The organism is Geomicrobium sp. JCM 19038, from assembly GCF_000698125.1.
In the GTDB taxonomy this organism is placed as follows: domain Bacteria; phylum Bacillota; class Bacilli; order Bacillales; family Marinococcaceae; genus Geomicrobium_A.
On the sequence record NZ_BAXA01000001.1, the window covers coordinates 461,373 to 519,043 of the forward strand.

General features: G+C 41.6%; 45 protein-coding genes, 1 other RNA gene and 12 pseudogenes (2 of these 58 cut by a window edge). 47 read left to right on the forward strand and 11 right to left on the reverse strand.

The genetic code is table 11. The features are described from left to right. Positions 1–395: pseudogene (gene kynU, locus JCM19038_RS02420) on the reverse strand (kynureninase); it reaches 879 nt to the left of the window's first position. A gap of 325 nt (positions 396–720) precedes the next feature. Here kynU and JCM19038_RS22575 point away from each other — a divergent pair. The 12 genes and pseudogenes from JCM19038_RS22575 to JCM19038_RS02465 all read left to right on the forward strand — a co-directional run bounded on the left by JCM19038_RS22575 (position 721) and on the right by JCM19038_RS02465 (position 10,194). After that, positions 721–891, forward strand: a complete 171-nt coding sequence (locus tag JCM19038_RS22575) for a hypothetical protein (RefSeq protein ID WP_193745019.1) — start codon at positions 721–723, stop codon at positions 889–891. A gap of 91 nt (positions 892–982) precedes the next feature. Continuing rightward, a complete protein-coding gene (pabB, locus tag JCM19038_RS02425; RefSeq protein ID WP_052360968.1) occupies positions 983–2,728 on the forward strand; it encodes an aminodeoxychorismate synthase component I in 1,746 nt (581 codons plus the stop codon). Between the two features lie 54 nt (positions 2,729–2,782). Continuing rightward, positions 2,783–5,040: pseudogene (locus tag JCM19038_RS02430) on the forward strand (DEAD/DEAH box helicase). Next, positions 5,013–6,128: a ribonuclease H-like domain-containing protein gene (locus tag JCM19038_RS02435; protein ID WP_052360970.1), complete on the forward strand. Its 1,116-nt coding sequence runs from the start codon at positions 5,013–5,015 to the stop codon at positions 6,126–6,128. Before JCM19038_RS02430 ends, JCM19038_RS02435 begins: the two are co-directional and overlap by 28 nt. Next, complete coding sequence (locus JCM19038_RS20315) at positions 6,098–6,280, forward strand: hypothetical protein (protein WP_052360974.1); 183 nt, start codon at positions 6,098–6,100, stop codon at positions 6,278–6,280. Before JCM19038_RS02435 ends, JCM19038_RS20315 begins: the two co-directional genes overlap by 31 nt. Positions 6,281–6,442: 162 nt before the next feature. Beyond that, positions 6,443–6,817: a CotD family spore coat protein gene (locus tag JCM19038_RS20320; RefSeq protein ID WP_052360976.1), complete on the forward strand. Its 375-nt coding sequence runs from the start codon at positions 6,443–6,445 to the stop codon at positions 6,815–6,817. Positions 6,818–6,987: 170 nt separating this feature from the next. Then, positions 6,988–7,341 carry a cell division regulator GpsB gene (gpsB, locus tag JCM19038_RS02445; RefSeq protein WP_042414351.1) on the forward strand — a complete coding sequence of 118 codons (354 nt, stop codon included), beginning with the start codon at positions 6,988–6,990 and terminating at the stop codon, positions 7,339–7,341. 51 nt (positions 7,342–7,392) lie between these two features. After that, positions 7,393–7,737, forward strand: a complete 345-nt coding sequence (locus JCM19038_RS02450; RefSeq protein WP_052360982.1) for a reverse transcriptase-like protein — start codon at positions 7,393–7,395, stop codon at positions 7,735–7,737. Positions 7,738–7,797: 60 nt separating this feature from the next. After that, positions 7,798–8,167, forward strand: an RNA gene (gene rnpB / locus JCM19038_RS21540) — RNase P RNA component class B. A gap of 102 nt (positions 8,168–8,269) precedes the next feature. Then, positions 8,270–9,393: pseudogene (locus JCM19038_RS02455) on the forward strand (class I SAM-dependent RNA methyltransferase). Between the two features lie 58 nt (positions 9,394–9,451). Then, positions 9,452–9,643, forward strand: coding sequence for a hypothetical protein (locus JCM19038_RS02460; RefSeq protein WP_042414085.1), 192 nt, complete (start codon positions 9,452–9,454; stop codon positions 9,641–9,643). A 137-nt stretch (positions 9,644–9,780) separates the two neighbouring features. Further along, complete coding sequence (locus JCM19038_RS02465) at positions 9,781–10,194, forward strand: CoA-binding protein (RefSeq protein ID WP_042414088.1); 414 nt, start codon at positions 9,781–9,783, stop codon at positions 10,192–10,194. A 38-nt stretch (positions 10,195–10,232) separates the two neighbouring features. Here JCM19038_RS02465 and JCM19038_RS02470 read toward each other — a convergent pair. Together JCM19038_RS02470 and JCM19038_RS02475 are read right to left on the reverse strand one after the other, a co-directional pair. Further along, positions 10,233–11,944 (reverse strand): annotated as a pseudogene (locus JCM19038_RS02470) (GMC family oxidoreductase). 45 nt (positions 11,945–11,989) lie between these two features. Continuing rightward, a pseudogene (locus tag JCM19038_RS02475) lies at positions 11,990–12,780 on the reverse strand (gluconate 2-dehydrogenase subunit 3 family protein). Positions 12,781–13,032: 252 nt separating this feature from the next. On the opposite strand from JCM19038_RS02475, the pseudogene parE reads away from it, so the two are divergent. From parE to JCM19038_RS02520, 9 genes and pseudogenes are all read left to right on the forward strand, one after another. Beyond that, a pseudogene (gene parE / locus JCM19038_RS02480) lies at positions 13,033–15,023 on the forward strand (DNA topoisomerase IV subunit B). Continuing rightward, positions 15,010–17,447 (forward strand): annotated as a pseudogene (gene parC / locus JCM19038_RS02485) (DNA topoisomerase IV subunit A). The pseudogenes parE and parC overlap by 14 nt, the downstream one beginning before the upstream one ends. Positions 17,448–17,525: 78 nt before the next feature. Next, complete coding sequence (locus JCM19038_RS02490; RefSeq protein WP_042414090.1) at positions 17,526–18,041, forward strand: metal-dependent hydrolase; 516 nt, start codon at positions 17,526–17,528, stop codon at positions 18,039–18,041. Positions 18,042–18,121: 80 nt separating this feature from the next. After that, positions 18,122–19,240: a D-alanyl-D-alanine carboxypeptidase family protein gene (locus JCM19038_RS02495; RefSeq protein WP_052360984.1), complete on the forward strand. Its 1,119-nt coding sequence runs from the start codon at positions 18,122–18,124 to the stop codon at positions 19,238–19,240. Between the two features lie 303 nt (positions 19,241–19,543). Further along, positions 19,544–20,466: pseudogene (locus JCM19038_RS02500) on the forward strand (DctP family TRAP transporter solute-binding subunit). A gap of 51 nt (positions 20,467–20,517) precedes the next feature. Continuing rightward, entirely contained in the window at positions 20,518–20,982 is a 465-nt protein-coding gene (locus JCM19038_RS02505) for a TRAP transporter small permease (protein WP_193745020.1), read from the forward strand. Next, positions 20,982–22,304: a TRAP transporter large permease gene (locus JCM19038_RS02510; protein ID WP_042414092.1), complete on the forward strand. Its 1,323-nt coding sequence runs from the start codon at positions 20,982–20,984 to the stop codon at positions 22,302–22,304. The genes JCM19038_RS02505 and JCM19038_RS02510 overlap by 1 nt, the downstream gene beginning before the upstream one ends. 53 nt (positions 22,305–22,357) lie before the next feature. Continuing rightward, entirely contained in the window at positions 22,358–22,963 is a 606-nt protein-coding gene (locus tag JCM19038_RS02515; RefSeq protein WP_042414095.1) for an RraA family protein, read from the forward strand. A gap of 133 nt (positions 22,964–23,096) precedes the next feature. Then, positions 23,097–23,312 (forward strand): hypothetical protein, encoded by a 216-nt coding sequence (locus JCM19038_RS02520; RefSeq protein ID WP_042414098.1) that lies wholly within the window; start codon positions 23,097–23,099, stop codon positions 23,310–23,312. A gap of 30 nt (positions 23,313–23,342) precedes the next feature. Here JCM19038_RS02520 and JCM19038_RS02525 read toward each other — a convergent pair whose 3' ends face one another. After that, positions 23,343–23,921: a hypothetical protein gene (locus JCM19038_RS02525; protein ID WP_042414101.1), complete on the reverse strand. Its 579-nt coding sequence runs from the start codon at positions 23,919–23,921 to the stop codon at positions 23,343–23,345. A gap of 173 nt (positions 23,922–24,094) precedes the next feature. Between JCM19038_RS02525 and JCM19038_RS02530 the strand changes: the two are divergent. Further along, a pseudogene (locus JCM19038_RS02530) lies at positions 24,095–25,227 on the forward strand (NADH:flavin oxidoreductase). A gap of 103 nt (positions 25,228–25,330) precedes the next feature. Then, complete coding sequence (locus tag JCM19038_RS02535) at positions 25,331–25,654, forward strand: hypothetical protein (RefSeq protein ID WP_042414105.1); 324 nt, start codon at positions 25,331–25,333, stop codon at positions 25,652–25,654. A 135-nt stretch (positions 25,655–25,789) separates the two neighbouring features. On the opposite strand, the gene JCM19038_RS02540 is transcribed toward JCM19038_RS02535, so the two are convergent. Continuing rightward, positions 25,790–26,353 (reverse strand): GNAT family N-acetyltransferase, encoded by a 564-nt coding sequence (locus tag JCM19038_RS02540; RefSeq protein WP_042414107.1) that lies wholly within the window; start codon positions 26,351–26,353, stop codon positions 25,790–25,792. 391 nt (positions 26,354–26,744) lie between these two features. Here JCM19038_RS02540 and JCM19038_RS02545 point away from each other — a divergent pair, with 391 nt between their 5' ends. The 6 genes from JCM19038_RS02545 to JCM19038_RS02570 all read left to right on the forward strand — a co-directional run bounded on the left by JCM19038_RS02545 (position 26,745) and on the right by JCM19038_RS02570 (position 36,577). Then, on the forward strand, positions 26,745–28,043 hold the full coding sequence (locus tag JCM19038_RS02545; RefSeq protein WP_042414110.1) for a DUF5068 domain-containing protein: 1,299 nt from the start codon (positions 26,745–26,747) through the stop codon (positions 28,041–28,043). Positions 28,044–28,193: 150 nt separating this feature from the next. Next, entirely contained in the window at positions 28,194–28,577 is a 384-nt protein-coding gene (locus JCM19038_RS02550; RefSeq protein WP_042414113.1) for a MerR family DNA-binding transcriptional regulator, read from the forward strand. Between the two features lie 17 nt (positions 28,578–28,594). Then, the gene (locus tag JCM19038_RS02555) at positions 28,595–30,112 is read left to right on the forward strand and encodes a class I adenylate-forming enzyme family protein (RefSeq protein WP_042414116.1); all 1,518 of its coding nucleotides are present in this window, start codon (positions 28,595–28,597) and stop codon (positions 30,110–30,112) included. Next, positions 30,102–31,778, forward strand: coding sequence for an acyl-CoA dehydrogenase family protein (locus tag JCM19038_RS02560; protein ID WP_042414119.1), 1,677 nt, complete (start codon positions 30,102–30,104; stop codon positions 31,776–31,778). Before JCM19038_RS02555 ends, JCM19038_RS02560 begins: the two co-directional genes overlap by 11 nt. Positions 31,779–32,134: 356 nt before the next feature. Beyond that, on the forward strand, positions 32,135–33,736 hold the full coding sequence (locus JCM19038_RS02565; protein ID WP_238554249.1) for a glutathione ABC transporter substrate-binding protein: 1,602 nt from the start codon (positions 32,135–32,137) through the stop codon (positions 33,734–33,736). A gap of 12 nt (positions 33,737–33,748) precedes the next feature. Next, on the forward strand, positions 33,749–36,577 hold the full coding sequence (locus tag JCM19038_RS02570) for a M14 family metallopeptidase (RefSeq protein WP_042414127.1): 2,829 nt from the start codon (positions 33,749–33,751) through the stop codon (positions 36,575–36,577). A 54-nt stretch (positions 36,578–36,631) separates the two neighbouring features. On the opposite strand, the pseudogene katG reads toward JCM19038_RS02570, so the two are convergent. The 3 genes and pseudogenes from katG to JCM19038_RS25300 all read right to left on the reverse strand — a co-directional run bounded on the left by katG (position 36,632) and on the right by JCM19038_RS25300 (position 39,614). Then, a pseudogene (gene katG / locus JCM19038_RS02575) lies at positions 36,632–38,856 on the reverse strand (catalase/peroxidase HPI). A 303-nt stretch (positions 38,857–39,159) separates the two neighbouring features. After that, positions 39,160–39,462 carry a hypothetical protein gene (locus JCM19038_RS02580; RefSeq protein ID WP_193745022.1) on the reverse strand — a complete coding sequence of 101 codons (303 nt, stop codon included), beginning with the start codon at positions 39,460–39,462 and terminating at the stop codon, positions 39,160–39,162. Next, on the reverse strand, positions 39,363–39,614 hold the full coding sequence (locus JCM19038_RS25300) for a DnaA N-terminal domain-containing protein (RefSeq protein ID WP_042414133.1): 252 nt from the start codon (positions 39,612–39,614) through the stop codon (positions 39,363–39,365). Before JCM19038_RS25300 ends, JCM19038_RS02580 begins: the two co-directional genes overlap by 100 nt. 202 nt (positions 39,615–39,816) lie before the next feature. Here JCM19038_RS25300 and JCM19038_RS02590 point away from each other — a divergent pair, with 202 nt between their 5' ends. From JCM19038_RS02590 to JCM19038_RS02615, 7 genes are all read left to right on the forward strand, one after another. Beyond that, positions 39,817–40,395: a glycerol-3-phosphate responsive antiterminator gene (locus JCM19038_RS02590; protein WP_042414135.1), complete on the forward strand. Its 579-nt coding sequence runs from the start codon at positions 39,817–39,819 to the stop codon at positions 40,393–40,395. A 340-nt stretch (positions 40,396–40,735) separates the two neighbouring features. Further along, positions 40,736–40,843: a glycerophosphodiester phosphodiesterase family protein gene (locus JCM19038_RS24185; RefSeq protein WP_255343332.1), complete on the forward strand. Its 108-nt coding sequence runs from the start codon at positions 40,736–40,738 to the stop codon at positions 40,841–40,843. After that, positions 40,840–41,388 (forward strand): glycerophosphodiester phosphodiesterase family protein, encoded by a 549-nt coding sequence (locus JCM19038_RS02595; RefSeq protein WP_255343327.1) that lies wholly within the window; start codon positions 40,840–40,842, stop codon positions 41,386–41,388. The genes JCM19038_RS24185 and JCM19038_RS02595 overlap by 4 nt, the downstream gene beginning before the upstream one ends. Positions 41,389–41,570: 182 nt before the next feature. Next, positions 41,571–42,590, forward strand: a complete 1,020-nt coding sequence (locus tag JCM19038_RS02600) for an ABC transporter substrate-binding protein (RefSeq protein ID WP_042360435.1) — start codon at positions 41,571–41,573, stop codon at positions 42,588–42,590. Positions 42,591–42,696: 106 nt separating this feature from the next. Continuing rightward, positions 42,697–43,743, forward strand: a complete 1,047-nt coding sequence (locus JCM19038_RS02605; protein WP_238554250.1) for an ABC transporter ATP-binding protein — start codon at positions 42,697–42,699, stop codon at positions 43,741–43,743. After that, the gene (locus tag JCM19038_RS02610; RefSeq protein ID WP_042414138.1) at positions 43,740–45,476 is read left to right on the forward strand and encodes an iron ABC transporter permease; all 1,737 of its coding nucleotides are present in this window, start codon (positions 43,740–43,742) and stop codon (positions 45,474–45,476) included. The genes JCM19038_RS02605 and JCM19038_RS02610 overlap by 4 nt, the downstream gene beginning before the upstream one ends. 15 nt (positions 45,477–45,491) lie before the next feature. Continuing rightward, a complete protein-coding gene (locus JCM19038_RS02615; RefSeq protein WP_042414141.1) occupies positions 45,492–46,265 on the forward strand; it encodes an HAD-IIA family hydrolase in 774 nt (257 codons plus the stop codon). A 213-nt stretch (positions 46,266–46,478) separates the two neighbouring features. Here JCM19038_RS02615 and JCM19038_RS02620 read toward each other — a convergent pair whose 3' ends face one another. After that, positions 46,479–46,958, reverse strand: coding sequence for a nucleoside deaminase (locus JCM19038_RS02620; RefSeq protein ID WP_042414143.1), 480 nt, complete (start codon positions 46,956–46,958; stop codon positions 46,479–46,481). Between the two features lie 100 nt (positions 46,959–47,058). Between JCM19038_RS02620 and JCM19038_RS02625 the strand changes: the two genes are divergently transcribed. The 3 genes and pseudogenes from JCM19038_RS02625 to JCM19038_RS02635 all read left to right on the forward strand — a co-directional run bounded on the left by JCM19038_RS02625 (position 47,059) and on the right by JCM19038_RS02635 (position 49,957). Further along, positions 47,059–48,390: a hypothetical protein gene (locus JCM19038_RS02625; RefSeq protein WP_042414146.1), complete on the forward strand. Its 1,332-nt coding sequence runs from the start codon at positions 47,059–47,061 to the stop codon at positions 48,388–48,390. Between the two features lie 387 nt (positions 48,391–48,777). Next, on the forward strand, positions 48,778–49,320 hold the full coding sequence (locus tag JCM19038_RS02630) for a site-specific integrase (protein ID WP_042414362.1): 543 nt from the start codon (positions 48,778–48,780) through the stop codon (positions 49,318–49,320). A 215-nt stretch (positions 49,321–49,535) separates the two neighbouring features. Continuing rightward, a pseudogene (locus JCM19038_RS02635) lies at positions 49,536–49,957 on the forward strand (NUDIX domain-containing protein). A gap of 99 nt (positions 49,958–50,056) precedes the next feature. On the opposite strand, the gene JCM19038_RS02640 reads toward JCM19038_RS02635, so the two are convergent. Next, on the reverse strand, positions 50,057–50,647 hold the full coding sequence (locus JCM19038_RS02640) for a histidine phosphatase family protein (RefSeq protein WP_042414149.1): 591 nt from the start codon (positions 50,645–50,647) through the stop codon (positions 50,057–50,059). Between the two features lie 336 nt (positions 50,648–50,983). Between JCM19038_RS02640 and JCM19038_RS02645 the strand changes: the two genes are divergently transcribed. The 3 genes from JCM19038_RS02645 to JCM19038_RS02655 all read left to right on the forward strand — a co-directional run bounded on the left by JCM19038_RS02645 (position 50,984) and on the right by JCM19038_RS02655 (position 52,827). After that, the gene (locus JCM19038_RS02645; protein ID WP_042414152.1) at positions 50,984–51,619 is read left to right on the forward strand and encodes a hypothetical protein; all 636 of its coding nucleotides are present in this window, start codon (positions 50,984–50,986) and stop codon (positions 51,617–51,619) included. Positions 51,620–51,804: 185 nt separating this feature from the next. Continuing rightward, positions 51,805–52,455 (forward strand): hypothetical protein, encoded by a 651-nt coding sequence (locus tag JCM19038_RS02650; RefSeq protein WP_042414154.1) that lies wholly within the window; start codon positions 51,805–51,807, stop codon positions 52,453–52,455. A gap of 156 nt (positions 52,456–52,611) precedes the next feature. Beyond that, the gene (locus JCM19038_RS02655; protein WP_042414157.1) at positions 52,612–52,827 is read left to right on the forward strand and encodes a hypothetical protein; all 216 of its coding nucleotides are present in this window, start codon (positions 52,612–52,614) and stop codon (positions 52,825–52,827) included. A gap of 44 nt (positions 52,828–52,871) precedes the next feature. Here JCM19038_RS02655 and JCM19038_RS02660 read toward each other — a convergent pair whose 3' ends face one another. Further along, the gene (locus tag JCM19038_RS02660; RefSeq protein ID WP_052360987.1) at positions 52,872–53,471 is read right to left on the reverse strand and encodes a malonate decarboxylase holo-ACP synthase; all 600 of its coding nucleotides are present in this window, start codon (positions 53,469–53,471) and stop codon (positions 52,872–52,874) included. A gap of 138 nt (positions 53,472–53,609) precedes the next feature. Here JCM19038_RS02660 and madL point away from each other — a divergent pair, with 138 nt between their 5' ends. The 5 genes and pseudogenes from madL to JCM19038_RS02685 form a co-directional block, all read left to right on the forward strand. Beyond that, the gene (madL, locus tag JCM19038_RS02665) at positions 53,610–54,002 is read left to right on the forward strand and encodes a malonate transporter subunit MadL (RefSeq protein WP_042414163.1); all 393 of its coding nucleotides are present in this window, start codon (positions 53,610–53,612) and stop codon (positions 54,000–54,002) included. Beyond that, positions 53,999–54,766 carry a malonate transporter subunit MadM gene (madM, locus tag JCM19038_RS02670; protein ID WP_042414166.1) on the forward strand — a complete coding sequence of 256 codons (768 nt, stop codon included), beginning with the start codon at positions 53,999–54,001 and terminating at the stop codon, positions 54,764–54,766. Before madL ends, madM begins: the two co-directional genes overlap by 4 nt. Before the next feature lie 13 nt (positions 54,767–54,779). Then, complete coding sequence (locus JCM19038_RS02675) at positions 54,780–55,685, forward strand: ACP S-malonyltransferase (RefSeq protein WP_042414169.1); 906 nt, start codon at positions 54,780–54,782, stop codon at positions 55,683–55,685. 5 nt (positions 55,686–55,690) lie between these two features. Then, positions 55,691–57,342, forward strand: a pseudogene (gene mdcA / locus JCM19038_RS02680) (malonate decarboxylase subunit alpha). Then, positions 57,339–57,671, forward strand: partial view of a triphosphoribosyl-dephospho-CoA synthase gene (locus JCM19038_RS02685; RefSeq protein ID WP_042414170.1) — the 5' portion only. Its footprint extends 510 nt past the window's final position; 333 of the gene's 843 nt are visible here — the first part of the coding sequence; it begins with the start codon at positions 57,339–57,341; the stop codon falls past the right edge of the window. Before mdcA ends, JCM19038_RS02685 begins: the two are co-directional and overlap by 4 nt.

Below are 57,671 nucleotides of genomic sequence, written 5' to 3' on the forward strand. Positions count from 1 at the left end.
ATGTCACTTGGGAAATTTAACTGATCCGCCAGAATTTTAGTACGATTATTTTTAGGTTGAAAGAAACTCGCAACAAGTTGATGTAAATTTACCGTTGTTGAACCGGTAACAATGACTTCCTCAGGTTTTGCGCCAACTAATGGGGCGGTATCGCGACCGAGTTTTTCGCTTAAATAAAACCAAGAATGATCTCCAGATGTCCACCCATCAATCGCATAGGTTTTCCAACTTTCTAACAGTTCTAATACTTTTTGTTCAGCTGGACGAGAAAGCAGACCTAGAGAATTTCCGTCCATATATACTTTAGAATCATCAATATAGAACAAATCGCGTTTTGATCCGACAGAATCTTGGCGATCGCGATTTTTCGCATCTTGTAACGTGAATGCTGTCATAGCTACTTCATCCTTTCTTGATATTATTATCGTAGTATGATTTTAAACGGAATGCTAGAGAACATTGCAAAAAACACCAGAACTTGAGAAGTAAAGAGTATCTTAGCTAAGCTAAAGCCTTGTAAGTTAACGTGAAGACAAACTACAATTACGAGCTAAAGGTTTCTGTTCATAACATTAACGCATTATCTCGGTGATGTACCGAATTGGATACGTGTTAAATTATGGGGCTAATTTCAGAAAATATTTAACATTTTGTAGAATGTTTTTTGGTCTTATGCGTATGATTAGATTAGGCGGTGTATATTTTTAGGGGGACGAGACCATGGCAAAGTTTTCTAAGTCAGAGATGATTTGTCTGTTGGCTGATTTGTGCGGCGTTCCAAAGAAATTTCTAGAAACTATGGATGACGAAGGGGTTCACAAGTTGTTTCATGAACGTCTAAATGTCCAGCGACCTTACACCATCGTTGAAAAACATAAGAAATCTTCCTGACGCTTCGAACTACGAAGCGTCTTTTTCTATACGTAAAACGATAAATCGCTTAAAATGGAGCAAGGAATTCATGGAGTAAGGATGAAGTACTGTGACAAATGATCAGCACCATATGGTGAAAATAGAGTTCACCGAAGAACACGAGCAAACGATGGAATTTACGAACCCTGTAGCAATCGTGTCGACAACAGAAGGTACTGAAGTTTTGACATGCCTTCAAGAAATTGAAAACTGGACGAATAACGGCTATTATGCCGCTGGATATATAACCTATGAAGCCGGCTCATACTTAGGTAAGGAACTACCTATTAACGATCTTGTGCGTGACGAATCTGATCCATTAATTTGGTTTGGTATTTACGATAAACCGAAGTCATACCAAAAGGCTGAAACAACTAACGAACCGTATCACGTCACGGGGTGGGAACAAGAAAGCTCGCGCGCGGTGTATACGCAAGCCATCGCGAAGGTGAAAGATCATATCTCTCTAGGGAACACGTATCAAGTGAACTACACGATGCGGTTACGTAGTCGCTTTCTTGGTTCAGCATATTCTTATTATGAAGTGCTAAAAACGAAACAACGAGCACCTTACAGTGCGTACGTTCATGATGGTAAACGCCAAATCCTCTCGTTATCTCCTGAGCTATTCTTCAAAAAAGAGGGCACAAAACTAACGACCAAGCCGATGAAAGGAACAATTCGTCGGGGAGTGACGAAAGACGAAGATGAGCAATTAAAGCAACAGCTACACACATCTGAAAAAGATCAAGCAGAAAATGTCATGATTGTAGATCTGCTGCGAAATGATTTAGGGCAAATTGCAGAGATTGGCTCTGTTTCTGTTGATGAATTGTTTACAGTTGAACCGTATCCAACTGTATGGCAAATGACTTCTACAATTACTGCACAAACCGATGATCAAACAACAGCAGCAAAAGTGTTACGATCTCTGTTTCCTTGTGGGTCGATTACTGGTGCCCCAAAGAAAGAAACGATGAAAATTATCGCTCAGTTAGAATCATCTACTCGCGGGATTTATTGCGGATCAATCGGTTACTTTTCTCCAACAGGTGATGGATGCTTTAACGTGGCGATTCGAACTGCGACCGTTAACGATGACCACATTACGTACGGAATTGGTGGCGGGGTGACTTGGGACTCAACGACAGCTGGTGAATATGAAGAAGCGTTGCTAAAAGCAAAAATTGTTACTGATCACAGTTCGAATGTGGAGCTTTTAGAAAGCATCGGTGTACGAAATGGGCAGACGAGCAATATGGACCTTCACTTACAAAGGTTACATGATTCAGCAATGAAACTCGGCATAGCCTTCGATGAACACAACATCCGCTACCAAGTCACTAAAGAAATCGAAAAGCTGCCAAGTGAGTCGCTGTATAAGCTCCGGGTTGTGTTAGGCTCAAAAATCACGGTTACGTCTCAACGTATTGAACCGATGACACAACCACAACCGGTGCAGTTTGCCTCACATCCAGTCGACTCTACCAACCCATTTTTAAAAATAAAGACGACAGCGAGGGGACTTTACGAGCAGCATAAAAATGAACATCCAGACGTATTTGATGTGCTGCTGTTTAATGAAAGAGATGAGGTTACTGAATTTACTATCGGTAATCTGGTCATTGAACGTGATGGGATTTTGTTCACACCCCCAGTTGAATCAGGTCTTTTACCAGGAGTTTTTCGAGAGCAGCTTCTACGCGAAGGCGCAATTTCAGAGAAAATCTTAACGAAAGAAGATGTGAAATGTGCAAATCGCATTTGGTTAATTAACAGCGTGCGAGAATGGGTTCATGTTCAATTTATAAATTGAGATCAAACATACGTTCTTGTATGATATACTTTGCATGAAAGGGGGCGTCGTCAGATGTTTGATAAACCGAACCTCCAACAATTTATTTATGATTTAAGACAAAACGAGCATATTGCTCATTGGCATACACTCCCGGAACGAAAAGCATATTATGCTGCAATGCCCAAATCTCTTGATCGACGCTTGCGTGATGTGTTTGTTAAGCGTGGAATTGATCAGCTTTATACGCACCAGCGTTCCGCTTACGACAATGTGTTTCTTGGAGAGAACATTGTTACGGTAACACCAACTGCATCTGGTAAAACGCTCTGTTATAACTTGCCGGTCTTACAAACGATCGCACAAGAGCCAGACGCAAGAGCGCTTTATTTATTTCCAACAAAAGCTTTGGCCCAAGACCAAAAAAGTGAACTGGCAGAGTGGATTGAAGCATCAGGATTGGATGTAAATAGCTACACGTATGATGGGGATACCGCCCCTGCCATTCGGCAAAAAATTCGACAAGCAGGACACGTTGTCATGACAAATCCGGATATGTTGCATTCTTCAATTTTGCCTCATCATACGAAGTGGGTATCCCTGTTTGAAAAGCTACGATACATCGTAATCGACGAATTGCACATGTACCGCGGTGTGTTTGGTAGCCATGTTGCAAATGTGATTCGGCGATTAGTCCGCTTGGCTCGGTATTACGGAAGCGAACCACAGTTCATTTGCACATCGGCAACAATTCGTAACCCTAAAGAACTGGCAGAACAGTTAACGGAACAGTCCTTTTCACTTATCAATAACAATGGTGCGCCTAGCGGGAAGAAGCACCTTGCTTTTTATAATCCCCCTGTTGTAAATCCATCATTAAACATCCGTCAAAGTGCATCCAAAGAAGTGCGAACGATTGCAAGGCAAGTGCTTGAAGCGAATGCGCAATTGATCGTTTTTGCAAAAGTCGTGTACGTGTTGAAGTGATTTACAGTGATTTGCAATCAATGATGAACAAGGAGTATGGTCCAGCTTCAATTCGAGCTTATCGGGGTGGCTATTTGCCGAGTGAACGTCGTGCCATTGAAAAAGGCTTGCGAAACGGAGAGGTGCGCGGAGTCGTTAGTACAAATGCGTTAGAGTTAGGGATGGACATTGGCCAACTGCAAGTGTGTGTTCTAACAGGTTATCCAGGCTCCATCTCAAGTTTATGGCAACAAGCTGGACGAGCAGGGCGAAGACAAGATGAATCACTCGTTATTTTAGTCGCAGGTTCTGCACCGATGGATCAATATGTGATGAATGACCCAGATTACGTGCTCCGTAGTGAAGCAGAAGAAGCACGAATTGAACCGAACAATGTGATGATTCTAATGGATCACGCGAAATGTGCAGCTTATGAATTGCCATTTAACGTGACGGATACGTTTGGTGAAATCGATATTAATGATATTATGGGGTATTTATCAGATCAGCAGATCGTGCATTTGCGAAAAGACAAATGGTATTGGATGAGTCAAGCATTTCCTGCTCACAACATTAGTCTGCGTTCAGCATCGCAAGAAAACGTCGTAATTATTGACCAATCTGAGACGGCAAAAACGAGAGTAATTGGAGAAATGGACCGGTTTAGTGCGATGACGTTACTTCATGAAGAGGCGATTTACTTACATCAAGGGCAACAGTTCCAAGTCGAACAATTGGATTGGGAAGAGAAGAAAGCTTACGTTAAAGCTGTCGACGTGGAATATTTTACCGACGCGAACTTAAACGTGAAGTTGTTCGTCATTGAAGCAGATCATACAGCGGATGAGAAGAAGTATAGTGCTTCGTTTGGGGATGTGGCAGTTACAATTATGCCGTCAATCTTCAAAAAGATGAAGCTGTCAACATATGAAAATATCGGATCAGGTCCAATTCATTTGCCTCAAGAAGAGCTTCATACGGCTGGAATGTGGCTTGATTTTGAAGAGGCGGACCTGTTATTTTACGGGCGCAATCGTTTTGAGAAAATGCTCGTTTCACTTAGTCATTTAATGCACCATATCGGTGCTGTTATGACGATGAGTGATCGCAATGACTTGCACACAGCTGTGCAAATTAAAGCCGATCACTCGGAGAAATCTGCAATCTTTTTATATGATCATTATCCAGGTGGAATTGGACTTGCCGAAAAGCTGTATGGTCGTAAAGCTGAACTGCTAGAGCGTTCACAGCAAATGATGGCGCAGTGTCCATGCGAAGATGGATGCCCATCTTGTATTGGTGAAGGTTCAGAAGAAGGTTTGAAACAAGATGTGATGCGATGGGTTCAATCGCTTTTGGGTCGGTGATCGAGATGGACTTTAAGAAGAAACTAAAGCGAATGCAGCCTCACCTTGAGACGCGTGAGGTGATGGATGTTCCGGTAAAAACGGAAGAACCAACCTCTGATTTCACGCAAACAAAAGCATGGGAAGCATTCGATAGCAAAGTCGTTCATTTAGACGAAGGCATCATTGTCCATCGAACGAGACGATACAAATTGAACGATGTATTCAAACAACACGGTGCGTTACAACAAACATTCGATCAATGGCGTTTAAAAGGAGCCGATATTCATCCGCTCGCTCCTAATGAAACGACTCGTCCAACGGATTTATTGTTTTTCGATACGGAAACGACGGGGCTTAGCCACGGGGCTGGGAATATGATTTTCATGATTGGGACTGGAAGAATCGTCGATCAAGAAGTGATTGTTGATCAATATTTCTTGCCAGGCCCTGAACATGAGCTTGCGTTTTACACGTACTTTTTACAACAAGTACACAACCTTGATGCGCTCGTCACATACAATGGAAAAGCATTTGATTGGCCACAAGTGAAGACGAGGCATACTCTTTTGCGTGAACAGTTGCCAAAACTTCCGGAGTTTGGCCACTTTGATTTGTTGCATGCCGCAAGAAGGTTATTCAAACACGATTTAGAGTCTTGTCGTTTATCACAAGTCGAACAAGACATCTTGAATTTAGAGCGTACAGAAGATACACCTGGTTATCTCGCTCCAATGCTTTATCAAGATTATATGACGGAAAATGATCCCGATTATGTAAAAGGAGTATTCGAACACAACGAGCAAGACATTGTTTCGTTATTTCAACTGTACGTGGAATTATCTGATCGGGTGCTATCAGGTGGGTTTTCAAACGGTGAGCGGTATGAAGTTGCTCGTTGGTGGAAGCATTTAGGTTATGTGGATGAGGCCATTCATAGATTTCGTGAAATAACAAATGAGACGAATGAGTTTTATCGTTTATCGCTGTTTGAACTCGCGTCACTTCTAAAGAAAACTGGAAACGCTACAGAAAGCCACTCTTTATTTCTTCAGCTACTCGAAAGTAATGAGGCAACGTGCATACAGAAGCAGCAGAAGCCGTTGTGATTTACTATGAGCACGAGTTACGTAATTATCATAAAGCGCTTGCTCTTTGTGAACGTGTGATGCATGTGAACACGCTAAACGATCGTGAACGAGAAAAGTGGTCGTATCGTTCAGAGCGCTTAATTCGGAAAATAGGAAATGCTAGCGACTAATTATTTCCCGGGGAAGCGCAAAATCCGCCATTTTCCTACGTTTCTGCTACGTAAATTCGACATGGATTTGCCCAATCCTACTAAAATAGGTACTTGCACGATATCGCTCGCCTCCTCTTTTACATATTGTAATAGTGAACTTACAATCAAGGAGGAGTTAACATGAGACATCATCACAAAGGGTGTGGCCATCACCACCACATGCAAAATCATGGCTGTAACGGAAATGGAAACCAACCAATCGTTTTACCTGCGGTTGTTCACCCTTCAAAAAACAGCACGTCATTTAGTGACCAAGAGTATATTATTCCAGAGGTACACCCATCGCACCACACGCACGTGCACAAAGACGTATACAAGCACGTTCATAGCCACCCTCATACAACAGATAACGTTTATGAGTGTGAAACAGAGCAATTCGACTGTGGACCTGGAAACGGTGCATTTGGCGGACAGATGATGAACGACAACGGTTTCGGCGGATACGGTGGTCATCATGGGAAGCATGGAAAAGGCTGCGGCCATCGCCCTTGGTAATGGCTAGCTGTCTGTAAGGACAACCATCTAGGCGAAAGTACCGACACATCAGTGTCGGTACTTTTTTAGGTAGATGGAGGTGAATCTCACGCTTGAAATTGACTTTTCCACAACGATCTGAAAAAATATTGCTATACGATGGAAGAGATTACGAGTATGAGGTGAAGCCGATGTCAGTAAATGCACAGTTAAATGCAAAGAAGATTCTTGACAAAGAATTTAAGACGAGCATGAAAGGCTACAATAAAGAAGAGGTTGACCAGTTCCTCGATTTTGTTATTCAGGATTATGAATTGTTTCAAGAGCACGTGACAAAGCTTGAGAAAGAGATTGAGCAGCTTAAGAAGATGCAATCAACGCCGCAAGTTCAACGTCAACGAAGCGCTGCTTCGCAGCAACCTGAACGTGCTCAAACGCCTGTAGAGACACATTCAGCTACTCAAGTAGGTACGACCAATTACGATATCCTCAAAAGACTATCAAACCTTGAAAAAGAAGTGTTTGGGAAGAAGCTAAGTGAGTAACGGAGTCGTTCACGTATATGTTGATGCTGCTTGTGCTGGGGATCCTGGTGCTTGTGGCATTGGGGTTTTTTGAAACATCCATCTGGAGAAGTAGAGCGAATTTCAAAACGAATTACTTCGACCCATATTCACGCAGCCGAATTTATTGCGCTAAAAGAAGGAATTGCATTTGCCCACGCGAAAGGATATCGCGAGGGGCGTTTTTTTACAGATTCTCAACTTGTGGACCAATCCGTGAATAGTGGCAAGGTTCACAATGCAACCTATCGCCCGTTATTACATGACGTTTTACTAGAAAGCGCGGAGTTTGATTTGTTTTTTGTTAGTTGGGTAAGCTCCAGTAAGAATAAAGAAGCAGACCATCTTGCAAAACAAGGCATTCATAAACAAATTTAACACTTAACGTTGCAGAAAAGACTATTCCACGTTATAATACAGCTTGCGCATATGCTGGAACTCTTCGGGCAATCGCGCCGTTTCTTTAGAATCGGTGAGGAAAGTCCATGCTCACACAACCTTAACTGGATGTAGTGTTCGTGCTTGACGAAACAATAAGTCAAGGCAGCTTACTTGTAAGTTGACGGCGCTTGGAACACCTAAGTCAATCGATATGGTGAACCATCGTAACGTGCCACAGTGACGTAGCTTCTCGGAAACGAGAAGAGTGGAACGAGGTAAACCCCACGAGTGAGTAACCCAAAATATGGTAGGGGCACTTTTTCGGTGGAAACATACGAAAGAGGCGAATATATCGCAGATAGATGATTGCCGTCGTCGTGTGAGGTCAACAGCCTTAGCACGTCGATACAGAACATGGCTTATAGAAGGTTTCCAGCCTCTAGAGGACCCCGTTTTCGGGGTTTTTTTACTTTATGCATGAAACTCAGTATAATCATAGACGAATTGATAAAAGAAAGTAGGGGTACGAATGAGTGAGACGTACACATTCATTGCAACCGCAACGATGGGACTTGAAAGCATTGTCGCAAAGGAAATTAAAGCATTAGGATATAAAACGACAGTTGAAAACGGCAAGGTCATGTGGGACGGACCGATTGAATCCATGATTGAAGCGAACCTTTGGGTACGTACTTCGGACCGCATTAAGCTTGTTGTTGGTGAATTCGATGCATTTACCTTCGATGAACTGTTTGAGAAAACGAAAGCTCTTCCATGGGAAGATTTCATTCCTGTATACGGAGAGTTCCCAGTAGATGGTCGTTCGGTGAAATCGACGTTATTTAGTATTTCAGATTGTCAACGGATCGTAAAAAAGGCCGTCGTTGAACGGTTGAAAGAAACATACAATCAAGAATGGTTCAAAGAAGATGGGCCGAAATTCCAACTAGAAGTTGCCCTTTTAAAGGACAAAGCAACGCTTACAATTGATACATCAGGAGAAGGTCTTCATAAGCGTGGCTATCGTCGATTACACAACCGTGCTCCACTAAAAGAAACGCTTGCTGCTGCACTGATTTCACTCACGAACTGGCGCTACGATGAGCCGTTTTTAGATCCATTCTGTGGTTCTGGCACGATTCCAATTGAAGCGGCTTAATGGCTAAGAATATCGCTCCTGGCTTGTATCGTAACTTCGAATCTGAACAATGGCCTTGGATTGATGAAAACCTTTGGGCAGAAGCTCGTGAACGAGCAAAAGCAAAAATTGTTGACCGAGAGATTAAAATATACGGTTCAGATCATGACCGTGAACTAATTGAGCTTTCAAGAGAGAATGCGAAACTTGCTCACGTACCAGAGATACAGTTTGAGCGAAATGCTGTACAAGACCTTAAAGCTCCAGCTGAACGAGGCATTCTCGTTGCAAACCCACCTTACGGTACGAGATTAGAAGACGAGAAGACAGTCAAGCGTATTTATACGCAACTCGGTGATGTTGTGCAAGATCACTTCCCATTCTGGTCGGTTTATGTCATTACTGCGAATGAACAATTTGAAGAAGCCTATGGCGAAAAGGCTACAAAGAAACGTAAATTGTATAACGGGAACATCAAGACAGATTATTATCAGTTCTGGGCAAAGCGCAAATAGCATATTTCTCCTTAAAAGTGCGTATACTAACGATATGTTTTTTTAAGGAGGCATGGACGTGTTCAAAACTGAATACAATTATCTTGAACTCAAACAAATACAATCGGCAATTACTTCTACAAAAGATTCACTCACTCATGTCAGTTTGACGACTGAACAACAGGCAAACGTAAACAATGCAATGAGTGCGGCCCATGTCGCATATCAACGAGCTCATGACTACGTTTTCTACCGACGTAAAAACTGCTGAACGTTCAGCAGTTTTTCTTATGGTTTTTTATGAATGCAAGAGAGCCGCACGTCAACGTTTAGTATGATAAGATTTTAGAGAACTGCTAAACATGGAATGAATTGATTACGTAAACGAAGTAAGGAGGAAGTAAAATCATGAGTTTCCAAAACCCTTCAAGAGAAGAGATTGGTAAGATTCTAACGAAAGCAAAACGCATTGCGGTCGTCGGCTTGTCTGATGATCCTTACCGTACGTCTAATAGTGTGTCTCAAGCGATGCAAGATGCAGGATACGAAATTATTCCTGTAAATCCAATGATTGATGAGGCGTTAGGTGTTAAAGCTGTCTCTTCATTGTCTGAAGTCGAAGGTCCTATTGATATTGTTAATGTGTTCCGACGTAGTGAGTTTGTTGTTGATTTAGCGAAAGAGGCAGCAAAAACGAATGCTAAAGTATTTTGGACTCAACTGAACGTTGTAAGCGATGAAGGTGCAACAATTGCAGAAGATGCTGGTATGACCGTTATTATGGATCGATGCATTAAAGTAGAGCACAGCATCACCACATAGAAACCCCCCCTTCTTTGAAAGAAGGGGGTAATTTTACGTTATTCAGCTAAAGGTCTTGGATCTTCTAAGTAGCTTAAGATCCCTTCAGCAGCTCGGTAAGAAAGTGCACCTACTGTAGGCGTTGGGTTGTACCCACTGTTGTGCGGGAACGCCGAAGCACCAACGACAAATAAGTTTTCACAATCCCACATTTGTAAATAGTTGTTTACCGCAGACGTCTCAGAATCTGCTCCCATAATTACTCCACCTGTGTTGTGAGTCGTTTGATAAGGCATAATGTTATAATCGCCAATATCAGGGTTTGAGACAACTTCATTGGCACCCATCTCTTCAAGAATCTCTGTCAGTCTTGCAGATTGATGAGCAGCTAAGTTACGGTCTTGTTCTGTAAAGTTGTAGGTCATACGTAGAAGCGGATCGCCATGAGAATCAGTATAAGTCGGGTCTAAATCTAGGTAATTATATCGATAAGGCAAGCTTGCACCTTGAGAACCTAGAGACAATGTACGATAGAAGTAATGAGCAGACGCTTCTTTAAACTCTTTCCCCCATGTCGGTGTACCTGGCGGGACAGGGTTTGTTGCGATTGGGCGGATCCCTGTATTCGTATGCTGAATTGTACCACCGTGTAAGAAATCGAGATCGCTATGATCAAAGTTATCAGCATTATAGTCATCGACTTGACCACCGAGTGCTCCGGCACCTGCGTACAAGTTGAATTGCTCATCGAAAAATCCTTGAGCACTAGCCATTACTTGATAACAATAGTTCTTCCCGATCACGCCTGTTTCACTTTCTGGGTCGTAAGGATCGCCAATTCCAGATTGCAGCAATAAGCGTGTGTTGTTCATGACATACGATGTTAAGATGACAATATCTGCTGGCTGGAAGTAGTCTTCACCAGTTCTCGTGTCCGTAAAGTACACGCCATCCGATTGGTTGCCGTCATACGCAATTTCACGAACGTTTGAATGGGTACGAATTTCAAAGTTTCCAGTTTCAAGTGCTGTTGGAATAACCGTAATTAACGGATCAGACTTCGCTTGATAGTCACACCCGAAACGTTCACAAAATGAACAGTACATACACTGATTGATCGTTTTACCGTCTGGGTTTGTGTACGTTTCTGAAAGGTTAGCAGAGGCACTGATGTATGGATGTAAGCCAAGACTTTCGGCAGCTTCTGCAAAAATCCTCATTGATTTCGTCTGTTTCATTGGTGGTGTTGGGAATTCAGTAGATCGTGGAGCGGTCATTTCGTTGTCTTCTCCAGAAGTACCAATTGTTTCATCGAACTTCGCAAAATACTCTTCCATATCGTCGTATGATATGCCCCAGTCTTGCAAAGGCATATCGTCTGGAATTCTGTCTTCTCCGTACTTGTCGATCGTCTGAGTACGGATTTCAAAGTCATAAGGGTAGAATCTCGGACATTGACCATTCCAGTGGATCCCAGCGCCACCAACGTCTGTACCGAGTAAGAATGATCCATCTGACGCATTGGAAGCGCGAGCATGTCTTGGTCATTTCTAAACGTCAGCGTCTCTTTCGATAAATCTTGCATTAATTCGTAGCGAATCGCATAACGCAATTCATCTTTTTGCATGATAAAGTCGTTAATTTTACGGTCGCTACCTCGTTCTAAACCGATGCATTCGTAACCTGCTTTTGCAAGTTCAGAAGCAATGATACCGCCAGACCAGCCGACGCCAACGATTGCAACTTGTTTTCTTGGTAATTCTGTTGCCATAGTTACGTAACCTCCAAAACTTTTAATTAACGTAAACCAAACGATTTACGTATGGTGTGCATGTAAGCTAACTGGCTCCATTTCAATGAATTCATCCGCTTCGATCACATCAAAGAATGCCATTTGTCCACCAGGGTATTTCTTAATGCGCCAACCGTCCATATTTAAGTTACCGCCGTAGACAGGATCTGAATAAACACCTTCTAAAGTCGCCTGACGTAGCATCGTAAAAAATGCATCTGAAGCGACACCAGTCATGTCAACTTCAGCATTTTGAAAAGCACCTAAAATCTCATCTTGTTGTTCGCCATCAAGGTCAAAGAAGCTTCGCCATGCTCATCCTGTGCGATCTCTTGGATCTTTGACACTCCGTAGAGGAATACTTCACGTCGACGCATCCCGGTTTGTGGGCCTTGAGTCGGTGCGCCTTCATGGAAAGGACCTTCCATGTATTCCCGAGAATTAAAGCCATACTCACCGGCAAGCTGCTTATCAATAAAGAAAGGAACAGCGAGTGCGACGGCTCCAGGACCTGAATCATCCTCTGGGAAGATACGTTCTACGGCTGCACTAAGTACACGGAAGTCTTCTTGACGCTTAAAAAACATTCTTGCTTTTGTTAATTGTTCACCGCCTGATTGATCGGTTTGTTCTCCTTCGGTGTCTGTTGCAGGTGAAGTCTCGTCTGTGAACGAATTCGTTAGTAGACTGCCTAAAATCCCCCCACCAACAACACCACCGACGACGAGTCCACTGTTTTTAAGAAAGTCTCGTCGTGTCATGCCAGATTGGTTATTTTCTTCTGCCATAATGGGTTCACTCCTTTTAACCGTCATTACGATTGTTTCTTGCGCATTTTACTTTTGCCCATATTTGGTTAAAATTACTCAAAAAAGAAAAAAGTTACGTATTCTTCTTTGAATTTGGCGAGCTTATATTGAGAAATTGGGAATCACATGCAAATATAGCTTGAAAACATACGTTCTTAACCTGTATTGTATAAAGAGAACAAATCGGCAAAGACCGAGATAGAGATGCCTATACAGTAGGCTTTTTGTTTCTGTTTAGGAAAGGGGTCACTTAGATACGTGAGTCAAGATAAAGATCAAACACTTGAATATAATGATGATGCGATTCAAGTACTTGAAGGACTTGAAGCTGTCCGTAAGCGACCTGGTATGTACATCGGGAGTACGGATACGAGAGGGTTGCATCACCTTGTTTATGAAATTGTAGATAATGCTGTCGATGAAGCGATGGCGGGTTTTGGTAATCATATTAAAGTGATCATTCATAAAGACGATAGTATTTCGGTAGAGGATGAAGGACGCGGGATGCCTGTTGGGACGCACCGAACAGGTCGACCGACGCCAGAAGTGATTATGACGGTTCTTCATGCAGGTGGTAAGTTCGGTCAAGGCGGATATAAGACGAGTGGAGGTTTACACGTAGGTGCTTCGGTAGTAAACGCATTGTCGTCTTCACTTGAGCTTACAATCCATCGTGATGGCCATAAATATCGCCAACGATTCGAACGTGGTGGCGTTCCCGTTACGACGCTTGAAAAGGTTGGCAATACGAGAAAGTCTGGAACGATCGTTCACTTCAAACCAGACGAAACGATGTTCCAAACGACAAACTATCAGTATGAATCGCTTTCAGAACGGTTGAGAGAAAGTGCATTTCTTCTTGGTGGAACGTCCATTACGCTCATTGATGAGCGCAAAGGCAAAGAGAAAAGCGAGACGTATCAATACGAAACCGGAATTGATGCGTTTGTTGAATACTTGAACGAAGATAAAGAGGCGCTTCACAACGTTGCTTCTTTTGACGGTGTTCATCAAGACATCCATGTGAATTTTGCTTTTCAGTTTAACGATGGCTATACAGAAAACATCTTGTCATTCGTTAACCATGTTCGCACGAGAGACGGCGGAACTCATGAATTTGGAATGAAGTCTGCGTTTACAAGAGCTGTTAATGAGCATGCAAGAAAGCTACAGCTTCTAAAACAAAAGGATAAGAACCTTGATGGCAATGATATCCGCGAAGGATTAACTGCAGTTCTGTCTATTCATATACCTGAATCATTACTTCAATTCGAAGGTCAAACGAAGAGTAAACTCGGTACGCCAGAAGCACGTCAAAGTGTCGATCACCTTCTTTCTGAGAAGCTCGTATACTTTTTTGAAGAAAACCCTAAATTAAGCACGCAATTAATTAAAAAAGCGATAAAAGCTCAAGAAGTACGTGAAGCTGCCCGTAAAGCAAGAGAAGAAGCGCGAAGTGGTAAGAAAAACAGCCGTAAAGATGCGCTTTTAAGCGGTAAGCTCACCCCAGCTCAATCGAGAAACCCAAAGCGCAATGAATTGTATCTCGTCGAAGGGGACTCTGCAGGAGGTTCTGCAAAGCAAGGTCGTGATCGCAAATTTCAAGCAGTCTTGCCCCTCCGAGGGAAAGTCATTAACACTGAACGTGCAAAGCTTGATGACATTATGAAGAACGAAGAGATTCGCACGATTATTTATAGCATTGGTGCAGGTGCTGGGACGGACTTCTCTGTGGAAGACTGCAATTACGATAAAGTGGTCATCATGACAGATGCTGATACCGATGGTGCTCACATTCAAGTCTTGCTACTAACGTTTTTCTATCGTTACATGCGTCCGCTCATTGAGGCAGGAAAAGTATTTATTGCACTGCCACCACTTTACAAAGTCGAAAGAGGCACAGGTAAAGGGAAAAAGCTTGAATATGCTTGGGATGAGTCCGAATTAAAAAGAGCCATTGAAAAGGTTGGAAAAGGTTACACGATCCAGCGTTACAAAGGTCTTGGTGAAATGAACGCTTCCCAATTGTGGGAAACGACGATGAACCTGAGACACGTACGCTCGTACGCGTTCGAGTTGAAGATATTGCTAGGGCTGACAAGCGTGTGGCTACGTTAATGGGTGATAAAGTCGAGCCGCGTAGAAAATGGATTGAATCACATGTCGCCTTTGGCTTAGATGAGGAAACGAACATCTTAGACAACGAAATGCTCGTTGCAGAGGAGGACGACACCCGTGCAAGAAGCTGAAAAGTATTTGGATTTACCACTTGAAGAAGTGATTGGAGATCGCTTCGGACGGTATAGTAAGTACATTATTCAAGAACGAGCGCTACCGGATGCTCGGGATGGCTTAAAGCCTGTACAACGACGGATTCTTTACGCGATGCTCCGAGATAATAACTTGTCTGATAAACCGTTCCGTAAATCCGCAAAAACGGTCGGAAATGTAATCGGTAATTATCATCCTCACGGTGACTCTTCTGTTTATGAAGCACTCGTTAGGATGAGTCAATCGTGGAAGATTCGTAAAAACCTCGTCGAAATGCACGGCAACAACGGTTCTATTGACGGAGATCCCCCTGCTGCGATGCGTTATACCGAAGCACGTCTCTCTGCGCTTGCAGAAGTGATGTTACAAGACATCAAAAAAAATACAGTCGAGTATATCCCGAACTTTGATGACACAGAAGAAGAGCCAGTCGTTTTACCTGGCTACTTTCCTAACTTACTCGTCAACGGGTCGACAGGGATCTCTGCGGGTTATGCAACAGACATCCCTCCTCATCATTTAGGGGAGATCATCGACGGTGCGATTTTATTACTTGATCGGCCGAATTCCGATGTGAAAGACTTGATGAATGTGATTCAAGGTCCAGATTTTCCTGGTGGAGGGACCATTCAAGGATATGAAGGATTAAAGAAGGCTTATGAGACGGGGAAAGGACGAATTGTTCTCCGTGGAAAAGCCGAATTCGAAACACTTCGAGGCGGGAAAGAACAAATCGTCATTACAGAGATTCCGTATGAGGTAATCAAAGCGAATCTCGTTAAGCGTATGGATGAAATTCGCTTTGATAAAAAATCGACGGGATTGCCGAAGTTCGTGATGAAACGGATCGCACGGGGCTAAGAATTGTTGTCGAGTTAAAGAAAGAAGCCGATGCGAAAAGCATCCTGCATTATTTGTACAAAAATACTGACCTACAAGTGAATTACAACTTTAACATGGTCGCTATTTCTGATAAGGCACCAAAGCTTCTCGGATTAAAATCGCTCTTAAATGCGTATCTCGATCACCAAAAAACGGTCACAACGAATCGAAGCCGTCATGATTTAGATCAAGCTTTAAAGCGTAAGCATATTGTTGAAGGGCTTATTAAAGCGATTAGCGTGCTTGATGAGCTCATTCAATTAATCCGAGAATCTAACGACAAACAAGATGCAAAGAACAATATTATGCAACGTTTTGGATTTACGGAAATGCAAGCAGAAGCGATTGTTACGTTGCAACTTTATCGATTGACGAACACAGATATCCAAACGCTAGAACGTGAAGCTAGTGAATTGGATGAAACGATTAATTCGCTTAATGAAGTGTTAAACAACCCGAAAAAGCTCGTCCAAACGATTAAAAAAGAACTAAAACAAGTCAAGAAGACGTTTGCAGATGAAAGACGAACGAACGTTGAACGAGATGTTGAAGAACTCAAAATCGACATGCAGACGATGATTCCTCAAGAAGATGTCATCGTCACCGTAAGCCGAGAAGGCTACGTGAAACGGACGAGCGTTCGATCGTTTACAGCTTCCAATGACGAACGACCTGGCATGAAAGAAACGGACGATTTAACGTTCTTTAAAGAAATGAATACGACAGAGACGATTCTTATCTTTACTGAAAAAGGTCAGTACCTTTATGTGCCGATTCATCAACTTCCAGATATTCGTTGGAAAGACAATGGTCAACACGTCGCAAACCTCGTGCCTATTTCACCTGAAGACCGTGTGGTAAGCGTTATTCCTGTTGAACAATTTCATGAAGATCAGTTCCTCGTTTTTATTACGAAGAACGGCATGATTAAGCGAACACCACTTAGTGAATATCAAGCACAGCGTTTTAACAGGGCACTCGTTGCTTTGAAATTAAAGGCAGATGACCTCGTGCGCTCTGTTGATGTAACGAACGGTAAAGATGAAGTGATGATTGTAACTCGCCTCGGTTACGGCTTACGGTTTGATGAAGAAGAAGCCAATATTGTCGGACAACGAGCGGCAGGGGTAAAAGCAATCGCATTGAAAGACGATGATTTCGTTACGTCAGCATTTACATTTGATCCAACTCAGGTGAAGACAATGCTCGTTACGACTCAGCGAGGGGCGATGAAGCAAGTAAAAGTATCATTGTTTACGAAGAGTAGTCGAGCTAAGCGTGGGTCAACGATGGTTCGTGAGCTTAAGCGAAGTCCGCATTTCGTCGTGCAAGCATGGCCCGTTACGACAGAGAGTAACGCTTTTGTTGCTCGTACTGAGAATGGCGACACTGAACACGTCGAAGGTGGATCAATTAAAGAGTATGATCGTTATCAAACAGGAAATTATGTCGTAGATACAGATACAAGTGGCATGATTGAAGATGTTTGGCCATATATTGATCATAGCCAAAAAAAATGAGGATAGTCGAATTGAGAAAGTCTCACAGAACGTGATGTGAGGCTTCTCATTCGTTATTGTAAAGAACGGAGAAAAAATATGAAAGCCGGTACGCATTTGGTCGGTGCCGTTGCATTAACGACCCTTTATGATCGATTCGTGCCTGTGTCATGGGGGGCGCCACCAGAGGGAATTGAATCGTTTGTTATGCTTGGTGCCGCGTTAATCGGGGGACTTTTGCCAGACATTTGTCACCCCAATTCTACAGCAGGCAAAAAAATATCATCTCTATCTGTCATGATAAGAGGTGTATTTGGTCATCGGACGTTCACACATAGTTTACTGTTTTTACTTATTGTAGGTGTCTTAACTGGACTCATCCCAGGTACATATGGTGTAGCCATTCAAACCGGAATTATTATCGGTATGATTAGTCATTATGTATTAGATATGCTAACCTCTCGAGGGATTCGACTGTTTTATCCAATTCCTACGATGGTTCGGTTTCCGTGGCATACGAAAACGGGTTCGTTCTTAGGGGAAGGCAGTGTCTTGTTCGTTTGTATGCTATGGATTAGTTATTATAGCTTAGAATACGTAGGGGTAATTGGCTGAAAATTGTCGAAAAATGATTGTTGCAACGCGACTTTTGGCTTATAATAAACATCAATGTCATGTTTAGGGGATGGGTGACAATGATCCGACGTTTAACAATCGCTTTATCGCTTCTGCTTTGTGTGTCATTGTTCGGTAGTAATGACGTAACGGCAACGTCTAAGGGACTTGGAAATAAATATGTTTCAGCACATGAGAAATCAACAATTTCTAAAATCCTAACGACAGAACTTGATGAAGTTCAAGCAGAGGCTGCGATCGTTGTCGATGTGAATACAGGTCAATTGTTATGGCAAAAGAATGCTAGAGAACCGTTAGCACCAGCGAGTATGTCAAAGATCATGACGATGTATCTCGTATTAGAAGCGATTGAAGACGGAGAAATTAATCGTGACGACGTTGTAACGATTAGTGAAGAGGCTGTAGATACGGGTGGAAGTACGATGTTTTTACAAGAGGGAGCAGAATGGACCGTGAAGGATTTATTTGTCTCAATGGCCTTAGCTTCTGCGAACGATGCTTCGGTTGCTTTGGCAGAACACCTCGCATCTGATGAGAAGAGTTTCGTGAAGAAAATGAATGAAAAAGCAGCTGAGTTTGGTCTTTCAAGTCATGCGAACTTTGTGAATAGTCACGGATTACCACAACCGAAAACGAGAGAAGAATCTACGTTAACTGCATATGACACGGCAATGATTGGCTATCACCTCATTCAAGATTATCCTGAAGTGATTGAGTTAACTGAAAAACCTCAGTTTACGTTGTCGTTTTCAAATCAACAATTTTACAATACGAACCAACTACTTGATCGACAAGTAGAGATTGAACAATTGAACGATTCGCTACAACAACTAGAGGATGAAGAAGAACGTCAAGAACTTGAAGACCAACTCCTTTTGATGGATGAAGGGTTACAAGGAATGGACGGACTGAAAACGGGTTACACGAACCGTGCAGGGTATTCATTTATAGGAACTGCAGAACGAGGTGGCCAAAGATTGTTATCTGTCGTAATGAAACAGATCGAATCGATCTCGTTTTCAAGCAACGGAGACGTTATTAGAAGCAGGGTTCGATCATTATACTGCAGATCGAGTCGCTGCGAGCGACTGAAATCGTGCCAATTATTCAAGACAAGAGCCGAATCCATGTACTCTACATGGATTCGGCTCTTTATTTTGTCTCGTAAGATAAATTGACAATACACTATACGCAAAAAACGTATTGACTTCTCGTTTCGCATTCGATAGGTTTATATAAGAATATTCTGTTATATTACAGGGTTAAAGTTAGGAGAAATGTACTAATGTTATAACGAAGTAAAAAAAAACGAAACATACATACGGATAATAGTCTTGATAATTAGTCAATGGACAAAGCTGGGGGAAATCGCAATGAAGAAGGTAAAAGGGGGAGTTGTAGGCTTATGCATTGCAGCGCTCGCATTAACTGGATGCATAACGAATACGACGTCAACAGGTGAAGAGATTCATGAATGGAATATGACAATTACGGTAGGGCCAGGTTCTACATGGTATGAAGGCGCTGTGAAATTTGCAGAAGATTTAGAGAGAGAATCGGACGGTCGGATGCAAATAGAGATCTACACGAATGAACAGTTATCAGCGGGTAATCAAGAAGCAGGCGTTGAACAGCTAATGGACGGTCTCAAAGACTTCTCGTATAACTCTAGTATTATTTATGCAGGTGTTGACCAACGCTTCGGTGTTTTAAGTGCGCCATTTTTAATCAATGATTATGACGATGCCCACCGAGTGTTAAATGGAGAGAGTGGACAAATCATTGAAGACATGCTGAGAGAACGGGGAGTTGAACCACTTGGATTTGGTGAGAGTGGCTTTCGTCAAATTACAAATGACACGTTACCGATTCGTACACCTGAAGATCTTGATCATCTAAAATCCGTGTCCCGAACATGGGTGTGTTAACGAACCTCTTCCGCACACAAGGGGCGGACCCGATTACGATGCCGTTTTCTGAGGTGTATACAGCTCTGCAGCAAGGAACCATCGATGGTCAAGAGAATCCAGTAGACGTGACGTATTCATCGGGTCTTGTCGAAGTACAACAATACATGACGATGTGGAATTATGTCTACGATGCGATCATTTTAGGGATGAATAAAGACTTGTATGATTCATTACCTGAAGAAGATCAAGCGTTAATTCGAGAAGTTGCTGCTGAAGCGAATGACTATCAAATTCAAATCACTCGTGAAAAAGAAGCCAAGCAGCTGGAAGAATTAGAAGCGGCAGGAATGGAGATCTATTATCCGACTGAAGAAGAAATTGAACAATTTAGAAACGACTCACAACCTGTCTATGATCAATTTCGTGACATTTGGGGCGAAGATCATATGCAAACATTTTTAGATGAAGCGATGGGAAGTGAGGGAGTCGAATGAAGTGGTTAACCTATATTGAATATGGACTCGTCATTGTTGCGATGGCTGGGATTGTCAATCATTACGTTTGGCAACGTGTTGTCACGATATTTCTTTGATACGTCCTTTGCCTTTGCAGAAGAAATTACGATTAATTTGTTTGTACTTGCCACATTTATCGGTGCATCGATTGCAATTAAAAGACAAGCTCACTTTCGGTTTCAATTTCTTTATGACAAAATGAGAAATCCAGTTAAGCGCATGACGTTACTCTTGACAAGCGCGCTCATGCTAACCTTTTTGTTACTAACGTTTCTATTTGGTTTAGAACTGGTTATCAATCAGTTTGAGCGTGGGCGTATGACACCAGCTCTTATCATTCCGCAATGGTTATTTACACTGTCAATTCCTGTCGGTTCACTGTTTTGCATGATTCGAACAGTAGAGAGTACCTTCCATTCATGGAACGGTATGAAACGAAACGAATCGCATCAATGGTTAAACATCGAATCGAAGAGTAAGGAGTTGGATGGGTAATGTTAACCGCGCTTATGTTTGTTTTGTTTTTTGTTTTAATTTTTATTAACTTGCCTGTCGCATTCGCCTTAGGCATTGCAGCAGTTGTTGTACTTTTAATCGATAGTGGGTGGAGTTCACTTGGACTCATTCCTAGCATCATGTACTCTTCGATTTCATCATTTACATTGCTTGCAATTCCTTTTTTCGTGTTAGCAGGTGTGATTATGGGTTACTCAGGAATCTCTAAACGCTTAATTGACTTTGCCTATCTCGCGTTCGGACATCGCAAAAACGGGATTGTTATTGTGGCGATCGTAGCGGCATTCTTTTTCTCAGCTATCTCTGGTTCAGGACCCGCAACCGTGGCTGCCATGGGTGCTCTTTTAATACCTGCTTTGATTCAAAATGGTTTTCCTGCAAACCGAGCTTCTGCTCTCGTCGCAAGCTCTGGTTCGTTAGGAATTATTTTACCACCGAGTATTGCATTTATCGTTTTTGGTGTTATTGCGAGTGACTTTGCGAGTGTATCGATTAGTCGACTTTTCGTAGCAGGAATTGTCCCAGGCATTTTACTTGCTGTTGGTCTTCTCGTTGCTAGTATTTTTGTAAGTAAGCAAAACAAGCAACTGATGAAAGCTCGCAATGAAGCTGCTCCTGTCATTGAGAAAGCGCCACTCATAGATGTGCTCAAAGCCTTTGTGAAAGCACTTTTAGGACTCATGATTCCAGTGATCATTCTAGGTGGTATTTATTCAGGAATGTTTACACCAACGGAAGCGGCAGTCATTGCGGTGTTTTATGCACTCATCGTTGGCCTGTTCTTCTATAGAGAATTAAAACTAAAAGACATTCCGAAAATTCTAATTGATGCTTCCGTTCAATCTGCGGTAATCATGTTCATTATTGGGGTTGCGTCATTATTTTCATATATTATTACGACACAACAAATCGCATCAACGATTACATCGTCTGTACTTAGCTTAACTGCGAATCCGTTTGTACTATTGTTCATGACCGCGGTCATTTTACTTGTTGTTGGTGCGTTTATTGATGCCATTTCAGCGTTTTATATTTTTATTCCTCTTTTGATGCCAATTTTACTTGAGGTAGGGGTAGATCCAACGACAATAGGCGTTATGATGACGGTTAGCCTTGCAATTGGATTGTTTACGCCACCAGTCGGATTGAATTTGTTTGTTGCGAGTGGAATTTCAGGTGTTTCTTCAGAAAGTATCGTACGAGGAATTGGTCCGTATTTAATTGCATCTATCATTGTTTTACTCATCGTAATGTACGTACCGATTGTCTCGAATGGTTTGCCAGATTTATTAGGGATGTAGCAGGGAAATAAAAAGGAAGCGAGAACTAGTGTTTATTGGGAGGAGAGAGAAGAATGGCTAAAGAAAATCTATTTGAAGGTTTGCCATCAACAGCTGTATCTGACGGTTTGAAAGGGTATAACCATATGAAGAACGGTGTGTATCCACTCAAAGAAGAGTGGAAGCTCAGTGGACCAGCATTCACGGTCGATGTGTCGGGTGGAGAAAATTTATCCCTTTTAAAAGCGATTAAAAGTGCTTCTGAAGGCGATGTATTGGTCATTGACGGTAAAGGTGAGCGAAGTGTTGCGATTGCAGGAGACTTTATCGTTGGATTAGCGAAGACACTTGGCTTAAATGGAATCGTAGTAGATGGCGTCATTCGTGATTTAGAAGCGATTCGGGATCTTGATTTTCCAGTCTTTTGTTTAGGGACAACACCGGTTGCGAGCAAGAAGAATGAATACGGAAAGCTTCAAGTCCCAATTACTTGTGGTGGCGTTGTCGTTAACTCTGGTGATTATGTTGTAGGTGATCTTGATGGTGTTGTAGTCGTACCAAAAGCAGATGCAAATGACGTTTACAAGAAAACGTTAGATAAAATTGCAAAAGACGAAAAAAGAGAAAACGAGATTGGCGAAGACAAAGAAAAAGCACGTAAGTATTTAGAGCAATATTAATTCGTAGCCGACGTACATAGAAACGTGTTGGTGTATGCTCGTTACAGGTTTAGAAGAAGCCTCACTCGGGAATGTATTCGATACCGAACGAACACGATGGACCATTAATCATTTGGCAAAGGTGTGATGTTGAATGGTGAAGATTTCCCATATCAAAAAGGTTTTAGAGAACATGAGTAAAGATCATGATCAGCGTACAAGCTCTTTAAATGAAGATGTGTCATGGTTTGCGCCGATCAGTCGTAAGTTTGATGAGTTTTTACTTGAAAACAACGAGAACAATCAACACGGCTTAGAGAAGTTCACCATTCAACACCTTAAAACGTTGAAGAATGAAACTGCTGAATAACTATGGAGGCTCCCCATCATGGGGAGCCTTTCACAATTTAATCGGAATTAATTGAAGCTTTGTTGCTTCTTCGAGTAAACGGTCATTAAGTTTTTGTACTTGTTTGTTGTATGCGGTTTTAAGCAACTTTCGTTCGATCACTAAGCTTTCATTCGAAAGCGGTTGTGCCTTTAATAAGTGGTCGATATTTTTCATGTTTCGTTTTAACGTAGCGATTTCTTGTTCACACGATTGAATGTGATTTTGAAGTTCAATTGGAATTAATGACTTCGGGATAAAAATGTCTACGAGCGCTCTTACTTTTGTTATGTTTTGTTTTTTGGCAAGGTAGATTCGATGATTACCATGTCGGATGCCAAAGCGCCCGTCGGGTAATAGCAGCAACGCAATTGGATCGGCGGGGTCATCATACCATTCTCCGCGTCGTTTATAGGCCTCTTTTAGACGATCTAATTTTTGTTGGCGTAACACCTTACGGTGTGACAATGCAATGACATCATCAGGATGTATATACGTAATTCCAAATTCACAAAAATACATGTCATCTTTTTTAAACGAACGCATCACTTCATCCATATAGAGCCATTCGTTAAGGTCTGTAATTTGCACCAAAAACACCTCCTGTACAATGTATGAGTACGTTTTTGGAAGTAGGACTCAAAAAGCGAAAAACGGTTTGATTCATCCCTTTTATTAAATAAACATTCAAAAAATGCTAACGCTTCCAAAATGAGTGGGTGTAAAATAGAAGGGTAGCTATTTATAGAAAGGAAGTGGGAGAGATGACAGAAACAGTAGGTCATGTATTGCTTGAAGAAGTAGCCATGAAGAATGTACAACTCCAAAGCCGAATTGTGATGGCACCGATGACGAGAGTGTTCTCACCAGACGGAGTTCCAAATGATGAAGTTGCAGCATACTATCGTAAGCGAGCTGAAGGTGGTGTCGGTTTAATCGTTACAGAAGGCACGGCCATTGATCATCCTTCAGCAGTTATGCATAAAGATATTCCTAGATTTTATGGTGAAGAATCACTGGCAGGATGGAAGAAAGTCGTTCAAGAAGTTCATGAGGCAGGCGGGAAAATCATCCCTCAGCTATGGCACGTTGGTGCAGCTAGAAAAGCTGGAAGTGAGCCAAATGTTGAAGCAGCACCGATTAGCCATCAAGCATAAGCCTTAAAGGAAAAGAAGTACCAAAGATTCATGCGTTAACAAACGATGAAGTTAAAGACCTGGTTCATCAATTTGCAAAAGCTGCCAAACAAGCACAAGAGATTGGATTTGATGGAATTGAATTACACGGTGCTCACGGTTATTTAATTGATCAGTTCTTCTGGGAATTAACGAATCGCCGTGATGATGAATATGGTGGCAATTTAACTGGCCGTTCAACGTTTGCAGCCGACATTGTACGAGCTTGCCGTGCAGCAGTTGGAGAAGATTTCCTAATCGTTTTCCGCTATTCACAGTGGAAAGGGACTGACTATGAAGCGAAGTTAGCTCAGAATTCTCAAGAGCTAAAAACGGTATTGCAACCCCTTGTAGAAGCCGGTGTTGATGTGTTCCATTGTTCAACGAGACGTATTTGGGAGCCGGAATTTGTTGAAGAAGATCCAGACCTCACGTTAGCTGGATGGACGAAGAAAGTAACTGGCAAACCAGCAATTGCGGTTGGATCGATCGGGATTAACAAAGCTTATCGTAGTGAACATGAAAATGACACGCGTGATTTAGTCGTATCAATCAATGAAAATATTCAAATCACAGAAAAGAAAATCGAAAACGGTGAATTTGATTATGTAGCAATTGGCCGTTCGTTACTCGCAGATCCCGATTGGCCAAAGAAGTTACAAGAAAATCGTCTTGAAGATGCAACCATGTATACGAAAGAGCTTGAAGAGACTCTACGATAAGGATTTTTCTAGTCTATAGTAGTCGCTTTTTAGAAAGATGAGGTTTAAAACTTATGGGATTGCGGTAAAAGAAAGTAATTATGTTTATGAAGGGTGAGAACAAATGAAGAACAAATACACATCAACGGATCAAGAAAATCAACCTGTAGCAGTGTTTGAAGCAACAGATGACCTTGAATCAGCAACATTAAATGAAGTTCGCTCACTTTATGAACGATTGCTAATTTTACCTTGGAAATCACATACTTCAACGTCTCGAGAGAATGGGGAGATTGCCCTTATACTTTTTGAAAAAGCGAACCAAGAAGGCCATGAAATGTACTTATTAGAGACGACAACAAAAGGCAAACAAGTAGAATTGCACATTGTCGGTGGGCGTGGAGTGGATGTCTTCCGTCAAATTCCGAAAGTCTTGACAAAACAATAAGCGAGCGTGACTTGTAAGCATAATGATTGTGAAGTGAGGTAGGACTATGCTACAGTATGGATGTGCTTGATATATTGGCAAGCGCTAGGCCACCTTTATCTAGACCCTATCGACCGCCCTTTATCGGGCGGTTTTTTATTTGTGGGTTAAAACTAAATTAACAGTTTCCTTCCCATAATCCCCATCACCGTGATGAATGAGCATGTGTGGTTCATAGTAATCTCTAATATCGAAATCTTTGATCTCGTGAAAACCTACTTTTTTGTATGCGGCAACTGCCGTTTCATTCTTTCTCCATGGTCGCATTAAGTACGTTTGAATGTCATACACTTGAGTAAGAAAATTGATTACGCCACGTAGTGCTTCTTGTCCGTAGCCTTTCCCAGTATAGTGATGGTTGCGAAACCAAATATCAAGCTCCATATTTGTAATTTTGCCATGGTGATACGTATGGGCAATTGTGCCGATGATTTGATCCTCCGTTGCAATTAAAACGTACTTATTCGGACTTAGATCCCCAGAAAAAAATTCTGCTGGTTCGAATTCAACTTCTTCTAGAGTAAAATCATCTTTTGATGTAAACATTTGCTGCCAGATGGCGTCATCTTCAAAAGCCATTTGATGAATGAGTGCGCGATCTTCTTCAGTTGCTAAATAGAAGAAAAGCCGTTCGGTCGTAAATGCGAGTGTCCGTTCCATACCATCTTCCTTTCTTTAAAAATGCTACCATACTATGTTCCATTGTTCAGGGAAATTGCTCAGATAAAGACGTTGATGCTAGAATGTTGTCTTCAATGCTCGCATAATAATTGGAAATATTTTAAATTTATATAGGGATAAAGGATCTTGTTTAATATAGAAGAATCGGGATTTTACGTTCGTTTAATTACAATTTAATAAAGTATAAGAGTTTGATGACTAAGGTCTGCTAGGCTATACAGTGGACTTGTCGTCTTGAGCAAAATGGATGACTACGTAATTTTATCTAATAGTTTAGGGTGCTTTTATACGAAGATTACATACTTTCATAAAGGCAACTTGACTCTTTTTTTGTGAAAAATCGTAAATATAACAAATGGAGGTAGAAACGATGGCAAAACATTCTTTACGCTTTAGTGTTCTTGCTGCAGCCGCCCTAGTGGTAAGTGCTTGTGGATCAAGTGACGATTCAACAGATGTTGAAGAAAATGTAGCTGAGGAAGAGATTGTTGACGAAGAGAACGATCCAGAAGAGCCTGAGGAAATTGAAGAAGTTGATTTAGAAGAGGAAGACGAAGCCGATTCAGAAGAAGATGAAACCAGCAACTCTGGTGAGTTTGATGAAATGATTGCGTATATGGAAGAGACAACAGAAGGAACAGCAAATGTTCTTTTTGAAAACAATGAACAACAAATTCATGAGACAGAAGGTTTTACAGTTTCTTTAGATGGCTACACGCTCGTTGAATTAAATGATTTCCATACAAACTATCGTATTCCTTTTGATGATCAAACGGACGGTGGCGTAATTTTGGCACACTATACGGTGACGAATGATACAGGTGATGATGCGTACTTTATGCCAGCTTTGTCACTCATGTATACGGGTGCAACGAAGTACTTTAACAACTATAGAGAACTCCTACCAGAAGAAGAGCAATTAGATGTTCAACTCGCTCATTCAACCGATTATGCGATTGCAGATGGGGAGACGATCACAGGTTACTTTACGTATCCATTTGGTCAAGATCAGCTTGAAGAAGTATTAGCTGAATCAACCGCAATGATTGACGTGCCTGCTCCTCATTCTGAACTTGGCGATGTGAATTCTAACTTTGGAGACGAGGGAAGTTTTACAGTAAGCTTGAATGAAGATGGTGCAGAGCGCGCTGAACATAATGAAGCGTTTTACCCTGATCTTGTCACGGCAAATGATATGGGTGACAAAGAAATGATTGCAGAAAGTGATGGCATTAATGACAGTCAAGAACTTGGCAACACGACTATTACACTTGATGGCTATCAATTTACTGAATTCACGCCAAATGACGTTGAAGCGCCTCGTTTTGAGAACTTTACGAATGGCATCGTTTTGTTGACGGTTCAATTTGGCATTGACAACCAAGAGGACTCTGAAATTGCTCTTAGCTCAATCATGTCTAGTTTGTTGGTTAATGACGGTGCTCAATCCTTACTGAATGAAGGAATGTTACTTGATTACAGATATGATGATGTTATTGAATCCGGTGAATCTGGAGAGTTGTTACAGTTGTATACGTTAGATCAAGAACAATACGAAAAAATTTGGAAAGATAAATCATTTGAAGTTGAAATTGGTCCAATGCGTGACCAGGAATCGACGGATTTATCAAAAGGTAATCGTGTAACATTTGAATTGCCGACAGAGTAATACATGTAACGTAATTGGGTGACAAAAATCCCCTTACCTTTATTAGGTAAGGGGATTTTTGTTCAATAGATCCGCATTGAATGATCTTGACGTTAACGTCAACGTTAAGTAAACTGAAAATTAGAATATAAAATACAGGAGAGATACAACGTGGCTTGGACAATAACAGAGCTCGCTCAACAATTTGATGTGACAACGAGAACGATTCGATTTTACGAAGAAAAGGGGTTGATTTACCCTGACCGAACAGATTCAGGTCAACGAATGTATTCAAAACGCGAACTCGTTCGTTTAAGGTTAATTCTACGTGGGAAGCGATACGGGTTTTCTTTATCTGAAATTGCAGAGATGATCGAACTGTTTGATGTTGATCGGACCGAACAGAAACAACTCGAGACGACGATTACCTATGGAAAGAAGAAGGTAGCTGAACTTAACGAAACGATTGAAAGTTTCATTGCACTTCGAGATGAAATGGAAGAGATGCTCGTTTCGTTTGAAAACAAGTTACAACGCATAAACAACTTGGAATAAATAGAGGAGGGTTTAGTGTGAATATTTCACAATTGTTAGAACGGAATGCAAGAAAGTATTATGACAAAGAAGCTTTTGTTAGTGGGTCGCTTCGTCAAACGTATGGAGACGTCGATCGAATCGTTAATACATTGGCAAGCGAACTTAGAAATTTAGGCATTCAACGGGATGATCGTGTTCTGTTGTATTGCCCGAATACGATGGATTTCGTTTACAGTTACTTTGCGATCTTACGAATTGATGCAATTGTAGTACCGGTAAACGCAAAGTTCACTTCTCGAGAGCTTGCGTATGTTATTGAACATAGTGGAGCAAAAGCTTGTATTGTACATGAACAATTAATGGGTCATGCAGAGCCGCTCCTAGAGCGTCATCCGATCGTTTGGTTTACAACAGGGGAGACGAACGAACAAGTCGCTTCCATTTATCCAACTGTTGAAAGCGCTTACTGCGAAATAATTCAAAGTTCTAGAGAAAATGATGAACTTACAACGATTTTGTATACGTCTGGAACGACTGGTGATCCAAAAGGCGTGATGTTTAGTAGCCGTAACATTTTAAGTGTTGCCACGATGATGTGCATTGAAACAGAAATGAACGAGCCGTCAAAAGTGTTACATCTGATGCCGCTCACTCATTCGGCACCACTACATTTATTCTTTATAGCAGGGATGTATGTGGGAGCAACGCACATTCTTGCACCTACGTTTACGCCTGATCTGTTATTAGATCTTATTGAAGAGGAGTCTGTTACACACTTTTTCGGTGCACCAGTTGCCTATTTGTTAACTGCCAAACATGAACAAATCCAATCAAGAGATCTTTCATCGATTCAACGGTTTGTGTATGGCGGTGCACCACTATCGACTACAGAAGTGAAATTTGTTCAACAAGCGTTCCAGACCGATCGATTTATGTGCGTGTATGGTCTGACAGAAGCGGGTCCTAGTGGAACGTTTTTAGCCCCAAATGAGCACGAACGAAAAGCCGGAAGCATCGGTAAAAGAGCCGCATTAAACTGTGAAATTGATATTGTAAACGACAACGGTGATCATGTGCCACGTGGTGAAGTTGGAGAAATCGTACTTCGCGGGGAAGGAACGATGCTTGGTCTTTATAAAGATGAAGCCAAAACATTAGAAGTGTTAAAAGATGACCTCCTCTTTACGGGAGACTTGGCTCAAGAAGATGAAGATGGGTATATCTGGGTTGTTGATCGGAAGAAAGATATGATCATTAGCGGTGGAGTAAATGTCTATCCAAAGGAAATCGAACACGTATTACAAGATCATCCAGCAATTATTGAAGCAGCAGTTGTTGGTGTTCCGCACCCTGAATGGGGAGAAACGATTAAAGCGTTTCTTGTAACGACCGATGGACAATTGCCGAACATAAACGATTATTTGTCTACGCAACTCGCAAGCTACAAGATTCCTAAACTGTACGAAGCATTGGAAGAATTACCGAGAAACGCTTCAGGAAAGTTGCTAAAACAAGTGTTAAAACAAGAAAGGTTGAATCAAGATGAGTATTGAAACCGTTGAACGTGTCTTGCTAAAAAAATTAGAAGAAGCGTGTTCCCCACAGTTGTACGCATATGCAAAAGAAGAACTAAATATTTTCTACGCGAAATGTTATGAACAATTCGACGAAAGGGCAGCGCATACAGATCGTGAAGGACAGCCACGACTCATTCGTTATGATCGCTATGGGAATGATGTCTCACATGTGTGGGTAAATGAAGGGTATAAGAAGACGGTTGAAGAGACATACAATACAGGAATTGTTGGCTATGTTCACAAACCAATTCCAAAGCTCGGCTCAACCGGTAACTATTCTTATAGTTTTGCTCAAGGCTACGTACTCTCACAAGTTGAGCCTGGTTTTTATTGCCCGGTTACGTTAACGATGGCGGTAGCGTATTTGATTGATCATTATGCTGATGAGACGATTAAGCAACGATTTTTGCCTCACGTGTTAGCAACCGGTGATGTGGAATTGTATGAGGGGGCAACATTTTTAACTGAACGCCAAGGAGGATCAGATGTTGGCGCTAATGAAGTTCGGGCTGTGAAAGAAGGCGACCATTATCGAATCTACGGTGAGAAGTATTTCGCTTCTAATGCTGGGCAGTGTGGTGTTGCAGCAGTGCTCGCTCGGTGCGACGATGCACCTCCTGGTTCCAAAGGGTTAAGTCTATTTCTCGTCCCTTGGAAAGACGAGGAAGGCTCAATCAATCAGCTATATGTAAGGCGGCTAAAAGACAAACTAGGGGTACGCGCAGTGCCGTCAGGAGAAGTCATGTTTGAAGGAGCAAAAGCGTATTTAATTGGTGAAGCAGATCAAGGATTCTATTATATGATGGAAGCACTGAATCTTTCACGCATTTGTAATAGCGTAGCTTCACTTGGCATTATGAAACGCGCATTGGTTGAGGCGAAGTCGTACACGTTATCGAGAACATCATTTAAACAACGATTAATCGATTTTCCGATGATTCAAGAAAGTATTGCAAAGTTGTATGCAAGGCAAGAAATTCAATTATCAGCAGTGTTTGATTCCATCGTCGTTTATGATGAATTGACTCGTAAAGGCAACGGGGATCCGTATTTAAATCGTCTGCTTATTGCACTATTAAAAGCAAGAACAGCAGAAGAAGCGATCGCATTTTCACATGAAGCAATTGAGATTCATGGAGGGAATGGGTACATTGAAGATTTTGTAACGTCAAGGCTTTTACGTGACGCTCAAGTGTTAACCGTGTGGGAAGGGACAGAGAATATTCTTGCCCTTGAAGTGTTGCGCTTAATTACGAATTATGAAGGCGAAGCGCGTTTTTTCAAAGAAATCAATCGTCAACTCACGAAAGCAAAATTACAAATGAGTGATCATGTTTTGGTCGATGTTGAACAACATATTCACGAAGTTACGGCTGATTTTGCATATTTATCAACGTGTAACAAAGAAGAGCAGACACTACACGTACGATTGATCGCAAGAAAAATGGTGGACCTTCTTCTCGTTGTTCATGGCTATGCACGAATTGAAGATCATCGTGACCACGTTCTTGCAAACATTTATTGTCAGGCAATCTGGCATCCGAATACGCTCGACAAAGAAAAGCTGGCGACACAGTTCATCGAGGAAATCATTCATGTGAAAGATGCAGTTCTAAGTACTTCTGATAAGAGTACTTCATAACTAAAGAATTGTGAGTTTATCTAGAAGCCTTATTCGCCTACTATGCAATAAAACAAACACCTACCAAGTCGTACAAATTGTACTCTGTGAGTAATAAGAAAAATAATTCTATTACGATTATCCTATGAAGAAACAGCGGTAAGCTAGCCACACTTGTCGCTTATTCATTGATAAGTATGTAACCAATAGGATATATTTTTTAAAGCGTAAGACACATCTTATATATAGGCGTGTCTTTTTATTTTTATATACGAAATACTTGAATTTTGATAGAATATTATTAAAATAAAGTGTTTAATTTTTCAGAAAGGGTACAACGAGAAGCTATCTACATAATAATTAAAGGGGAAATGGCAATGAAAAAGAATGCTTTGCTGTTATTTAGTGTAGTGAGTGGATTAGCAATATTAGCTGCTTGTTCAGGGCAAGAAGAAGTAAGCGAAGACGAACAAGCGGTAAGTGGGGAAGAAGCAGGGAGTGAAGCTGGAGAGCTTCTATTAGCAATGCCTTCGGATGCAGTCACGTTAGATCCTCATCGCTCAAACGATATTCCATCGAACATCGTATCGACGAACCTTTATGAACGCTTAATTGAAACGGATGAGAACATGAACTTCATCCCCGGTTTAGCAAGCTCGTATGAGCAAATCGATGAAACAACGTGGGAATTTGAGTTGCAAGAGGGAGTTGAGTTTCACGACGGTGAACCGTTTAATGCTGATGCAGTAGAAGCAAACATTGAGCGCTTATTAAACCCAGAGATCGCCTCTCCCCGTGCGTTTTTGTATGACATGATCACAGAAGTTGAAAAAGTTGATGACTTTACGGTGAGACTTCATACCGAGTATCCGTTTGGACCACTGCTTCATCATCTTTCTCATGATGGTGCGAGTATGATTAGTCCACAAGCCATTGAAGAAGGATATGATAACGAACGCAACCTCGATGTTGAGCCTGCTGGTACAGGTGCTTTTACATTTGACCGTTGGGATCAAGGAAATGAAGTTGTTCTCACTCGAAATGACAACTATTGGCGTGAACAGCCTGATCTTGATTCGGTTACATTTCGTGTGATTCCTGAACAATTGACGAGAATTGGGATGCTTGAGAACAATGAAGCACACGTTGCAGCATCGATTGAACCGGTCAACACGACGGCTGTTGAATCGATGCCAAATGCGGAGTTACAAATTCAAGATGGTTTACGTGTAGACTATATCGGTTTTAATACGCAGTCTGAACCTTTTGATGATGTTCGAGTTCGTCAAGCAATCACCTATGCAATTAATACAGAAGACATTATCACTGGTCTTTATGAAGGGTATGGCATGCATGCAAAAGGCCCAGTAAGTCCATTAGTATTCGGGTTCGCTGAAGGTGCTGAACCTTTAGAATATGATGTTGAGCAAGCCAAAGAGCTATTAGCAGATGCGGGATATGAAGACGGATTTAAAACGACCATCACGACCAATGAAGAAAATCCAATTCGCAATCAAATTGCTGCACTCGTTCAAGATCGCCTTAGTGAAATAGGGATTGACGTTGAAATTCAAAGTTTGGAATGGGGAACGTTTTTAGATGCAACGTCAGAAGGAACGTATGACATTCAGTTAAGTGGCTGGACAACAGCAACGGGTGACGCAGATTATGGCATTTACTCACTGTATCATACAGACAATTTAGGAAGTGCCGGGAATACGTCTTTTTATGAAAATGAGCAATTGGATACGTTGATTGAAGACGCTCGGCAAGAAACGGACGAAACGATACGACAAGAGTTGTATGAAGACATTACACAACAATTAATCGATGAGGCACCGCACATTTACACGGTTCATGAACAACACTTGACCGGTGTGAATGAGAGTATTGAAGGGCTAATTCAACATCCGAATGGAACGTTCATTTTTGATGATGTACGTGTATTGGATGCTGTTGAGGAAGACGGAAGTTATTAAAGGGGAATTATGATGAATGATTTACTAAACTTTTGGACGATTGATGGTGCAATTTCGGATTGTAACGATGACGGAGTTCCAGATGGTATTGCCATTCGTGTTACGGGTTGGAAAGAAGTCGGATTGCCGGAAGGTCTTATTGACTTTTCGGCACGTCTTGGTTATGAAACGTCGGCAATGAATCCAGATTTCCTATCAGAGAAGCCAACACGTTCTTCGTTCCATCTATCGATTGAAGGGGAACGTACCATTATTACGACAAAAGGAATTTGTGCGCCTACGAAAGAGGCAATGAGTGAAGCCCTTCGTTGGTTTGCAAGTGAATGGCCAAAGGCAAGTAGTGAAAGCGTGACGACCATTGAATTAAGAAGCGGTCAATATCGTTTAAACGAGGGTACTTGGCTTTTGGACGAGTCAGAAGGAGCCAATCATTCATGGCCACTTACTCCTGTTGAAGGCTTAAATGAATTATTTGAACAAAGCAATTACAATTCTGAACGACGTTTGTCATCAATCGTTTATAGAGACTTCACGATTGAATTCGATCAAAAACTCGGTATAAATGCTTTCAAAGAGACTTGTTATTACGTTGCGAAACTGGGCATGTACAGTACGCACATTCAATTCCCAATTACTGGAGATGAGCGAACGTTCCATGTAACGATCCATCACGATCATCAGGCAATTGTAAATTTAGAAAAACAACATCTTCTAGTGCGAGGAAATGAAGAAGAGGTTGTGTCATTTCTATATGCACTAAACCATGGGAATTTGAGAATTCCACGAGACGTGAAAGAAAAACCAACTGATACGATTCTAAATGTTAAATGGGCAAACGAAGGTGAACGTTCAGAGATTGAGACGTTTGTGGACAAGGTATGGCAACCAAATGCATCCATTGAAGTCTTCATTTCTGAATCAAAATCGGTTCGAGATCACCTTAAACAGCTGTGGCTTTCCCAAGGAGCCAGTGATGTACACGTTCGGTCATCGTTTAAGCCTGGATTTCATTGGATTCAAGAAGAAATTCTTCCTCTTATTGGTGAAGCAAAGCATGTGACAATTGCTTGTTTGGAAGAATCCGGGGACGGTATGGAGATGCCGATCCGTTGGTTGCAAGAACTGTATCCAATCGATGAAATGATAGAAACAGACGAGAGAACTGTAGACGTTTCGATTAAGAAAGATTTAGAACATACGTATGAGGTTAAAGCGTACGACCGAGAAAATCAGTTGATTGTGGATACGTACTTAGACGTACCAACGAGTCAAGTTCCGTATATTAACGAAAATTCTTGGTCTTACCCGACAACGAGTTATGTTGCCGTAGATGGTCAAAAACAGCTCGTCCAAAGCGATCGTGAACGGTTCTGGCGATATTACGTACAAGAAGTTTTGCCTACCATTCATGAACAGCTTGATCTTGACGAACAATCTGGAATGACGAAGCCTCTCTTTCATTCCTTAACGCTGGATGTGACGATGAGTGAAGCAGAAACGAAGCTGGATTTTGAACATGAACGGATTTCCTCAATGGAAGCCCTACATGAAGATTTGTATTTTAACACGCTAGAATATTACCGTGAACTAGGGCTTCAAAGAAGTGGGATTGCTTGGAATACACCTGGTGCGGTGTTGCCTTTTATGCACGTCGTTGAAGGAAGCAAACCGAAAGCTACGATAACCGTTACTCGTTGGCAAGACGTTCAAGAAGCAAACAGTCGATTTGTTCAATCGTTGTTTTTCAAAAATGATGAACTTTATTATGAAACAGATCAACACGTTCAGCGAAAAGTTACCTATTCCAATGATTTAGAGGATGAACGAATTGTAGAAGCGGCAAAACAACCCGGTGTTTCTGCATTTGAAGTCTCTCGCTCATTTAACGGAAATCCAATTTACGCTTTTGAGATTACTGCTGAAACAAATGCAAGTTGGCAAAGTGCACGTAAATTAAGCGTCTATAAGCCAACCATTTTAATTGAAACAGGTCACCATGCAAACGAAGTGTCGAGTGTTCCAGCGTTGTATGAATTAATGAAACGCATCGATCAAGAAACATTAAAAGCAATTACAATCGTCGCAATTCCAGGCTCTAATCCTGATGGGACAGCTTTACATCAACAATTAATTAAAGAACATCCGGAATGGAAGCATCATGCGGCAAGGTTTAATGCAGTCGGTTTAGAGTTCAATCATTTTCGCTTTCAAGACAGTGTGTTTGGAGAAGCGATGAGCGCACCTGCACTGATTAATCGCTGGTTACCTGATGTTTATTTAGATAATCACGGCATCCCTGCACACGAATGGATTCAGCCGTTCGCAGGTTATAATAGTCCTCCGCGATTCCCAGTTTCTTACTGGCTCCCAAACGCGATGATGTATGGGATTGGTAAAGATGTCGTCGATCGTGATGAGCATCGCTTAATTCTTGATAAGGCGACGGTCTGGAGTTCAAAAGCAATCGGTGAAAATCAACGTTTGCACAATAAAAACAAACAGTGGCAATCTCGCATTAAACGGTATGCCTATCCTCATGTCGCAAAGCAATTTCCATTGCCGACTGTGCATGATATGATCTTTAATCGATGGGAAGAAAAGGGGAGTCGCGATTCTACTCATTACATTTACCGGTATCCAGAATTGTGTAGTTTAGAAATCGTTACAGAAGCGGCGGATGAGACAGTTTACGGTGACTGGTTAGATGACTGTGTAAATGGTCAACGATTGTTTAACGAGAGTATCATTGAAATGGTTGCTTCAACAAATCAAACGATCGAGAAAGAATCAACGTCTAAGAGTTTTGGGTTACGAAGAAGTCGACCGTTACGTATAAAATAGAAAAAAGCTAGGAGAGTCCAACGGACTTTCCTAGCTTTTTGAATTAGATTAAGCTTACTTCGCGTACTCTGCTTTTTTCACTTTAAGATCAAAGCGGTCCGCGTTCATGACTTTCACCCAAGCAGCAACAAAGTCATTTACAAACTTCTCTTTGTTGTCGTCTTGTGCGTAAACTTCAGATAAAGAACGAAGCTCTGAGTTCGAACCGAACACGAGGTCAACACGTGTTGCAGTGCGAACGATGTTACCAGACTTGCGATCTTTACCTTCGTACACGATGCCATCAACTGGCTTCCACTCGATGTTCATATCAAGAAGGTTCGTGAAGAAGTCGTTAGAAAGTGTTCCAACGTTTTCTGTGAATACGCCGTGGTCTGTTCCACTATGGTTCGTACCGAGTACACGCATACCACCAACAAGAACTGTCATTTCTGGTGCAGTAAGACCGAGAAGCTGTGCTTTATCAACAAGAAGTTCTTCAGATGGTAGACTGAATAGTTCTTTTTGATAGTTGCGGAAACCGTCAGCTTCTGGCTTGAGAACGTCAAAGTTTTCAACGTCTGTTTGTTCAGCAGTCGCATCTCCACGTCCAGCAGCAAATGGTACCGTTACGTTCATGCCTGCGTTGCTTGCAGCTTTCTCAATTGCAGCGTTACCAGCAAGTACGATAAGGTCAGCAAGACTTACGTCTTGGCTTGCGTCTTTTTTGATATCTTCGAGTACGTTGAGTACTTTTGTTAATTCTTGTGGTTCGTTAGCTTCCCAGCTTACTTGTGGCTCTAGGCGTACACGTGCGCCGTTTGCTCCACCGCGCATGTCAGATCCGCGGTAAGTGCTTGCTGAAGCCCAAGCAGTTTTAACGAGTTCTCCGACACTAAGACCAGAATCAAGAATCTTTGCTTTTAGATCAGCTACATCGCTATCTGTAAGGTCGTAGTTACCTGGAGGAACTGGATCTTGCCAGATTAATACTTCTTCAGGAACTTCAGGTCCCATGTAACGGTCACGTGGTCCCATATCACGGTGAAGAAGTTTGAACCAAGCGCGTGCGAAAGCATCTTGGAATTCTTCTGGGTTCGCGTGGAAACGACGAGAAATTTTCTCGTAGGCTGGTCCATGCGAAGTGCCATGTCAGCAGTTGTCATGATTGTAGCTACTCGTTTAGAAGCGTCTTCAGCATCTGGTGCCAAATCTTTGTCTTCAGGGTTTACAGCAGTCCATTGGTTAGCACCTGCTGGGCTCTTTGTAAGTTCCCACTCATAACCAAAGAGTAGATCGAAGAAACCGTTGTCCCATTTTGTTGGGTTCGCAGTCCATGCACCTTCAATCCCACTTGTAATCGTATCACTACCTTTGCCGCTACCGTGAGAGCTAATCCAACCAAGACCTTGGTCTTCAATTGAACCTGCTTCTGGCTCTGGACCTACTTGCTCAGCATCTCCAGCACCGTGTGCTTTACCGAACGTATGACCACCTGCAACAAGTGCAACAGTCTCTTCATCGTTCATTCCCATACGACCAAAAGTATCGCGAATGTCAAATGCACTTGCGTTTGGATCTGGGTTACCGTTAGGACCTTCTGGGTTTACATAAATTAGCCCCATTTGTACAGCAGCAAGTGGGTTTTCAAGCTCACGGTCACCACTATAGCGGTTGTCACCGAGCATTTCTTTTTCGTTACCCCAGTTTACGTCTTCTTCTGGATGCCAAACGTCTGCACGTCCACCACCGAAGCCGAACGTCTTACCACCCATAGACTCGATGGCAACGTTTCCTGTAAGAAGGAGAAGGTCAGCCCATGAGATTTTGTTTCCGTACTTTTGCTTAATTGGCCAAAGCAAGCGACGTGCTTTATCAAGGTTCGCATTGTCTGCCCAACTATTTAATGGTGCAAAACGTTGTGCGCCTGTTGCACCACCACCACGACCATCGCCGGTACGGTATGTACCTGCAGCGTGCCATGACATACGAATAAACATTGGACCGTAATGACCGTAATCTGCTGGCCACCAGTCTTGGCTATCTGTCATAAGATCAGTAAGATCTTTCTTAAGTGCATCATAATCAAGTTTGCTGAATTGTTCAGCATAATCAAAGTCTTCACCCATAGGGTTTGACTTATTATCATGTTGACGAAGAATGTTCAAGTTAAGGTGGTTTGGCCACCAATCTTGGTTCGTCGTTGCTTTTGTTCTAGGGCTTGTAACGCTTCCGTGAGAAAATGGACATTTTCCTTCAGAAGAATGATTCGCTTCAGAAATAATGTTGTTTTCACTCATACGAATTCTCCTTTTCACTAGTAAGAATTAGATACATCTACAACGACCACTAAATTATAATCGTTATTATGTAATCATTATAATAAAATATCGGCGAATTGAAAAGCATTAATTACTAGATTCACAACGAAACCTCGCTTTTTATCTCGCAAAAATGCTTAAAAGTCATGTGTTTATCACCCGTTAAGACGTATGAAAGCTTTAAAAAAACGAGAGCGTCTGTTCGTTTTACTGTTATATACAAAAAGTCATTATCAATCAATGAGGATCAACTGACAATGAAAGTTTTTTAGAAAGTGAAGGTTAGTGTTCGGCTACGAGTTGATGTTGTTCAATCAGTTGGATGACATCATCTAATGAAACTTCCAAGCTATCAGCAATGTACTCAACGGGTAAATGCTTATTTAGCTTTAACTGTATTTGTTTTTTGAGAAGATCTTCAGCTCCTTGTTGATAAAGCTGTAGATCGAACGCTGTAGAAGTCTGAGATGTACGGATTGGTTCTTTCATTGAAGTATCTTGCACGACAAACGATAATTCATAAGGATGACCAGTAATCTCTTGAACAATCGAAGATAGAGCGCCTCGTAGCGGTCTGCTAACCAATCCTTTGCGAACTCGTTTGGTGCTTCGATAAACATCGTATTGTTTTCAATCGCATGAACGTTTGTCACTTTTAACCATGTTTCGTAGCTTGGTTTACTTACGTGTGTTTTCACAGCACTCAATGTTTGTTTCCATATCTCCACCGTTTCCATTAACCGTTCACTCCTTACTTTTCTATCAATACGTTACGTGAAAATCTTCCTTAATTGTACCATTTCATGAAAGAATCTTATAGATTGACTCCTTTTATAGAACAATGTTTCTAAATAGAAGGTAAGAAATATCGAACAACGTGCATAACCGAAGTCTACAATCATACGTATAAACTGAAGGACGATCCTTCGGAGGGATACGATGAAAAAAACGACATCTTACTTTAATGACCTTATTGATTCTCAAGTGATTGCAGCGATTAGCCATAAAGAAAAAATTACGAAAGCCATTCAAAGTGATTGCAATGTCGCTTTCTTATTAACCGGAGATTTAATCGTATTGCCGGAGTATGTTGAACAACTGAAACGAGCAAATATGCACGTTTTTGTTCACTTAGACTTTATCGAAGGGTTAGCCAATGATAAAAGCGCGATTGAATATGTCGCAAAAATGGTACGCCCAACTGGCATTATTACGACAAAAAGTCACCTTATAAAATGGGCAAAAAAACAGAACTTGTTAACGATTCAACGCTTGTTCGTTCTGGATCGAAATGCAGTAAAGAAGGGTATTGCGATGGTTCGTGATTCTGATCCGGATGCAATTGAAATCTTACCGGGAATTATCCCGAAAGTAATTAAGCAATATCTTGCATCAAGCAAGCTCCCAATCATCGCAGGTGGCCTTGTTGACCAAGAAGCTGAAGTATACGAAGCTCTTGAAGCTGGGGTGTTGGCTGTGTCAACTGGAGAAGATCCCCTTTGGAAAATGGGTGTATAACCCTTATCATACAACTGAATAGAAGCGCTTTCAAAGGTAGAGATGAGGAGACACCTTAGAGAGGCATAGGCAATCCCTATGGCTTTTTATGGTGTTTTCTTTCGTGTGTAAGGAGGTGAACGGAACAAACGTACCAATCATTTATTTAGAAGGGAGAACTGAAAATGAAGACGATGAAGAAAATTTTAGCATGTGGGGTACTTGGGGTTTTGTTATTACCTCAAACTCAAGGTTTCGCACAAGTTACGACAAACGGGGATGATGTTACGAATGTCGCACACCGTGTGCATCAGGACACGCACCAGAAAACACGATCGCAGCCTTTGATAAAGCCGTTGAGATTGGTGCGGATTACATTGAAGTAGACGTTCATATGAGTAAAAACAATGAGGTTGTCGTCATTCACGATGCAACGGTAAACCGAACAACAGATGGTGAAGTAGAGTGAACGACTTTACATTGCGTGAGTTGCGCCAGCTGGATGCAGGCAGTTGGTTTAGCGACGAATATAAGGGAGAGCAAATTCCTACACTTGGAGAAGTATTAGACCGCTACCTCGGTGAGATTGGCATTTTAATTGAAGTCAAGGACCCTGCTAACTATAACAATATGGAACGGTTTGTCGCAATTGAACTGATTAAACGTCAGCTTCGAAAGCCAACGGATGAAGAAGTAATCGTTCAATCATTTGATCATGCTTCAATGGAGCGATTCCATAACATTCTTCCAGACGTTCCAATCGGGGTATTAGTGAGCAATAATCCGAATGGTATTAGTGATGAACAGTTAAAAGCTTTCCAAACGTATGCGGATTATACGAACCCGAACCATCTTATGGTTGATCAAGACCTAGTAACACGTATTCAAGATCATGGAATGCAAATCTCTACGTGGACAGTCAATGATCCTAACCGAATGGAAGAGTTGGTTGAGTATGGTGTTGATGGAATCATTACAGACTTTCCAGATCGTTTACAAGACGTGCTGCAATAGTGTCTAGTCGTAAATCTCGAAAAAAAGGTAAATAATCTCTTAATGATTGTCATAGGTTAATAGTAGTTACACTTCGATAAATAATTAATAGGGTAGAGACATGATGAGACGACCCGACAAACAAAACTCGACCTTTGTTTGTGTTGGTCGTCTTTCTTTATCAGAAAAAGGGGGATCGATTCATGAAAAAGATGAAACGCTCATTATGGTTCGTCGGTATGGGATCATTTGTGGTTTTAAGTGCATGTGGTAGTGGAGATTCAGAAGATGATGTTGGCACAATTACGCTTTACTCACCAGAAACGCCAGATATGTCGGCAGAATTAGCTGAAGCTTTTGAAGAAGAGTACGGAGGTACTGTGAATGTTGAGTATGCAGGCACGAATGTGCTTGTAAACCAAATGCTTGCAGAACAAGACAACCCTCAGGCAGATGTATGGTATGGCGGTGGTGGGTTTATGCCGTTCGAATCAGCCGTTGAAATGGGAATCTTGGAAGCGTATCAACCAGAAGCAGCAAGCGATTGGGAAGTTTATGAAAACGATATCAAAATGAGGCATGAAGATTGGATGTATACAGGCATCGAATTGTTCGCACTTGGATTCTCTTACAATCCTGAACTCGTATCTGAGGAGGAATTACCACAAACGTGGGATGACTTACTCGATCCAAGGTGGGAAGGCGAAATACAAATGCCAAACCCAGCTGCTTCAGGAACAGCCACGCTACTCGTACTCAGTCAACTCCTTGCTAAAGGGGAAGAAGAAGGTTGGGAATACTTTGACCAACTCGTTGAGCAAATGAGTGCAATGCCAGACTCCGGACTTGCGCCAACGCAAGCGGCTGCTTCTGGTGAAGCTTCAATCGGAATTGGATTTGACTTTATGGCGTATCAAATGAAAGAGCGTGGAGAATCGATTGATTTTCACGTTCCTGAGAGCACGCCAGTACTCGTGAATCCTGCGACGCTTATAGCGAACGGACCGAATCCAGAAGGTGGGCAGAAGTTTATTGAATTTTTACTATCGGAAAAAGGACAGCAAATTAAAGCCGATTGGGGTCATATTCCACTTCATCCAGACGTCGAGTCCCAAACGCCTCTCAATGCAGAAGCGCTAAAAGATCATGCAATGGAACTTGATGTAGATTGGATTATCGAAAACTATGATGATGCTAGAAACGAGTGGCAACAACGGTATTAAAGAAGTTCTGTCGTCATTAATTTCAGTAAAGGTGTGAGGGCAATATGGGTTCTGTAACTGTGAAAGGATTAGTCAAACAATATAGCGACGTCCCCGCACTAAAAGGGTGGATTTAAACATCCGAGAAGGGGAGTTTTACGCCCTTCTCGGGCCTTCTGGATGTGGTAAAACGACAACGATGCGTTGCATTGCTGGTTTTGAGGACATTACAGAAGGCGACATTTATATTGGAGAACAACGGGTAAATGATGTCGCTGCCAATCGGCGTAATTGCGGGATGGTGTTTCAAAGCTATGCGTTGTTTCCTCATTATAATGTGTTTGAAAATGTGGCTTACAGTTTAACGGTTCGAGACCTTTATCGAGGTTCGTATGGAAAGCGAGTGAAGAGTTTTGCGCGCTTAATGAGCCGAAAGCTCGGAAAACCACCGAAAGAACTTTATCAAAAGGTTATGGATGCCTTGCAAACGGTTGAACTGAATCACTTAGCTGAACGTGGCGTCGGCGAATTGTCTGGGGGGCAACAACAACGAGTTGCATTAGCACGAGCACTCGTTATGGAACCAGCAGTATTATTAATGGATGAACCGCTATCAAACTTAGATAAAAAGTTGCGGAACACCATGCGCACAACGATCCGAAACATTCAACAAGAAATCGGCATTACGACGATCTTTGTTACACACGACCAAGAAGAAGCGATGAGTATGGCAGATCGCATCGCGGTTATGAAAGATGGAGAAATTGTCCAACAAGCAACACCAACTGAGTTGTATGGAAAACCGTTAACCCCGTTTGTTGCTGATTTTGTCGGCTCATCTAACCTTTATGATGCGACGGTAATAGGTGAACGGCAAGTAAAGATCAACGATCAATTTGTTGTTCATACGAACGGAGTAACAGCGAGTAATGAAGCAAAAGTGTTAATTCGCCCAGAAGGCATTAAAATTCTTCGCGAACGTCACGAGAGTACAAATGTGATTGAAGGGCAAGTAACGATGAGTACGTATTTCGGTCCGAACATTCGTTACGATGTAAATGTCGGAGAAGCAACAGTTGTCGTTGAACAAGAATTCGAACCCGGGATTCCGGTCTATGATCAAGGAGATCATCTTTTTCTTCATATTCCTGAAGAAAGGGTGCTACTTCTATGAAAGAAAAGCACAACAAAACGAGACGTTTTCAACGCTTAAAAAACTGGGACAGCCTGAAACTTTTAAAGTATGCAGTGATCGGTTTCTTTGCCTTATTTCTGATGATTCCGTTGTTATCGGTGTTTATCGTCAGTTTCACTGGGGAACCGGTAAACCTTTTTGGTTCCTTTGTGAATCCGGAAATTCTCTCTACAAACATAGAGCGACTTTCAAATGCTTCATTTGAACATTACGCAAATCTCTTTTCAAGCGGCAGTGTCTATTTATCAGCACTAAACAATAGTTTGTTACTTTCCATTTTAGTGTCAGTCATCGTCATTGTCATGTGTTTACCGATCGCATACGCGTTTGCAAGAACAGCGATGCCATTTAAGAAAACCTTAGCGGCGCTATGTACGATGCCCATTATCGTACCGACATTTATTTCTGCTGCGGGCTTTATTATCATGTTCGGTCGTACAGGCTGGGTGACACACGTCTTTAATACAATGCTCGGAACAGAAGGCGCGATTTTTAATGTGTATTCAATGTTAGGCATCATTCTCGTGCAAGTGTTTTTCTTCTTTCCATTTGCCCTTTGGCCAATGGTTGCAGCATTTAAGATTGCCGACCTTTCTGTTGAAGAAGCCTCACGGAATCTTGGGGCAAAAAGTTGGTCCACGATGGTATTTGTCACGTTGCCGCTTGCCTTACCGGGCATGATTTCGAGTGCACTACTCATTTTCACCGTCAGTTTTTCTGATTTTGGAACACCAATCATTTTAGCACCTGACGGCTTAAACTTAATCGTCGTGCAAGCGTACCGTGAAATCTCTGGATTCTTTAACTGGGCTGGCGCATCAATTTTAACGGTCATCATGGTCATTGTTGCGGCCATCTTCTTTTGGTTACAACGGTTGGCGACAAAAGGGAAAGATTACGGAACGGTTTCTGGTAAACCTAAAAAAGTAAAACTCAATGCAAAAAAAGCAGTGACATTACCGCTTTTCACTTACACAAGTCTCGTTGTTCTATTACCTGTGCTTACCGTCTTCTCTGTGTTTATTCAATCGATCGCAACGACATGGGGCCGCGATTTGTTACCGAGAGGATTTACACTCGATCACTATGCAACGATCTTTACTCGCTCAACGGACAACATTATGAACAGCATTATTTTAGCGAGTGGTGCGCTTGTGATTAGTGTGATTGTTGCGACATTGGTAAGTTATTTTGTCGTACGACAAAATGCAACGAAACTTGATTTTATTGCCTCCATTCCTTTGGTCGTACCAGGAATTGCGCTTGGAATTGCGTTTATTCAGACGTTTAACACCGCTCCTTTACAATTAACAGGTACTGCTTTTCTATTAATTGTTGCGTACGCGATCCGTAGAATGCCATACATGATTCGCTCGACGATGGGCAGTATGATGGCCATCCGATCTGATATCGAAGAAGCCTCCGTAAACCTTGGGGCATCACGGTTGTTAACGTTAACGACAATTGTCGGTCCATTGATGTTGCCAGGCATTGTCGCCGGATCCATTCTCGTATTCGTCACGGTTATTAAAGAAACGAGTGTAACGATTCTTTTGGCACCGTCAGAATGGGCGCCGATGAGTTTGATGGTATTCCAAAATATTTTACGTGGACAAATGTATACGGCATCTGCGATGGCAATTTTAATTATCGGTGTCGTACTCATCCTCCAACTCGTCGCGAATCGCCTGACGAAAAATTCGTTATACTAACAAAGGAGGAGTGGGATGCAACGAGGCTATATCTTTGATTTAGACGGCACAATTTATTTAGGGAATAAAGAAATTCAAGGTGCTGCAAATACCATTCGCACGCTTCGAGAGCGTGGCGATCGGGTTTTGTTTATGTCGAACAATCCACTCTTTAGTAGACTTGATTTTAAAAAGAAGCTAGCAGCACTTTCCATTGACGTCAGTGTTAACGAGATTTATAACTCGAACTATATATTAGCAAGACATCTAAAGAGTCGTTTAACAGCTATTGACCGCGTATTTGTCATTGGAGAAGCACCCTTATACGAAGAATTACAAAACGCAAACATCCCACTTACATTTCAACCAACAGAAGCGACCATTGTTGTCGTCTCTTGGGACCGTGATTTTACGTATATAAAGTTGAAACAGGCGTACGATGCCTATCGAAACGGTGCGACGTTCATTGCAACAAACCCAGATCGTACGTGTCCAATCGATGGGGGCGCAATTCCAGATTGCGGTGCAATCATTGGCGCAATTGAAGGGGCAACAGGGGAGAAAATCACAGAAATTGCCGGTAAACCATCGAGCATTACGACGAGTGTCATCCAAGACGCCGTTGGATTACCGACAACGTCTTGTTATATGATCGGTGATCGGTTAGAAACCGATATTAAGATGGCAAATGACGCCAATTGGCACAGTGTCCTCGTATTAACGGGTGTAACAACAACGGATATGCTCGAGAAGTCGCTGATCGTGCCTAAGACGACACTGCAAAGCGTAAGAGAATTAGTAGACATCTAAAAAGTACAATGCCGCTAAGCATTGTACTTTTTCTTATCAAATAGATCCTCCGTCAAATGACGAGTTCATCACCTGTATCAAAGCGAGATTCATCACTCGTAGCACCTGTTACGAGGGCAACCTTATTTTTGGAGTCGTGCCAACGTGTTCCTACCCTCAACTAAACGTAATGGCCGTCAAATACCTGGTATGGAGTAACGACAAACGTATTCGTTACACACGTGAACGTCGTTTAGCGTGAAGTGATTTGATTTGTTCGCTCAGTTCATGTACAGGACCATCAACGTTTGCGTTAACTAACACGTCTTGAATGGATAAAGGCTTTAGATTCCCTGCTTGTTGTCCCCATTCTTTTCGCCATTCCCGTAACTGTGCGCTTGAGCTTGCGTAAATGATTCGACCTAATCCAGCAAGACCGTGAGCGGATGCACACATCGGACAATGTTCACCGGATGTGTACACCGTAGCTTTTTTACGTTCTTGTTCACTTAAATGGATCGCTGCATATTGAGCAATTGAAAATTCAGGGTGTTTCGTTGGGTCGCCACTTGAGGTTCGGTTATAATCTTCAAACAACACTTCACCGTCTTCGGATACGAGTAGTGACCCAAAAGGGTCGTTTCCTTCTTCCAATGCGAGGGCTGCAAGCACTACGCATCGTTCTAAATACGTATAATCTTGTTCGGTAATCATAGAAACATCTCCTTATCGAGTTCATTTGGTTGCCTTTATTAATGTTATGGTAAAATAAACCGTCACCAATGTCATCTCATTCAACACTGGAGGGAAAAGTTTGCAACGCTTGTATTATGCTATTGTACTTAGTATTGTTTTTATCGGATTGGCGTTAGAATCGACTCTCTTATTATCACTATGTGGAATTCTAAGTCTTCCGATGTTTTTTTATTCATTTTACAGAAGTAATCGTCTCTTCAAAGGGATGGGACTTGCTTTTTTAGTTATAGGTGCGGTGTTATTACCGTTTAGTACGATTTCTTTCAATGAGTTGCCGCAATTGTTCTCGAGTAATTTGACGCTCGTCGTGTTTGTAGCAATCGTTCCGCTCATGCAAGCAGCAATTGAAACCCTTTATTATGATCGAAACGTTAACGCTTGGCTATTTACACGAGCAAACACGACTGGGAAAGTTGAAAACCGCGCCTTGTTAACGACCTATGGGTTCGTTCCATTTATGAATTTCTCAATTTTACCTTTGTTGCAAAACACGTTAAATGATCATCTATCTGAGCTACCAAAGAAGACACGAAACAGCATCATTAGCAAATCAACACTTCGTGCTTATGCGTTAGCACTCGTTTGGATGCCAATGGAAATTATGGTCGTAACCGCGATTGGGTTAACAGGGGAGAGCTATTTCTCGTTGTTACCTTATTTATTGTTATTGTCCGTTACGATGACAATCATTGAAATGGTCCGGCCTCGCGTATTAAAAGGGACAAGCCTGAATCTAATCAACGATTATACGAATGCCAAGGGAAGGTCGAAAGGTTCACTCGTAACGGCTGTTGTCGTCTTTTTACTTCTCGTTACATTAATCGGAGAGTGGTTAGAGCTTTCATTTTTACTCACGGTTATTTTACTGATTCCATTGTTTTCGTATACTTGGACGTTGCTCTTTGGCAAATCAAAACCCTTTATAGCAAACGGACAAAGTGCGTTAGGGAAACAATTGAAAACGGGGATTCATCCGTTCCTTGTACTATTTATGTCACTCGGTTGGTTTACAGGAATCTTAAATCAAACCGAATTACTTACCATCGTACAAGAACCTTTACGGGCATTTGAAGAGCATCCGTACGTCTTACTGTTGTTAATCCCATTAAGTTTTTATTCCTTGGCACTAATCGGAATTCACCCGATTGCATCAATGGTTTTAGTTCATGAAATCGTGGCACCGATCTTACAACCAGGCATGCCAATCGAACTTACCGTAATGTATATCGTCAGTGCATTAGCAACGTTTACGATGTCTCCTTATGGAATTGTCGTAACGATGACCGCCCGTCATACGAACCAGAATCCATACCGAATTATGCTTACGAATTTACCGTTTGCGTTGCTGTTTGGAGTAATAGCAGTGGGGTTATTGATCCTCATTCCTTAAATTTAAACACACATAGCAATGTTCTATGTGTGTTTTTTTGGTGCGTATTAATGTAACACAATATCTATTTTGTTACATAAGATTTTTGCTAAGTAAATCAAAGAGAACGACTGTTATGATGAGGTTTTTTGATTACTTACTAGCGAATCATAATGTAACATATTGCGTTCACATTACTTCTAAGGTAATCTGATTAGAGGAGGCGATTTTGTGGAGAAAAGAGAAGTAGCTCCGTATGTTTATTTGACTGATGAACAATACGAACGCCTACATGAACGTTACGGCAAAGATCAATTAGAAAAGCGAATTTATCAGCTATCTAAGAAGAAGCAAAACGGTGAAAAGCCACTTGAGTTAAGTGATTATCACTCTTTACGAACCAAGGGGATGCAGCTCGTTGAACCAATTCGCAATCGAGATGATATCCAGTTAATGAAACGAATATTAAAGCGCGATAGTTTACGGAATTATTTTCTGTTTTCACTCGGTTTAAATACAGGGATGCGAATTAGTGATTTTATCGGTTTACGCGTAAACGACGTTTTAAACCGTAAACATATTGAAGTCATTGAGAAGAAGACCGGGAAAACACGCCGGTTTAAAGTCAATTTCGAACTGCAACAAGACATTCATGAGTATGTCGAAGGAATGGCAACTACAGATTACTTATTTCCGTCTAAGAAGACGAAAGAGCCGATTAGTCGTGTACAGGCGTATCGTATTCTTCGAAAAGCCGCTGATCGCGCAGGTCTTCAGAGTATCGGAACGCATAGCATGCGGAAAAGCTTAGGTTATCATTTTTACAATCAAACGAAAGATGTTGCGATCTTACAAGAAATTTTTAACCATTCAACACCGCAAATTACGAAGCGTTATATTGGCATTCGCCAAGATGAAATTGACGAGAGTTTGGATGATTTTTACCTATGAGCGAATTTGCAAATTAGATGGGTTATCACCCATGTCCGTCCATCTAATTTGCAAATTCAAGCGTGTGATTGATGATTAAGAAAATTCATCCATCTCACCTGAAAAAAATGCTCTACTGTATACACTGATCCTGCGTTCAAGAAAAGCACAGGTCTTACAAAAACACGAACTGGAATTACCTGTTTAACGTTAAATGATCTAATGGGGGACAATAAATGAAACGAGTCGATGTAGTTTATGCGCTTATTTATGATGACACAACTAGCAAGATTCTTACGGTTGGAAACAGACGTGAAAATGAGAGTAAGTGGAGCCTTCCAGGTGGAGCAAGGAACGTGGAGAGACATTAGAACGAGCTGTTATTCGCGAGACATTAGAAGAAACTGGATTACACGTTACAATTAAAAATATTGTTGCCATTAATGAGAAATTCTTTCCGCACGCACATGCAATATTTTTCACCTTTGGGGTTAGAGTAGTAGGGGGAGAGCTTTCCATTAACGATTCAAATGAAATTACCGATATCCGTTGGATTGATATAGAAGAAGCTGAAAAAATAATGGATTACTTTCCTAATGGCGTTCAATGTTTCGTAGAACATAGTGTGGCAGCTCCTTATTATTTCCAAAATGAATAGAACAAAAAGAACAATTACATAATTAAAAAAGCAAATTCTATGCTATACATTGGCATTCGCATTTTTATTGTAAATAAAATAACTCAAGTCTTTGACAGCCTAGACACGATCTAAGTGATTCGTATCGTTGATAAAATGAATGACCTTTTCTTTATCCGTAAATTCAATCATGCTAATCCCTGTATCTCCGATCTTAAAGTAGTAATCCATGTTAACTTGCATTTGCAAAAAGGCTCGTAAAATACTAATAATGACACCACCATGAGCAACAATCGCAATGCGATCGTATGTATTTTCTGCGACAATTTTAGAAAATATCGTTTCAATTCTCATACGAAACTCGATGAATGATTCACCATCTTCAAAACGATCATGAAGGAATGTTGGCTGCGGATGCTTTTTCGCTTCGTCAAAAGACATGCCTGCCTGGATCCCATTATTAAATTCCATTAATTCATCTTCCAACTTCACTGGACAACCAATTGTTTCCGCTAATGTTTCAGCAGTTTCTCGCGCTCTCTTTAATGTACTTGCCCAAATAAAATCTGGTGGAAAGTCATTTTTTACTTTATGTACTAAACTTCTCACTTGTTTTCTACCCATTTCCGTCAATTCAAAGTCTGCTCTTCCCTCATGCACGTTTAATAGATCTGCTTCCGATTCCCCGTGCCTAATTAATAGTAGTTGCATACCTGTCTCCCCCTTATATTTGTTAAAGCAGAACGATATAATATCATAGTTCAACGGTATATTCAAATAAATAAGAAATGTTTATTTTCGGGACGACTTTAATCTACTCGTTATAAAAGAATGAAACGAGTCATTACGTTCACTCCCTCTTCACCAATGTACTTCATTAATCGTTTGTTAATTGCAGTGACTTTCATAGGTTTAAAGTCATTTGACAACAAAATACTAGTTCAATTTTACGTTACTAAAGAACGGACTTATAGGCAAATGGTTGACTTCTTATTAAAAATACTCCGAAAATAGTAGAAGGGATCATACTTAGGAGGCATAGTTGAGATGAGCAATAAGAAAGATGAATTATATAAAGATTTAACACAATTAAGAACGAAACAAATCGTTGATACGCTTTCACATGCTGAAAAACAGAAACTACAGGCGGTTATTTACGATGTTGAACAACAATTAGAAAAACAACATAAGAAGAAGTTCGATCTTCATCAATTGCAAGAAGAGAGTTGGGTGAAAATCCACGCATTTCGTAACTTCTCGTTTGAAGATGTAACACCTAAGAAAACCTTCATGGATGTTCTTTTAAGCCGCCCGCAATTTCTTTACTATAGTGTGAACGTTGAAGAGGAAGATTGGGAAGTGAATTCGTTACAATTCTCAGACACGATGATGTTGAAAACGATGTTTGAAAAAGACGGTATCGTATTCTCGGAGGTCCTGCCAGGATTCATGGACTATTTTGATAGTAACCAAGTGACCAAGGAAGAAAAAGAACAAATGGAGCGATTACCAGATCCTAAATGGTGTCTTTTAAAAGTAGATGAGATGGTAGAGCTCGATGAGACCTTAAAAAGTACCAATATAGAATTACATGACATGGTTCTTTGGCTCAAGGAAATGTGGCATAAGGATTATCAGCTCTTTATTGAGTACGACGAAGCGCTGACGATTACGATCTCCTAAGTCGTTGTCAATTTAAATACATTGCTGATTGGTATTGTACGTAATGTTGTAGGCGGTTTTCATTGACTTTTAATCATTGCGATCATTGTATGGGTACATATGAAATTACACTAAAGAAGTAAGAGGAATTTCATTATTACTTTATTTCAAGGTTTATCAAATTATACTTAGGAGGCGTTTTGTAAATGAGTATTGAATTTGAACCAATCTATAGAGAATTACTTCAATTAAGAATAAAACAAGTGAATGGAAAGCTTTCACACGAAGAACAACAAGAGCTTAAAACGGTTATTCGTACTGTCGAACAACCTGTTGAAGAAAAATACGGTAAAAACGACGACTACAATCAATCTCAAGAAGAGCGATGGGTGAGCTTTCATGCCTATCGCAACATCTCTTTCTATAAAATAGAACCTAAAAGAAGCGTAATGGATGTTCTTTTAAGAAGGCCAGCACCTATACCAGAAATACAACCTTATGGTGTCACCTTCGATGATTATCAGGAAGGAACGCTACAGTACCGTAGTGTTTTGACGTTAAAATCACTTTTTGAAGATCAACACATGACGTGTACATTTTCAGAACTAATTCCAGCTACATTCGACGAATTCTTGGTCGAGGATGTCACAGAAGAGCAGAAACATATAATGGAACGTTTGCCAGAACCTCAGTGGGGTCTTTCCAAACTAGAAGCACTTGAAGGTTTAGAAGAAAAGTTGGCTAATAACCGAGAATTACAAGAGATGGTCAGTTGGTTAAAGGAAATGTGGCAAAATGAGTATAAAGTAATCGCTGATTTTGATGTGGCACTAAAATTTAGAGTGCCTGAACAGTAAGATCCCTTAGCCATACTTGAAGCAGAAGTATTCACACTTTAAGTGAATACTTTTGTTTTTGTTGGGCAAAAATGCAACTAGAACGTCAATACACGTTAAAATGAGGGATGAGAAAGTGGAAAACGTGATGCATTTTACGAGCAGGATGATGCGGTAATGTATTTTCGTTATCATTTTGGGTTCTCCCATTTCAAGCTTTTAGAAATTAACAATCATGAAGGAGCTCCGAACACGTACCGTTTACTTATTGACTGTGAGAAATACGCTGAATTTATAAGTGAACAATTCGGCAATTGTGTAAAAAGTCGTCAACTAGGTGAGCACTTTTTACACGTCTGGGCTGAAGGGACGGTCATGATATCGACAGAATAAATCCATACGTTTATCATCATTGCCATAGCGGGTCTAATGAGCGTTCAATACTTAGTCCAAGGATCGTTTCGAAGCTCTATACCCGTCTGTGTTTTGAACAATACCCCTTTCCCTAAAGCGTATTCTCTTAATAAAAACCAACCATCTTCTGTCTGAATAAGTGGGTCTACGGTTAGAGGTGTTGTATCGAATTGGTTTACGATGTGCTTGGCGACTGATACGGAAATCCATTCACTGTGTATTAAAATGTCAAAGTCACTCTCTTCATTCATCGTTTGTGACTCTGTGGCTAATTCAAAACCAACACTTCCAGTTGGACCCCAATGCTTGGAATTTAAAAACTCTTTCATCATTATGAACGTTTCTTGTGCACTCGTCAGTCGCAGTCGTTTCTCATCAAAGGAACGAAGCTCTAAGGGAGTAAGGACGTCTAGAACATGATTGTAAGAAACAGTCGTGGCAAAACGTTTACTACGACATGTGCCTCGAATCCCAATCGGAATTGAGGAGTGATCAGTTTCCCCACGTCGCACGACGACGTAGGGATTTTTTTGTAATGACGATTGTACCCAGAGTGGGAGATCACTATGATCTGTAATAAAAGCATTCACATTAACTTTTAATAAATCATGAGGTTTGTACATCATACCGCCTCCTAACAAGACAATAGATTTAATTTTCATAAAAGTGTAGACAATCCGATGTAAACTCATTATAATCTAAACTCAGTACACAGTCGACTGTATACCATTAATTGAAAACGCTTACAAAGGAGTGCGTTGATGGTTATTTATGGTGTGGCCATATTGGCGGTCTGCATGATTGTAGGGATGTTATTCGGAGAATGGTTAGGTATAGCCATTGGCGTTGAAGCCAATGTTGGTGGCGTAGGGATTGCGATGTTGTTGTTAATCATCGTAGTTGATCGCTTGAAAATGAAAAATCGTCTGTCTGAACCGACACAATTGGGCTTAGGCTTTTGGAATGCCATGTACATTCCGATTGTTGTCGCGATGGCCGCGAATCAGAATGTTGTTGCAGCCATCGATGGGGGACCACTTGCGATTGTGACAGGAATTGCTGTTGTAATCATCTCGTTTCTAGCTGTTCCTCTTGTCAGTCGAATCGGGAAAGGAAAAAGCGAATCGATTGACGAAGGAGGGCGTCCTCTATGATTGAATCAGTCGAAAATGTGTTAGTCGGTAATGGTCTCATCTTTGGATTTGCGATTGTAGGTGCCATTATGGTTATCGCCTATGCATTGTCCAAGTATGCGACCCGAGGACTCGTACACGGATCTTCTATTGCCATTCTTCTCGGTCTCGTACTTGCTTACATTGGCGGAAGACTGACTGGTGGAGAAAATGGACTGTCCGACGTCTCGCTTTTTGCAGGTATTAGCTTATTAGGTGGAGGCATGATGCGTGACTTTGCCATAGTAGCAACGGCTTTTGGTGCTGATTTTCGAGAGATTAAACGTGCTGGAATAACTGGAATTTTAGCACTCGTTCTTGGAATCTTGCTTTCATTTACAATAGGTGTCGTGTTTGCGTTGATGTTTGGTTATACCGATGTAGTAAGTTTAACAACGATAGGAGCAGGAGCTACGACGTATATTGTCGGACCAGTGACAGGTGCTGCTATCGGCGCAAGTTCCGAAGTAATTGCGATAAGTATAGCTGCCGGTCTCGTGAAAGCAATTTTAACGATGGCACTCACACCATTTCTTGGTAAGTATATCGGACTTGATAACCCCCGTTCTGCGATGGTGTTTGGGGGATTACTCGGAACGACAAGTGGTGTTGCTGGTGGACTTGCAGCATTAAATCCAAAGCTCGTTCCGTACGGAGCGGTTACGGCGACATTTTATACAGGACTTGGCTGTCTCTTAGGACCGTCAGTGTTGTATATGATGATGCGGTTGATTTTCGGAGGGTAAAGAGGCGATTCTCATGCATACGGTGTTTTTATTTCCAGGTCAAGGATCACAACGTCATGACATGTTTCAACCTTATCAAGGAACCAAACATTTTGAGTTAATCAAACAACTCGTTGAAGACGAATTACAAGAAGATGTGAATCAGTATACCGCTGATTTCAGTTCTACACGACACGTGCAATTAGCATTACTCATCGTTGGTGTTAGCAGTTCTAAACAACTTGTAGATGCAGGGATTAGACCGGATTGTGTTGCCGGTCATTCTGCGGGCGCTTATTCAGCAGCAGTACTTTCAGAAGTACTTACTCTAAAGGACGCCATTCGTTTAGTTGATCTTCGAGGAAGATTAATGGAGCAAGCCTTTCCGAGCGGATATGGAATGATTGCAGTGCAAGGACTTGATCTGAACGTCGTAGTACAAGTGATCAACGCGCACCAGGATGATGTGTACCTCGCGAATGAAAATGCTCAACAACAAGTCGTTTTATCAGGAAGCAACACATCACTTCGAGCAATCCGTCACACGTTAAAAGAAAAAGGAGCACGCCGAGTGATTCCATTGTCTGTAACGGTTCCCTCTCATTCCCCCTTATTTACAAAAGAAGCAGATCAGCTTCGTAACGCAATGAAAAACATCACGATTCGTGCTCCTAAATTGCCATATGTATCAAATCAAACCGCAAGGTTGTTAAGGAATAAAGAGGCGATTGTTGAAGATTTAGCCGGGAACATCGCCTCAACTGTGAAGTGGCATACATCGATGAAAATGTTAACTGAGCGAGGAATTATGAATTTCATTCAACTTCCGCCAGGTTCCATTTATTCGGATTTATTAGAAGGTGCGTTTGAAGGAATTCAAGCGTTATCGGTAGAAGCATTGAGTGTAGACTACATTCTACAACTTGTACAAAAGGAGTGACGACTATGCCAACGGTAACGACTACACAATGGACGAAGAAACGAGATGCAAAACGAAATCGTATGAACAAAATATCATCTATGATTGAAGGGAAGTTTGTTCATAAAGACAATATCGTTTCTGTATTAGAATATATTCTCGAGCCGTATGATCGCGTCATACTTGAGGGCAATAATCAAAAACAGCGTCGTTCTTATCTAAATCACTAGCCAATGTGTCGAACGAAGCCCTTCATCATCTCCATCTCATCATGTCTAGTGTTTCAAGACCCGAACATTTAGATCTTTTTGAAAAAGGAATCGCAGATCGCCTTGATTTTTCATTTTCAGGTCCTCAAAGCACGCGAATAGCACAAATGATTGAAGACGAAGAAATAAAAGTCGGCAACATTCATACGTATATTGAACTCTATGGACGATTGTTTATTGATTTAATTCCGAACGTTGCCCTTGTAGCCGCTGATCAAGCCGATGCAAACGGTAATTTGTACACCGGTGCAAATACCGAAGAAACGCCTACAATTGTTGAAGCGACCGCTTTTAAAAATGGCATTGTGATCGTTCAAGTGAATCAGATCGTAGAGGAATTACCACGCGTAGACATTCCAGCTTCTTGGGTTGATGTGATCGTTTTAGGTGATGAGCCGTATCAATTGGAAGCGTTATTCACGAGAGATCCAAAACATATTACAGAGATTCAAATTCTCATGGCAATGCTTGCCATTCGTGGCGTCTATGAAAAACATTCTGTCCAATCTTTAAATCATGGGATCGGCTTTAATACCGCCGCCATTGAATTGCTATTACCGACGTACGGTGAATCGCTTAATTTACGGGGAAAGATTTGTAAGCATTGGGCCGCAAACCCCCACCCGACACTGATCCCAGCTATTGAAAGTGGCTGGATTGATAGCATCCATTCATTTGGTGGAGAGAAGGGTATGGAACAATACATTGCCGCTCGTCCAGATGTGTTTTTCGTAGGAAGTGACGGTACGATGCGTTCAAACCGTACGCTTTGTCAAATGGCAGGGCAATATGCCGTAGATTTATTTATCGGTTCCACGTTGCAAATGGATTATGTTGGGAACTCATCGACGGTCGTAAGGGGCAGATTAGCAGGGTTTGGTGGTGCACCGAACATGGGTCACGACCCCAAAGGTCGCCGCCATAGTACAAAAGCATGGCTCGATATGAAAAACCCAGATGATGATCTGATTCGCGGTCGGAAGTTAGTTGTTCAAATGATGGAAACGCACCAACCAGGCAATCGTCCTGTCTTCGTTGAACAATTAGATGCCATTGCCGTAGCGAATGAAGCGAAATTAGATACTCCGCCGGTTATGATTTACGGTGAAGATGTGACACATCTCGTTACAGAGGAAGGGGTTGCTTATTTGTATAAAAGTGATAGTCCTGCTGAACGTAAAGAAGCGATTGCAGCGGTTGCTGGTGTCACCGAATTAGGACTGACGAGTACCCCTCGTCAAAAACAACGATTAAGAGAGCAAGGAATCATTGCAACGACGGATGATCTAGAAATCGATGTGAAAAAGGCCAATCGTTCACTGCTTGCAGCAAAAAGCATTGAAGAACTTGTGATGTGGTCAGACAGTCTTTACGACCCACCTGAAAAGTTTAGGAGTTATTGGACGTGAGTGTAGCGACACATCCATTACACGTTCATCTTGTCACTGAACAAGTTGCACGTTGGTCTGAGCAATCCCTACTTGAAGAGCTTTATCTAACTGTAAAACCAGGTCTGATTGACAAATCTAACAACGGTGCCCACCTTGATATGACACTAGCGATGATGGAAGCATCGAGTCATGCGATTGCTCCTTATTTTGCCGAAATGGCACGTGTGAGTTATGGGAAATCCCCGTCTCTTCAATTACGCAAGCAATTATCGGAGATTGGAATTGAGGCAGAGCGGGAAATGTTACACGTAACTGGTGGCGTGAACACCCATAAAGGCGCGATTTGG

Excerpts from the sequence above, each read along its gene's own strand:
- JCM19038_RS22575 (WP_193745019.1), top strand. The coding sequence starts at position 721 with ATGGCAAAGTTTTCTAAGTCAGAGATGATTTGTCTGTTGGCTGATTTG.
- JCM19038_RS02435 (WP_052360970.1), top strand. The coding sequence starts at position 5,013 with ATGGGTTCAATCGCTTTTGGGTCGGTGATCGAGATGGACTTTAAGAAG.
- JCM19038_RS20320 (WP_052360976.1), top strand. The coding sequence starts at position 6,443 with ATGAGACATCATCACAAAGGGTGTGGCCATCACCACCACATGCAAAAT.
- gpsB (WP_042414351.1), top strand. The coding sequence starts at position 6,988 with ATGTCAGTAAATGCACAGTTAAATGCAAAGAAGATTCTTGACAAAGAA.
- JCM19038_RS02465 (WP_042414088.1), top strand. The coding sequence starts at position 9,781 with ATGAGTTTCCAAAACCCTTCAAGAGAAGAGATTGGTAAGATTCTAACG.
- JCM19038_RS02490 (WP_042414090.1), top strand. The coding sequence starts at position 17,526 with ATGAAAGCCGGTACGCATTTGGTCGGTGCCGTTGCATTAACGACCCTT.
- JCM19038_RS02495 (WP_052360984.1), top strand. The coding sequence starts at position 18,122 with ATGATCCGACGTTTAACAATCGCTTTATCGCTTCTGCTTTGTGTGTCA.
- JCM19038_RS02510 (WP_042414092.1), top strand. The coding sequence starts at position 20,982 with ATGTTAACCGCGCTTATGTTTGTTTTGTTTTTTGTTTTAATTTTTATT.
- JCM19038_RS02515 (WP_042414095.1), top strand. The coding sequence starts at position 22,358 with ATGGCTAAAGAAAATCTATTTGAAGGTTTGCCATCAACAGCTGTATCT.
- JCM19038_RS02520 (WP_042414098.1), top strand. The coding sequence starts at position 23,097 with ATGGTGAAGATTTCCCATATCAAAAAGGTTTTAGAGAACATGAGTAAA.
- JCM19038_RS02535 (WP_042414105.1), top strand. The coding sequence starts at position 25,331 with ATGAAGAACAAATACACATCAACGGATCAAGAAAATCAACCTGTAGCA.
- JCM19038_RS02540 (WP_042414107.1), bottom strand. The coding sequence starts at position 26,353 with ATGGAACGGACACTCGCATTTACGACCGAACGGCTTTTCTTCTATTTA.
- JCM19038_RS02545 (WP_042414110.1), top strand. The coding sequence starts at position 26,745 with ATGGCAAAACATTCTTTACGCTTTAGTGTTCTTGCTGCAGCCGCCCTA.
- JCM19038_RS02560 (WP_042414119.1), top strand. The coding sequence starts at position 30,102 with ATGAGTATTGAAACCGTTGAACGTGTCTTGCTAAAAAAATTAGAAGAA.
- JCM19038_RS02565 (WP_238554249.1), top strand. The coding sequence starts at position 32,135 with ATGAAAAAGAATGCTTTGCTGTTATTTAGTGTAGTGAGTGGATTAGCA.
- JCM19038_RS02570 (WP_042414127.1), top strand. The coding sequence starts at position 33,749 with ATGAATGATTTACTAAACTTTTGGACGATTGATGGTGCAATTTCGGAT.
- JCM19038_RS25300 (WP_042414133.1), bottom strand. The coding sequence starts at position 39,614 with ATGGAAACGGTGGAGATATGGAAACAAACATTGAGTGCTGTGAAAACA.
- JCM19038_RS02590 (WP_042414135.1), top strand. The coding sequence starts at position 39,817 with ATGAAAAAAACGACATCTTACTTTAATGACCTTATTGATTCTCAAGTG.
- JCM19038_RS02600 (WP_042360435.1), top strand. The coding sequence starts at position 41,571 with ATGAAAAAGATGAAACGCTCATTATGGTTCGTCGGTATGGGATCATTT.
- JCM19038_RS02610 (WP_042414138.1), top strand. The coding sequence starts at position 43,740 with ATGAAAGAAAAGCACAACAAAACGAGACGTTTTCAACGCTTAAAAAAC.
- JCM19038_RS02615 (WP_042414141.1), top strand. The coding sequence starts at position 45,492 with ATGCAACGAGGCTATATCTTTGATTTAGACGGCACAATTTATTTAGGG.
- JCM19038_RS02620 (WP_042414143.1), bottom strand. The coding sequence starts at position 46,958 with ATGATTACCGAACAAGATTATACGTATTTAGAACGATGCGTAGTGCTT.
- JCM19038_RS02630 (WP_042414362.1), top strand. The coding sequence starts at position 48,778 with ATGCAGCTCGTTGAACCAATTCGCAATCGAGATGATATCCAGTTAATG.
- JCM19038_RS02640 (WP_042414149.1), bottom strand. The coding sequence starts at position 50,647 with ATGCAACTACTATTAATTAGGCACGGGGAATCGGAAGCAGATCTATTA.
- JCM19038_RS02645 (WP_042414152.1), top strand. The coding sequence starts at position 50,984 with ATGAGCAATAAGAAAGATGAATTATATAAAGATTTAACACAATTAAGA.
- JCM19038_RS02650 (WP_042414154.1), top strand. The coding sequence starts at position 51,805 with ATGAGTATTGAATTTGAACCAATCTATAGAGAATTACTTCAATTAAGA.
- JCM19038_RS02655 (WP_042414157.1), top strand. The coding sequence starts at position 52,612 with ATGTATTTTCGTTATCATTTTGGGTTCTCCCATTTCAAGCTTTTAGAA.
- JCM19038_RS02660 (WP_052360987.1), bottom strand. The coding sequence starts at position 53,471 with ATGTACAAACCTCATGATTTATTAAAAGTTAATGTGAATGCTTTTATT.
- madL (WP_042414163.1), top strand. The coding sequence starts at position 53,610 with ATGGTTATTTATGGTGTGGCCATATTGGCGGTCTGCATGATTGTAGGG.
- madM (WP_042414166.1), top strand. The coding sequence starts at position 53,999 with ATGATTGAATCAGTCGAAAATGTGTTAGTCGGTAATGGTCTCATCTTT.
- JCM19038_RS02675 (WP_042414169.1), top strand. The coding sequence starts at position 54,780 with ATGCATACGGTGTTTTTATTTCCAGGTCAAGGATCACAACGTCATGAC.